The 57,671-nt window shown below is 38.1% G+C and carries 51 protein-coding genes, 1 pseudogene and 1 other annotated feature (1 of these 53 cut by a window edge); of the genes and pseudogenes, 33 read left to right on the top strand and 19 right to left on the bottom strand.

What is annotated here, in order from left to right:
• The 3 genes from NSR00_RS09000 to NSR00_RS08990 all read left to right on the top strand — a co-directional run.
• Positions 1-1,684, top strand: partial view of an ATP-binding protein gene (locus NSR00_RS09000; protein ID WP_340788214.1) — the 3' portion only. The gene continues 1,295 nt to the left of window position 1, outside the view; only the last 1,684 of its 2,979 coding nucleotides appear in the window; its start codon lies beyond the left edge, outside the window; the stop codon is at positions 1,682-1,684.
• An 80-nt stretch (positions 1,685-1,764) separates the two neighbouring features.
• Positions 1,765-2,709 (top strand): 3'-5' exoribonuclease YhaM, encoded by a 945-nt coding sequence (gene yhaM / locus NSR00_RS08995; RefSeq protein WP_066248928.1) that lies wholly within the window; start codon positions 1,765-1,767, stop codon positions 2,707-2,709.
• A gap of 69 nt (positions 2,710-2,778) precedes the next feature.
• Positions 2,779-2,973, top strand: coding sequence for a sporulation YhaL family protein (locus NSR00_RS08990; protein ID WP_063387307.1), 195 nt, complete (start codon positions 2,779-2,781; stop codon positions 2,971-2,973).
• 271 nt (positions 2,974-3,244) lie between these two features.
• On the opposite strand, the gene NSR00_RS08985 is transcribed toward NSR00_RS08990, so the two are convergent.
• On the bottom strand, positions 3,245-4,081 hold the full coding sequence (locus NSR00_RS08985) for a peptidylprolyl isomerase (protein ID WP_066248925.1): 837 nt from the start codon (positions 4,079-4,081) through the stop codon (positions 3,245-3,247).
• A gap of 209 nt (positions 4,082-4,290) precedes the next feature.
• On the opposite strand from NSR00_RS08985, the gene NSR00_RS08980 reads away from it, so the two are divergent.
• The gene (locus NSR00_RS08980; RefSeq protein WP_340789200.1) at positions 4,291-4,368 is read left to right on the top strand and encodes a YjcZ family sporulation protein; all 78 of its coding nucleotides are present in this window, start codon (positions 4,291-4,293) and stop codon (positions 4,366-4,368) included.
• A gap of 63 nt (positions 4,369-4,431) precedes the next feature.
• Here NSR00_RS08980 and NSR00_RS08975 read toward each other — a convergent pair whose 3' ends face one another.
• Entirely contained in the window at positions 4,432-4,611 is a 180-nt protein-coding gene (locus NSR00_RS08975) for a hypothetical protein (RefSeq protein WP_340788210.1), read from the bottom strand.
• A 123-nt stretch (positions 4,612-4,734) separates the two neighbouring features.
• Here NSR00_RS08975 and NSR00_RS08970 point away from each other — a divergent pair, with 123 nt between their 5' ends.
• On the top strand, positions 4,735-5,073 hold the full coding sequence (locus tag NSR00_RS08970) for a DUF1878 family protein (RefSeq protein WP_063387310.1): 339 nt from the start codon (positions 4,735-4,737) through the stop codon (positions 5,071-5,073).
• Here NSR00_RS08970 and NSR00_RS08965 read toward each other — a convergent pair.
• The 8 genes from NSR00_RS08965 to NSR00_RS08930 form a co-directional block, all read right to left on the bottom strand.
• Complete coding sequence (locus NSR00_RS08965) at positions 5,057-5,659, bottom strand: HTH-type transcriptional regulator Hpr (RefSeq protein ID WP_144597110.1); 603 nt, start codon at positions 5,657-5,659, stop codon at positions 5,057-5,059. The genes NSR00_RS08970 and NSR00_RS08965 overlap by 17 nt on opposite strands.
• Before the next feature lie 295 nt (positions 5,660-5,954).
• Positions 5,955-6,320, bottom strand: coding sequence for a hypothetical protein (locus tag NSR00_RS08960; protein ID WP_340788207.1), 366 nt, complete (start codon positions 6,318-6,320; stop codon positions 5,955-5,957).
• A 319-nt stretch (positions 6,321-6,639) separates the two neighbouring features.
• Positions 6,640-7,167, bottom strand: a complete 528-nt coding sequence (locus tag NSR00_RS08955) for a tryptophan transporter (protein ID WP_063387314.1) — start codon at positions 7,165-7,167, stop codon at positions 6,640-6,642.
• 82 nt (positions 7,168-7,249) lie between these two features.
• Complete coding sequence (gene serC, locus NSR00_RS08950; RefSeq protein ID WP_340788203.1) at positions 7,250-8,329, bottom strand: 3-phosphoserine/phosphohydroxythreonine transaminase; 1,080 nt, start codon at positions 8,327-8,329, stop codon at positions 7,250-7,252.
• A gap of 130 nt (positions 8,330-8,459) precedes the next feature.
• Positions 8,460-8,882, bottom strand: coding sequence for an HIT family protein (locus NSR00_RS08945; protein ID WP_063387316.1), 423 nt, complete (start codon positions 8,880-8,882; stop codon positions 8,460-8,462).
• A gap of 675 nt (positions 8,883-9,557) precedes the next feature.
• Positions 9,558-10,769, bottom strand: a complete 1,212-nt coding sequence (locus NSR00_RS08940) for an ABC transporter permease (protein WP_340788201.1) — start codon at positions 10,767-10,769, stop codon at positions 9,558-9,560.
• Positions 10,753-11,502 carry an ABC transporter ATP-binding protein gene (locus NSR00_RS08935; RefSeq protein WP_340788198.1) on the bottom strand — a complete coding sequence of 250 codons (750 nt, stop codon included), beginning with the start codon at positions 11,500-11,502 and terminating at the stop codon, positions 10,753-10,755. Before NSR00_RS08935 ends, NSR00_RS08940 begins: the two co-directional genes overlap by 17 nt.
• Positions 11,503-11,613: 111 nt before the next feature.
• Complete coding sequence (locus tag NSR00_RS08930) at positions 11,614-12,120, bottom strand: antibiotic biosynthesis monooxygenase family protein (RefSeq protein WP_063387319.1); 507 nt, start codon at positions 12,118-12,120, stop codon at positions 11,614-11,616.
• A 133-nt stretch (positions 12,121-12,253) separates the two neighbouring features.
• On the opposite strand from NSR00_RS08930, the gene NSR00_RS08925 reads away from it, so the two are divergent.
• The 5 genes from NSR00_RS08925 (at position 12,254) to NSR00_RS08905 (ending at position 19,236) form a co-directional block, all read left to right on the top strand.
• A complete protein-coding gene (locus NSR00_RS08925) occupies positions 12,254-14,365 on the top strand; it encodes a transglycosylase domain-containing protein (protein ID WP_327856438.1) in 2,112 nt (703 codons plus the stop codon).
• A 127-nt stretch (positions 14,366-14,492) separates the two neighbouring features.
• Positions 14,493-15,533, top strand: coding sequence for a uroporphyrinogen decarboxylase (gene hemE, locus NSR00_RS08920; RefSeq protein WP_340788196.1), 1,041 nt, complete (start codon positions 14,493-14,495; stop codon positions 15,531-15,533).
• A gap of 41 nt (positions 15,534-15,574) precedes the next feature.
• Complete coding sequence (gene hemH / locus NSR00_RS08915; RefSeq protein ID WP_340788193.1) at positions 15,575-16,513, top strand: ferrochelatase; 939 nt, start codon at positions 15,575-15,577, stop codon at positions 16,511-16,513.
• 12 nt (positions 16,514-16,525) lie between these two features.
• A complete protein-coding gene (gene hemY, locus NSR00_RS08910; RefSeq protein WP_340788192.1) occupies positions 16,526-17,944 on the top strand; it encodes a protoporphyrinogen oxidase in 1,419 nt (472 codons plus the stop codon).
• A 278-nt stretch (positions 17,945-18,222) separates the two neighbouring features.
• Complete coding sequence (locus NSR00_RS08905; protein WP_340788190.1) at positions 18,223-19,236, top strand: LacI family DNA-binding transcriptional regulator; 1,014 nt, start codon at positions 18,223-18,225, stop codon at positions 19,234-19,236.
• 61 nt (positions 19,237-19,297) lie between these two features.
• On the opposite strand, the gene yhfH is transcribed toward NSR00_RS08905, so the two are convergent.
• Positions 19,298-19,429 carry a protein YhfH gene (gene yhfH, locus NSR00_RS08900; protein WP_065095529.1) on the bottom strand — a complete coding sequence of 44 codons (132 nt, stop codon included), beginning with the start codon at positions 19,427-19,429 and terminating at the stop codon, positions 19,298-19,300.
• A gap of 103 nt (positions 19,430-19,532) precedes the next feature.
• On the opposite strand from yhfH, the gene NSR00_RS08895 reads away from it, so the two are divergent.
• The 10 genes from NSR00_RS08895 to murC all read left to right on the top strand — a co-directional run bounded on the left by NSR00_RS08895 (position 19,533) and on the right by murC (position 30,795).
• Positions 19,533-20,270, top strand: coding sequence for an MBL fold metallo-hydrolase (locus NSR00_RS08895; RefSeq protein ID WP_340788188.1), 738 nt, complete (start codon positions 19,533-19,535; stop codon positions 20,268-20,270).
• Positions 20,271-20,533: 263 nt separating this feature from the next.
• Positions 20,534-21,496 carry an ABC transporter substrate-binding protein gene (locus tag NSR00_RS08890; protein ID WP_340789196.1) on the top strand — a complete coding sequence of 321 codons (963 nt, stop codon included), beginning with the start codon at positions 20,534-20,536 and terminating at the stop codon, positions 21,494-21,496.
• Between the two features lie 17 nt (positions 21,497-21,513).
• Entirely contained in the window at positions 21,514-22,482 is a 969-nt protein-coding gene (locus NSR00_RS08885; RefSeq protein ID WP_339210262.1) for an ABC transporter permease, read from the top strand.
• Positions 22,457-23,245 carry an ABC transporter ATP-binding protein gene (locus NSR00_RS08880; protein ID WP_063387326.1) on the top strand — a complete coding sequence of 263 codons (789 nt, stop codon included), beginning with the start codon at positions 22,457-22,459 and terminating at the stop codon, positions 23,243-23,245. Before NSR00_RS08885 ends, NSR00_RS08880 begins: the two co-directional genes overlap by 26 nt.
• 105 nt (positions 23,246-23,350) lie before the next feature.
• Entirely contained in the window at positions 23,351-23,908 is a 558-nt protein-coding gene (locus NSR00_RS08875) for a helix-turn-helix domain-containing protein (RefSeq protein WP_339193237.1), read from the top strand.
• 18 nt (positions 23,909-23,926) lie between these two features.
• The gene (locus NSR00_RS08870; RefSeq protein ID WP_094244637.1) at positions 23,927-24,646 is read left to right on the top strand and encodes an AzlC family ABC transporter permease; all 720 of its coding nucleotides are present in this window, start codon (positions 23,927-23,929) and stop codon (positions 24,644-24,646) included.
• Positions 24,639-24,944, top strand: a complete 306-nt coding sequence (locus tag NSR00_RS08865; RefSeq protein ID WP_066248892.1) for an AzlD domain-containing protein — start codon at positions 24,639-24,641, stop codon at positions 24,942-24,944. Before NSR00_RS08870 ends, NSR00_RS08865 begins: the two co-directional genes overlap by 8 nt.
• Before the next feature lie 83 nt (positions 24,945-25,027).
• Positions 25,028-26,287 carry a M48 family metallopeptidase gene (locus NSR00_RS08860; RefSeq protein ID WP_340788185.1) on the top strand — a complete coding sequence of 420 codons (1,260 nt, stop codon included), beginning with the start codon at positions 25,028-25,030 and terminating at the stop codon, positions 26,285-26,287.
• Positions 26,288-26,440: 153 nt separating this feature from the next.
• Entirely contained in the window at positions 26,441-29,293 is a 2,853-nt protein-coding gene (locus tag NSR00_RS08855; protein ID WP_340788183.1) for a DNA translocase FtsK, read from the top strand.
• Between the two features lie 203 nt (positions 29,294-29,496).
• Positions 29,497-30,795, top strand: coding sequence for a UDP-N-acetylmuramate--L-alanine ligase (gene murC / locus NSR00_RS08850; protein ID WP_063387332.1), 1,299 nt, complete (start codon positions 29,497-29,499; stop codon positions 30,793-30,795).
• Positions 30,796-30,854: 59 nt separating this feature from the next.
• On the opposite strand, the gene NSR00_RS08845 is transcribed toward murC, so the two are convergent.
• Entirely contained in the window at positions 30,855-31,970 is a 1,116-nt protein-coding gene (locus NSR00_RS08845; protein WP_340788180.1) for an aminopeptidase, read from the bottom strand.
• Positions 31,971-32,167: 197 nt separating this feature from the next.
• Between NSR00_RS08845 and NSR00_RS08840 the strand changes: the two genes are divergently transcribed.
• From NSR00_RS08840 to ccpA, 4 genes are all read left to right on the top strand, one after another.
• Entirely contained in the window at positions 32,168-32,599 is a 432-nt protein-coding gene (locus NSR00_RS08840) for a DUF948 domain-containing protein (RefSeq protein ID WP_340788179.1), read from the top strand.
• A gap of 32 nt (positions 32,600-32,631) precedes the next feature.
• Complete coding sequence (locus NSR00_RS08835) at positions 32,632-33,075, top strand: YtxH domain-containing protein (RefSeq protein ID WP_063387335.1); 444 nt, start codon at positions 32,632-32,634, stop codon at positions 33,073-33,075.
• Between the two features lie 477 nt (positions 33,076-33,552).
• Complete coding sequence (locus tag NSR00_RS08830; RefSeq protein ID WP_063387336.1) at positions 33,553-34,629, top strand: bifunctional 3-deoxy-7-phosphoheptulonate synthase/chorismate mutase; 1,077 nt, start codon at positions 33,553-33,555, stop codon at positions 34,627-34,629.
• A gap of 240 nt (positions 34,630-34,869) precedes the next feature.
• Positions 34,870-35,874 carry a catabolite control protein A gene (ccpA, locus tag NSR00_RS08825; RefSeq protein ID WP_340788177.1) on the top strand — a complete coding sequence of 335 codons (1,005 nt, stop codon included), beginning with the start codon at positions 34,870-34,872 and terminating at the stop codon, positions 35,872-35,874.
• Between the two features lie 35 nt (positions 35,875-35,909).
• On the opposite strand, the gene NSR00_RS08820 is transcribed toward ccpA, so the two are convergent.
• The 3 genes from NSR00_RS08820 to NSR00_RS08810 are packed head-to-tail and all read right to left on the bottom strand — an operon-like array spanning position 35,910 to position 38,416.
• On the bottom strand, positions 35,910-37,106 hold the full coding sequence (locus NSR00_RS08820; protein ID WP_063387338.1) for an acetoin utilization protein AcuC: 1,197 nt from the start codon (positions 37,104-37,106) through the stop codon (positions 35,910-35,912).
• A 1-nt stretch (position 37,107) separates the two neighbouring features.
• Positions 37,108-37,749 (bottom strand): acetoin utilization AcuB family protein, encoded by a 642-nt coding sequence (locus NSR00_RS08815; RefSeq protein ID WP_340788175.1) that lies wholly within the window; start codon positions 37,747-37,749, stop codon positions 37,108-37,110.
• A gap of 34 nt (positions 37,750-37,783) precedes the next feature.
• Positions 37,784-38,416, bottom strand: a complete 633-nt coding sequence (locus tag NSR00_RS08810; protein ID WP_066248879.1) for a GNAT family N-acetyltransferase — start codon at positions 38,414-38,416, stop codon at positions 37,784-37,786.
• Positions 38,417-38,575: 159 nt separating this feature from the next.
• Between NSR00_RS08810 and acsA the strand changes: the two genes are divergently transcribed.
• Both acsA and NSR00_RS08800 read left to right on the top strand, forming a co-directional pair.
• Entirely contained in the window at positions 38,576-40,291 is a 1,716-nt protein-coding gene (gene acsA / locus NSR00_RS08805; protein WP_063387341.1) for an acetate--CoA ligase, read from the top strand.
• A gap of 106 nt (positions 40,292-40,397) precedes the next feature.
• Entirely contained in the window at positions 40,398-40,844 is a 447-nt protein-coding gene (locus tag NSR00_RS08800; protein WP_340788173.1) for a GNAT family N-acetyltransferase, read from the top strand.
• 129 nt (positions 40,845-40,973) lie between these two features.
• On the opposite strand, the gene NSR00_RS08795 is transcribed toward NSR00_RS08800, so the two are convergent.
• Positions 40,974-43,763 carry a transglycosylase domain-containing protein gene (locus NSR00_RS08795; RefSeq protein WP_340788172.1) on the bottom strand — a complete coding sequence of 930 codons (2,790 nt, stop codon included), beginning with the start codon at positions 43,761-43,763 and terminating at the stop codon, positions 40,974-40,976.
• Positions 43,764-43,891: 128 nt separating this feature from the next.
• Positions 43,892-44,108: a binding site (T-box leader), on the top strand.
• A gap of 48 nt (positions 44,109-44,156) precedes the next feature.
• Here NSR00_RS08795 and tyrS point away from each other — a divergent pair.
• From tyrS to NSR00_RS08775, 4 genes and pseudogenes are all read left to right on the top strand, one after another.
• Positions 44,157-45,419, top strand: a complete 1,263-nt coding sequence (tyrS, locus tag NSR00_RS08790) for a tyrosine--tRNA ligase (RefSeq protein WP_327873344.1) — start codon at positions 44,157-44,159, stop codon at positions 45,417-45,419.
• A 1,154-nt stretch (positions 45,420-46,573) separates the two neighbouring features.
• On the top strand, positions 46,574-46,783 hold the full coding sequence (locus NSR00_RS08785; protein WP_130157325.1) for a hypothetical protein: 210 nt from the start codon (positions 46,574-46,576) through the stop codon (positions 46,781-46,783).
• Positions 46,784-46,845: 62 nt separating this feature from the next.
• Positions 46,846-47,400 (top strand): hypothetical protein, encoded by a 555-nt coding sequence (locus NSR00_RS08780; RefSeq protein ID WP_130157323.1) that lies wholly within the window; start codon positions 46,846-46,848, stop codon positions 47,398-47,400.
• A 710-nt stretch (positions 47,401-48,110) separates the two neighbouring features.
• Positions 48,111-49,296, top strand: a pseudogene (locus tag NSR00_RS08775) (transposase); the annotation flags it as partial.
• A 1,496-nt stretch (positions 49,297-50,792) separates the two neighbouring features.
• Here the strand turns inward: NSR00_RS08775 and rpsD are convergent.
• Positions 50,793-51,395 carry a 30S ribosomal protein S4 gene (gene rpsD, locus NSR00_RS08770; RefSeq protein WP_063387361.1) on the bottom strand — a complete coding sequence of 201 codons (603 nt, stop codon included), beginning with the start codon at positions 51,393-51,395 and terminating at the stop codon, positions 50,793-50,795.
• 384 nt (positions 51,396-51,779) lie between these two features.
• On the opposite strand from rpsD, the gene NSR00_RS08765 reads away from it, so the two are divergent.
• Entirely contained in the window at positions 51,780-53,585 is a 1,806-nt protein-coding gene (locus NSR00_RS08765; RefSeq protein WP_340788166.1) for a sensor domain-containing diguanylate cyclase, read from the top strand.
• Positions 53,586-53,730: 145 nt separating this feature from the next.
• On the opposite strand, the gene NSR00_RS08760 is transcribed toward NSR00_RS08765, so the two are convergent.
• Entirely contained in the window at positions 53,731-54,210 is a 480-nt protein-coding gene (locus NSR00_RS08760) for a GAF domain-containing protein (RefSeq protein ID WP_066247848.1), read from the bottom strand.
• A 124-nt stretch (positions 54,211-54,334) separates the two neighbouring features.
• Between NSR00_RS08760 and refZ the strand changes: the two genes are divergently transcribed.
• Positions 54,335-54,970, top strand: a complete 636-nt coding sequence (refZ, locus tag NSR00_RS08755) for a forespore capture DNA-binding protein RefZ (protein ID WP_063387364.1) — start codon at positions 54,335-54,337, stop codon at positions 54,968-54,970.
• Here refZ and hisJ read toward each other — a convergent pair.
• On the bottom strand, positions 54,967-55,764 hold the full coding sequence (gene hisJ / locus NSR00_RS08750) for a histidinol-phosphatase HisJ (RefSeq protein WP_063387365.1): 798 nt from the start codon (positions 55,762-55,764) through the stop codon (positions 54,967-54,969). The two genes, refZ and hisJ, sit on opposite strands and share 4 nt — an antisense overlap.
• A 184-nt stretch (positions 55,765-55,948) precedes the next feature.
• On the opposite strand from hisJ, the gene ezrA reads away from it, so the two are divergent.
• Entirely contained in the window at positions 55,949-57,649 is a 1,701-nt protein-coding gene (gene ezrA / locus NSR00_RS08745; protein WP_340788165.1) for a septation ring formation regulator EzrA, read from the top strand.
• Positions 57,650-57,671: the final 22 nt, after the last annotated feature.

Genomic DNA, 57,671 nt, shown 5'->3' with positions numbered 1-57,671 from the left:
AGAGGAGCAGTCAGCCATAGAACAAGAAATGGCGCAAACGGCCGACAAACATTATTTAAAAGAGCAGATTGCCCAGTTAAAAGCAAAAATCAATGAAAGAGAAAAAAAGAATCGGGAAAAATTAAAAAAATGGAAAATTCTCACTGTATCTTTGCTATCTGTTTTTGCGTTTGCCATTGTTCTTTCGTTTGTTTATAAGAATTGGCTGTTTTTAACAGCGTTTCTTCCTTTCATCATTGTTTTCTTTTTCTTCCGTCCACAGGATGATGAGCTGTTAAAGCATTTACAAAATGAGCATGGACAGCTTGTGAAAAAACTTGATAAACAAAATGATTCCCGAATCTTGGAAAGAACGTTGCGTTTGAAGCATATTAAGGAAATATTATGGAAGGATCAGCAAGTCCGCCAAAAAATTGAGATCGAAAAGATGAATTATAAAGGAAAAGAACAAGCTTATGAACGGATTCTTTCGTTATATGACGAATGGGAACATGAAAAGTATCAATTGCAACATTTAATTTTCCCGTTTTATGAACATTTTCATCTTCCGAAAGAAGCCGAAGGATCACAATTGCTTGAGCAGTTTGAACGCATCGCAAGCTGTCAAAAGCTGATAAGAGAAAAAAGAATGTTAGAGGAAAAAGTTCGTTTGTATGAAGAAAACTTAAATCAGTTTAGAAAAAAGTTTGAGCCTTTGTGTGAATATTATAACATTCGTGCAGACTCAATTGAGAAACGCTATTCAGAACTGAGAAGAATAATGGAAGAAAATATAAAGAAACGATCGCAAAAAGAGGCATTGATGAAGCAGCTAAAAGAGGTTCAAGAGGAAAAAACAAAATTTCGTTTGACCTTTCAAAGCATTGAAAGAGAATTAGAGAAGCTGTTTCAGTCAGCCGGAGCAGCAAGCGAGGAAGAATATAGAAAAATAGGAATGCTCAAAAAAGAGAAAGAAAAAATCGAAACCGAATTAAACTGGATTGAAGGGCAGCTGCGAACGAAAGGATTATTGACATCAAGCGATATGAACGATTATCAAAATGAGAGGGCTTTGAAAGAGCGAGAAACATTTCTTGAGGAAAAAGAAGAAGAACTCGAAAAAATGGAGGATTCTATCCGGAAGAAATTAGCGGAAACAGAAATAGAGATTAGAAAAATAGAACTATCAGGTCTATATTCTGAGTTGAAATATTCGTTTGAAATGAAGCGTTCTGCAGCAAAAAAGCTTGCGAAAAAATGGGCGGCAATGGCAGTGGCAAGAGAGATGCTGAAACATACGACGAATTATGTTCGAAATGAAAAAATGCCGAAGTTGTTGCATAAAATGGAATATTTTTTCCGAATAGCAACGTCTGGGGAATACGAAAACATTTATCTGGCGGAGGGTTCGCCTTCTTTCTCAGTGAAAAGGAAAGACGGGCTTGTTTTTACGGCTGAAGAACTGAGTCAAGGAACAGCTGAACAACTGTACACGGCGATCCGGTTTGCGCTGGCAGAAAGCATGCAAAAGAGAATTCATCTTCCATTAATGATCGATGACAGCTTTGTGAATTTTGATCATTTGCGCATAAAAAATATTGTGAGTATCATGAGACAGCTGTCGGATCATCATCAAATGCTGCTGTTTACTTGCCATCAGCATATATTATCTTACTTTCAAGACGAAGAAATCATTTACTTATAAAATATATTTGTCAGACCGTCGCACATTTGGTTCGTATGCTATACTATAAGTTACGAGGCGGAAAGTGGAAGGAGAATACGATGGCTAAAGGAATTATTCATTACAATGTTGGGGAGCAGGTAGATCTTTTTTTGCTGATAAAATCAGTAACAAAAGGTATTGCAAGCAATGGAAAACCTTTTTTAACGTTAATTTTGCAAGACCGTTCCGGGGAAATTGAAGCAAAACTATGGGATGTGAGCAAAGAAGATGAAGAAAATTATCTGCCTCAACAGATTGTTAAAATATTTGGCGATATCCATCATTACAGGGGAAGAAATCAACTGAAAATCCGCAACATCCGATTGGCAGAGCCGCATGAAAATTTAAATGTACAGGATTTTGTAGAAAGAGCGCCATTATCTCAAGAAGAAATGGTTGAAAAAATTACGAAATACATATTTGAAATGAAAAATCCAAACATTCAACGGATAACAAGATTCTTGATGAACAAGCATCAAAGCGCTTTTCTCTTATATCCGGCGGCGACGAAAAACCATCATGAATATGTATCAGGCCTTGCCTATCATGTTGTTTCCATGCTTGATCTTGCCAAAGCGATTGCTGACTTTTATCCGAGTTTAGACAAGGATTTATTATATGCCGGGGTCATACTTCATGATCTTGGCAAAGTAATTGAACTGTCGGGCCCCATTTCCACTTCTTATACAGTTGAAGGGAATTTGCTTGGGCATATTTCCATCATGGTAAACGAAATTGGAGAAGCTGCGAAGGAACTTGGGATTTCCGGCGAAGAGGTCGTCATTTTGCAGCATATGGTATTGAGCCATCACGGGAAACCGGAATGGGGAAGTCCGAAAATGCCGATGGTTAAGGAAGCGGAAATTCTCCATCATATTGATAATATCGATGCAAAAATGAACATGCTGGACCGGGCGCTTGAACGAGTCAAGCCGGGAGAATTTACGGAACGGATTTTCGCTCTGGACAATCGCTCATTCTATAAACCGTCATTTCATCGATAGAGAATCATAATATAGAGCCCCTTGCATAAAATGAAATAAAAAAGCTTGTCTATGCAAGGAGGAGATGGAATGACGTTTCTGCCGTGGTGGGTATATTTATGTATTGTTGGAATTATTTTTAGTGCATATATGGCATATAAAACAGCTAAAAAAGACAAAGAAATAGAAGAAATTTTTATTGAGCGGGAAGGAAATGTATATATCGAAAGAATGAAAAAAGAAAAAGAAAAGCGAGCGAAAGAAAAGATGACATCTGCAAATTAGAAACAAAATTGTGTCAGCTTTTCTACTATGCTTTCAATTTCCTCTATCCGACCAGCGGGAGCGCGACGATTTTCGGAAAAACATCATCAAACAGTCAAAAGACATCAGACAAAACGTGAGCTGCTTTAATCCGGATAAAAAGATCCATTGTCAACCCGGCAAAGCTGGTGCAGGTTGATAAAAAAACATTTATATACGCTCACATGTTTTGAATGCTAAAAAGGGGGACGAAGCTTTGCTTTTAGTCCCCCTTTCTTCTATATGCCATATGTTAATTTTGGGTTTCAAACAAATCTTTTAGATCTTTGTCGTTTACTTTTACATCTGCGTTTTTAATTGCTTTGTCAATAGCTTCCTGCATCAATGACGGATCAGATATTTTCTGTTTTTTGACATCTTCTTTCAGGCTGTCTTTCATTTCTTCGAATGGTTTTACCGTCTGAGTGATTTTAATAATGTGGTAACCGTATTCTGTTTTAACAGGATCGCTGATTTCTCCTTCTTTTAATTTAAATGCCACATTTTCAAATTCTTTCACCATCTGGCCTTTGCCAAACCATCCAAGATCTCCGCCGTTGGAGGCAGATCCGTCGATCGAATATTCTTTTGCCAAATCCTCAAATTTTTCGCCTTTATTAAGTTTTTCTTTTACTTCTTTCGCTGTTTTTTCATCTTCCACTAAAATGTGGCTGGCGCGTACTTTTCCTTTCAATGAATCATAATATTCTTTTAAATCTTTATCTGTAATTTTAATATTCGCTTCTGTTGCCTTCTTGCGGAGCAAGTCGACCTTCACGATTTGTCTCAAAACCTTGTCTCCGTATTGTTGAGCAATTAAATCGTACTGGGAGCCGTACTGCTGTTTCATTTTTTCGAGCTCTTCATCAATTTCTTTGTCGGAGACTTTAAATTTTTCGCTTAATACTTTTTCATGCACAAGTTCTTGTAAAACATCTTTACCAAAACGGTTTTTCAATGCTTCATAAAATTCGTCCTTCGTAATATCTCCGGCTTTTGTTTCAACGACCGCATCATTTGCACCGTTTGAACATGCATTCAAAGCGAATAAGCTGGCCGTTGCGATAACCGCTAATGCAAATTTTTTCATACTTTACAACTCCTACCTTTTTATGTCTATCTAAAACAAATATACTCACATTTTGACATGAAACTATATGATTTGCAACTGTTTGTCCAAGTAATGGAAAAATCGTTTCGAATTTGGGTTAAGAAAATTCCAGTAAGAAGGACAAATGCCTATGCGAAAAAAAGAACAGTGCATACGATAAAGTAAAGACACAAAAAGGGGGTGTCGTGATGAGCGGAGGAGGCTTTGCGTTAATCGTTGTATTGTTCATCTTACTAATTATTGTTGGTGCAGCTTGGATCTATTAATGGTTTCAAAAAAGTCGGCAGAAGAGGTTTTCTGCCGGCTTTTTTAATGAAGTAAAAAAACTTTTAAGTAAAGGAAATTTCTATGTATGATGAAATTAGTAAAATGGTAATTAAGACATTAATGGTGCGGAATACGTTTGACTGTTTTTCTTCAGGGAGTTCACGAAGGGAACAAAGAGCAGTTGTCAGTTTGTTTATATAAAATAGAATGAAGACGGCAAAAATGATAAAATATAATAGCATTTGAAATCCCCCCTTCCATTTATACCTATTACAATATCAAAATAATGACAAAAAAGATAGGCTTATGGTAAATTTTTGGGGAGTTTTCAGCCCCCATTATGAACCGAAGAAAGATGTGATGGAATGAAAGATTTAGAAAGAAGACTGGAAACTCTAGAATATTATATGTCTTTGTTTATGAAAATGATGAATATTGAAATGTATCCTTTCTACAAGCTCGTGATGGAAAAAGGGCTTATGAAGGAGGAAATAGAAGAGGTTTTTCGCATATGCGATGAATTAGCAAAGGAGCATAAGGAGCAAAAAGCGCAAGGATTTGTATATTTTGAAAATCTCCTTACGCTTTTTGCCGGACAGCTGACGCCAAAGCTGGATGTCAATGAAACGATCGATGCCCTTTATTTACAAGGGCTGTATACTGAATTAATGAAAGACTTAAAACGAACTATTGATTCACTGTAGTTTTTAAATAAGAATGTTCCTCCACATCTTTCTTTTTCTTGATTTTTCCGTCTTCAATGACAAAGTCATTTTCGATATTATTGAATGAGCGTTCAAAAATTGTCATGAAATCGTCTCCGTAAATGTTTCGGATAATTGCTGTAATTTCGATCATTTCAGGAAATTTTCCGTATAGATTTTGCAGCGGAAGCGCGCCTTTCAGAACGGTGTTTTTGGATGGATCATAATCTTCAAGAAGCTTATGCAGCACTTCCTCTCCTTTTTCTGTTAATTGTATGTAAGTATTTCTTTTATCATTTTCTTTTTTGGAAAATTTTAAATAACCGCGTTCTTCTAATTTTTTCGAAAAGTTGAATGCCGTCGATACGTGCATGACCCCAAATTTTGCGATTTCTGAGATCGAGGCTCCTTTTAAATGATAGGCGATCCATAATATATGATGTTCATTGATGTTTAAATCATATGGTTTAATCCAGCGCTGCCAATCCTTTTCAATGGATTTCCAAAGCGCTTTGCTTAGCTGAGCGACACGCTGGCTGAACAGAAGGGCATCTTTTATCGTATAGCTGTCGAGCGATCTCTTCAATTTTTCCACCTACTTTGTATAATACTAACATTTTTAATATCTTCTATTATGCCAATAAAATAAAGATTTATAAAGATGTAATTTACGAAATTTTTAAATAAATAGTGAAACACTAAAAATAGTACACATAGAAGCGGTAATAAATTTTGCGAAGAATGATGAGAACGATCAAGATTTTCTATACTGTAACAATTTTTCATGATTATAAATTATAGCAAAAAAGAATTGACACCCTGCCAATTCTTTGACATGCTTAATATTTTTAATTGTAAAAGGCTTCCGCAAACTTGAAGCGTCAGTTTCTTTCTTTTTTGATTTGATCTTCTAGCTCTGTTAATTTATCTTTAATCTCTTTTACATGCAGCTCCAAATTTTTTTTATTCGGATCAATTTCCAACTGCCATGCTTGAATGGACCGATTGACATCTGCAGCGACTTCTTTAGCAATTTGCAAGCCTTCTTTCGCTGATTGTGCGATTTGCTTTTTTAACGATTTCCCATCAGATTTCAAGTCTCCAAATATGTTTTCAAGCTTATGCAAATTGCATCTTGTCTTTTTTAAAACATTGCCGTTCCTCGCTTGAGCCGTAATCAGTGCAGCTGCTCCGGCAACAACACCGCCGACGAAAAATCCATATAGAAAAGATTTGCCTTTTGACATTTTTACCACTCCTATAGTTCCTTGTTTTCAAAATCCGTCAATAAAAACATATCCTTAGTTGAAGATGCATAAACTAAAAGTAAGGGAGGGAAATTATGGCGGGTGTTATTTTTTTATTTTTTATCATTAGCATGTTGTTTCTTGTAGGAGCTTTTTATAATTTGAAGTTAGCCAATTCTGCGAGTTCATATCCTCCAAAACATCTTCTGAAAAAGAGGGCGTCAGTTTTAGCGATTGGCGGATTAACGTCACTTTTAATAGCTTTTCTTCTTTATTATATACAATAATAAAACCCGATCATAGATCGGGTCAATCTGTTTTATTTATTTTCTGATAGAACGTTAGAACGTTTAAGAATGCTTTCAACAATGGGATAAATAATCACCATTGCAATTGTATTGATAACTGTTGCCGGCAATACAACCGCAAGGAACAAGGCAGTAAATCCGGCGCCTCCTGGGAGACCTACAAGTAAGAGCGCTGCTAAAAGAAACACTGTGCCGGAAATTAATGTTCCTATGACTGTTAAAATTCCCGCCCTTGCTATTGCTTGTTTGAGTGGTTTTAAGGCTAGAAATAGAAAATATATTAAAAATGCCGTCAAAATTTTATCAATAATATTCGGAACGAGTCCGCCGGGAAAACTGGTTGTCAATCCGGATAATATGCCAGTTGCAATGCCCAGCAGACCGGCGTTTGTCATCCCAGGAAACAAGAAAATTCCTAAAAACATCATCAACAGCATCATATCCGGCTTCATCCCGTTAAATATGGGCGGCACAATCGCATGAAGAGCAACGCCGATGGCGACAAATAAAGATAAAATGACTAATTCTTTCGTTCTCATCTCTAAACTCTCCTCTTCTGTTCTCATCTTTAATAAACTTTCCACTATTATAGCGTATGATCGTTAAAGTTAGGATAGGCTTTTAATGTTTTTTTCTGAATTCTTTCATAAACTGGGCGAGCTTTTCACATGCTTCAATCGTTACCGCATTATAAATGGATGCACGGCAGCCACCGACAGAACGATGACCGGATAGACCTATTAATCGATTTTCTTTTGCCTCTTGAACAAACGCTTTTGTCAATTCATCAGACGGTAGCGTAAATGTTACGTTCATGAATGAGCGGCTTTCTTTTTCTGCATGTCCTTTGTAAAAGCCATCGCTTTCGTCTATAGCGTTATATAATATTTGAGCTTTTTGTTTGTTTCTGCGTTCAATTTCAGCTACTCCGCCTTGTTCTTTTACCCATTCCAACACTAGAGAAAGCATGTAAATGGCAAAGGTCGGTGGAGTGTTATATAAAGAGTTTTTGCTTGCATGTGTTTGATAGCTCAAAATAGTTGGTACATTTTTATTTGCTTTTTCAATTAGATCTTTTTTAATGATGACAACAGTGACTCCGGAAGGTCCTAGATTTTTTTGCGCCCCTGCGTAAATGAGATCGAACTGTTCGATATTCAGCTCTCTGCTCAAAATATCGCTGGACATATCCGCAATCAGCGGTGCATTCGTGCTTGGGAACTCATGCCACTCTGTCCCAAAAATTGTGTTGTTTGACGTAATATGCAAATACGCAGCATTTTGGAGCGAATTTGCCTCGAATTGTTTTGGGATGTGTGTGTAATTTGACTCTTTGCTTGATGCCAACACATTTGTTTCACCAAATTTTTTTGCTTCGCTTAACGCTTTTTCAGACCATGCTCCGCTTAAAATATAATAGGCGATATTTTCATTATTCAAAAAATTCATCGGGATCATGGCAAATTGCAGACTTGCCCCGCCTTGTAAAAATAACACATCATACGAATCAGGGATATTAAGCAATTCTTTCAATAAGCTCTTGGCATTATTGTGAACCTCATCATACGCCTGGCTCCGATGGCTCAGCTCCATGACGGACATGCCTGTATGATTGAAATTCAACAGCTCGCCTTGAGCTTTTTGTAATACTTCGACTGGTATAGCTGCTGGTCCTGCATTAAAATTGTATACTCGATCCACGATTCGTCCTCCTTTTAACACATTTATAAAAACATCCTATCATGAAAAAAGGAGAGGGGAAATAAAAAATTTTGTGTCGGTTAGAAAACAGTAAGGATCCTGTTGTTAGGATCCTTTAGCCGTTTATTTTTTATTGCAATCCGCCTTTTATTGTTTCAGCAAGCTGTGCAAGATCTTCTGGAGTATAATCATTTTGATGGGATTTCCATACTATGCCTAAACCATCTTCTTTTCCGTGTCGAGGAATTATGTGCATATGGTAATGAAACACTGTTTGACCGGCTTCTTCGCCATTGTTATTGATTAAATTTAATCCTTTTGGATTCAATTGTTTTTTTACCGCCTTTGCGACCTTCGTAACAGCTTCAAAAAAGTTTCTTGAGATGTCAGGTGTGAGCTCGAAAACGTTTTCTTTATGTACTTTTGGGATGACGAGTGTATGTCCTTTCGTTACCTGCATAATATCCATAAAAGCTAAAACGTGTTCATCCTCGTATACTTTTGCACAAGGAATTTCTCCGTTAATAATTTTACAAAAAATGCAATCGCTCATAATGACACTCCCCGCAATTTTTTTCTTTATTTTACCACGTGTTGAAAATGAAAGAAAACATAAAAAGGAACGAACATAAGTCCGTTCCTTTGAAGAGGGGTTTCAATGCACATGTTAAAAAAGCGATTTAAAAGTGTCTTTCGTCAACACCCCATTTTCAAATAATGAATGGTATTCCTTTTTGACACTTTAAACTTTTGTTAGAACACGACATGAAAAAATTTTAATGACAAACATCTGTTTAAGTGTGTTGTCACCCTCTTCAGTCAATAGCATACCCACTAATTTATTTTTTATGTTGTGTAAAATAAAAAAATTGAGCGTTTTTTGATGATAAATATGAAAAGGCATTTAACGCCTCGGGAAGCTCTCAGCATTGTCAAGAATTTTTTTCAAAATTGGCGGCATAAGCAAAAAGCGTTAAGTCAAAAAAACGCTCGCTCTTAAAAAAACAATCCGGCTCCGTAAGGGAAATTTGGCTTTGTGAAATGTTTTTAGCATTCGCAGCCATCTGCCAAAACAGGTTGCTTGGAAAATGAACGCTTTTTCTCACGGTCCAAATGAAAAAGAGCTTCCTGTTGAAAATAAATTAGGACGCTTCCTTAAATGCCATAAAGTTTATTCAAACCGTCCATAAAAAACAGATGTCCAAGAAGATTCTTCCGTTCCATTCCTTTATCGTGCCAAAAACTTTCCCGAAAAGTACATATAAACAAAAATATATGCAAATAACGCATTGATTGCCAGCTGGACGCCGACAAATAAAATATTCGTTTGCGTTAATAAAACAATGGTAAGAATGGCTAGCTCAATGAAAAGAATGGTAAAAAGAAGGCGTAAAAAGCTTTTTTTCTTTACATTTTGTGGAACTGGATATAAGTCAGCGATAAAAAGAGCATCATAATGCTTGTATAAGCTCGTTAATTGAATTCCGGTTAGGAAGAGAACAGCTGCCGGCAAAATGATGCAAGATACAAGTGACAAAGGCAAAAAGATGCTGACAATAACGCCGATCATCAATAAGCGGATAAACAATCCGAAATAATCTCCTGAACGAATGAAGGATCTGGAAAACATATATAAAAATACATTTGATTGCTTGTAAGGGATGAAAGACAAAATCCAGTCCATCCATTTCCGTCTTTTTGCTTCAGCCTTCAGTTTCGGCACATCAGTAAACATATTGGCCAATCTATAAAATGATTGCAATTTGCGATTTTCCTGCAAAATTAAAAATTCCCACTGCAGCGTTTTGTTCCTCGTTATCTTGAAGAAATAAATGGTTACCAATGCCATCATGCCGTAAATAAACAGGGACAGCATGCTTTCCTTAACAGCCAAATAAATTACCGTGAAATTGACAGCATATCGGACAAACTTATCCATTATCTGGGATAACCGCTCCGGAAAATGCGTCATTTTCCATTGAATCCACAAATTCCAATATTTAATAACCGTAAGCTGGAAGATAAGGAATAAATAGTTGATGCCTTCACCTTCACCGCTTTGAAAATATAAAGGTGCAAGAATGATTAGGCATACGATCATTTGGCCAGTCTGAAGGATATAGCTGTATATAAAAGCACGCTGAAAATAATGGTTTAATCCTTTTTCCATAGGCAGTAAAAAGATGATGTCAGGTTCTTTTAACAACGTGCGCACTTGCGAAAAAGTTACCGTTAATGCTAACAAGAGTGCCATTAAGAATGCTGATGGAAAATGAGGTGGGAGTTGGTCAAGCCATTGCTGATACGCATAGGCTCCTCCGCCTAATAAAAACATAATCACTAAAAGCAGATGATCGTTCAGCATATAACGCAAGTATGTTTGTGTTTCTTTTATATGTGCTGCCAAACGGGCAGGCCAAATATCATTGATTGATCTCATCGTCTTGCTCCTTTGTCAGCCGAATATAAAGATCGTCCAATGTTGCACCAGGCATATTGAATTGCTCCTGCAGATCAAGTTTAGTTCCTTGAGCCCGGACGGTTCCGTTGTGCAAAATCACAAAAGTGTCACAAAACCGTTCTGCATTTGCTAAAATGTGGGTTGACATTAAAATGCCAGCACCTTGTTTTTTCGCCTGATTCATGAGATCAAGCAGGGCGTGAATGGCTAACGGATCCAGCCCGACAAACGGTTCATCAATTATGTAAAGGGATGGCTGAACTAAAAAAGCGCACATAATCATGACCTTTTGTTTCATCCCTTTAGAAAAATGTGCCGGAAACCATTTCAACTGCTTTTCCATTCGAAATGTTTTTAAAAGAGGATCGAGCCGCTCGTTAAATGTCTCTTCACTGATCCCGTGCGCCATAGCCATCAATTGCAAATGCTCAAATAACGTCATTTCTTCGTATAAAATAGGGGTTTCAGGAACAAAACTAAATTGCTTTCGATATTGCACCGGATCTTCCTGAAATGTTTTGCCGTTAATTTTAATAGTCCCGTCACTTGGCTCCATCAAACCGATGATATGCTTGATCGTTGTGCTTTTCCCCGCACCGTTTAATCCAATTAAACCGACCATTTCATTTTCGTTTACAGTGAATGAAACATTTTTTAAAACAGGCTTATTTGTGTACCCGCCGGTAATCTGATCTACTGATAATAAAGTCATATTTTCCGCCTCTCCCCTTTATTTTTTTAAAATTAAATGAGGCTTGATGTATTTAGCCGTTTCAACGATTTTTGCATGTTTTGATCCATTCTTCTCTCTTTCCATTTTAAATCATTCCTTCTCATCTTTTACAATATAATATTTCTTTACTCGGGGTGGAGAAGGAAAAATGAGTTTATCGCTCATCCCTAAAGCTTTTTTAAAGTGGTTAGCAAAAGCTTCGTTTTGATCCCATTTGTTAAAATCTTGTTCTGTCTCCCATAAAGTGAAAATGATATAAGTGTTTTTGAAAAGAGGGCGGAGAACTCTTAAGGCAACAAAGCCCGAATGGCTTTCAATGAATCGAGATAGCTCTTTAAATTGCTGTTCAAATAGAGGTTTTCCTTCATCTGTAACAGATATATAGGTAAACACGGCAAACCCTCCATCGCTGCAGATACTTCCTCTTTTATCAATAATTTCATATTTTTTGGGTTCTTTAAAAATTGTTGTTCCTTTTGTTTCATGCATAAGGACGGCGCTTTCACCGTCATGCATGAATAACATGCATTCTGCTAGATTATTTTTTTTGATTTTGCTTAAATATTCAATAGTGCCGAAAGCTATATAAACATTCATAACAGTCACCTCGCACGAAAATCACTTGACAATTTGCGAAAAAAGTTAAACATGTTACATACTGTATCCAAAATTATACAATACTAATTATGGGAGTTAAACAGAGGTGAAAACATTGTTGAAAAAAATAAAGATGATCTCGGGAATCGTTTTAGCTGCTGCTGTGTTAAGTATTATCGCATACTTTGCCATGATTTGGATCGGTGCTATCGTTGTGGATGAAAAAAAGCTTGTTTTGCATTCTGCGACCTCTTTGATCGATCAAGAAGGACGGCCCATTACGAAATTATATTTAGAAAACAGAGAGATCATCGATATTGATAAAGTTCCGAAGCATGTACAAAATGCTTTCATCGCTGTTGAAGATAAAAGGTTTTATGAGCATCACGGCATTGATTTTCGGGCAATTTCAAGGGCGCTGTTCAAGGACATTGCTGCTTTCAAAAAAGTAGAGGGCGGCAGTACAATCACCCAACAGCTCGCCAAAAATGTTTTTTTAACAAACGATAAAACGGTTTTGAGAAAAATGACAGAAGCTATCATTGCCATTTATCTTGAACAGAAATATAGCAAAAGAAAAATTTTAGAGATGTATTTGAATCAAATCTATTTTGGACATGGCGTATACGGCATCCAGTCTGCATCAAAATTTTTTTTCAATAAAGATGCCTCTGAACTGACTATTGAAGAAGGGGCGCTGCTAGCCGGCCTGCCGAAGGCTCCAGCAGCCTATTCTCCGATTTTGCACCCAGAAAAAAGCTTAGAAAGAAGAAATGCGATATTAACCTTAATGGAGCGCGAAAACTATATTTCTCCGGAGCAAGCTGTCAGAAGCCAGGGGAAAACATTAGGTCTGAATATTCATAAAACGGAAGATAAGCCTTGGCTGTCCGCCTATATTGACATGGTATTTGAGGAAGCGGAAAATAAGTATCATCTTTCAAATGAAGAACTCCTAAAAGGCGGATATAAAATTACCGTTCCGATCAATATCGATGTTCAGGAAAAAGCATTCAAAGTTTTTAAAGAAAAGGCTTATTTTCAAGGTACGAAAGATGATGCTCAAGGCGCTTTTATTTTATTAGATAATAAAACAGGCGGTGTGCTTGCTGCGATCGGCGGGCGAAATTATGTTTCCAAAGGATTTAATCGATTGACAGCGAGGCGCCAGCCGGGGTCAACGTTTAAGCCGATAGCTGTATATGCTCCGGCAATGGAGGAAGGACTTTTTCAGCCTTATTCTCTTCTAAAAGATGAGAAATTGGATTATAAAGGATACTCTCCAAGCAATTACGATGGACGTTATGATGGACATGTAACCATGTTTGATGCGCTCATTCATTCAAAAAATGCTCCTTCTGTATGGGTGCTCGATAAGCTTGGAATCGATAAAAGCAAAGAGTATTTAGAGAAAAACGGGATTTATATTGAGGATAAAGGACTGGCGATTGCTTTAGGAGGACTAAAGTACGGCGTGTCGCCGTTTGATTTGGCAAATGCATACAGAACTTTTGCCAATAATGGTCAATACAGCAAGCCGTATTTCATACAAAAAATTGTGAATGCCAACGGCGATGTAGTGGCAGAAGTAAAAAAACAAAAATATCAAGTTTTTTCTCCGCAAACCTCGTGGAATATGACGAGGATGCTGGAGCAGGTTGTTAAAGAAGGAACTGCCAAAGCGGGACAATATGAAGGAGCTTTAGCTGGAAAAACGGGTACGACATCATTTCCTGGAAAAAAGGGCGCCGTGATGGACGCATGGTTTGTGGGATATACTCCTGACGTGACGGGGGCAGTGTGGATCGGATATGACCGGACAGATGAAGAACATTTTTTAAAGGGTGGGAGCGATTATCCAACGAAAATGTTTAAAAATATTTTAAGCGGTTTGAAATTTGAGGAAAAAACATCCTTTACGATTCCGAAAAAAGTGAAAGATTTAGAAAAACCAATCAGGCTTTCACGAATCCCTTCGCTTTCCGCCACATATCAATTTCACGCACTTCAATTATTTAAAGTGACATTAAAATGGCCTGCCCAAGATGATGACCGGGTCGTATACCGAATTTATGAACGAAGCGGAGAAAGCAAGAAATTGGTCGGATCTGTAAAGGGAAAAGGAGAATATGAAATACCGTATATTAACATTTTTTCAGAGCATTTTTATCAAGTTGTCCCTTATAATCCGCAAACCCATCAGGAAGGGGAAGGTACTGATTTTGTCAGCCCGCGCTGGGAATAACAAAATGCTGGAAAGATCTTTCGTCGATTTTATGACATTTCCCTTATATTCCTATACAATCGGGCACGGGAAGAGGTATAGTTTAAAAAGAGTATTAGAAAGGAATCGTTTTTAAAGGGGGATTTACATGGATAGGAAGAAAAGCTTTAATGATACTTTTTTAAAAGCGTGCAGAGGCGAAGCGGCGGACTATGTTCCTGTTTGGTATATGAGGCAAGCCGGGAGATCCCAGCCTGAATACCGGGCGTTAAAAGAAAAATACAGCTTATTTGAAATTACTCATCAACCAGAGCTTTGTGCATATGTCACTAGACTTCCTGTCGAGCAGTACGGGGTTGATGCCGCAATTTTATATAAAGATATTATGACGCCGCTGCCTGCCCTTGGAGTTCAAGTTGAAATTAAAGCGGGAACAGGGCCTGTTATTGAAAATCCGATCAGGTCGCTGGAGGATGTAAAAAAACTTGGTGAAATTCATCCTGAGGAAGATGTTCCATATGTTTTAGATACGATTAAGCTTTTAGTCAATGAGCAGCTGAATGTTCCGTTGATTGGATTTGCCGGAGCACCATTTACTCTTGCCAGCTACATGATTGAGGGAGGCCCTTCCAAAAATTATAACAAAACAAAGGCATTCATGTATGCTGAACCAGAAGCTTGGTTTCTTTTAATGGAAAAGCTTGCCGATATGACCATTACATACGTGAAAGCGCAAATTGATGCAGGAGTTAAAGCGGTGCAAATTTTTGATTCATGGGTCGGGGCATTAAATGCTTCTGATTATCGATATTATATTAAGCCGGTGATGAACCGCATTTTTTCGGAATTAAAGGAAAAAGAGGCGCCGCTTATTATGTTTGGAGTGGGAGCAGGACATTTAGTAAAAGAATGGAATGATTTGCCTTTAGACGTGATCGGTTTAGATTGGCGTCTGTCGATTTCTGCTGCCAGAGAAATGGGGATTTCCAAAACATTGCAGGGAAATCTTGATCCGGCAGTTTTGCTTGCGCCGTGGGATTTTGTGAAAGAACGGGTAAAGGCTATTTTAGATGAAGGAATGAAACAGCCAGGTTTTATTTTTAACCTTGGACATGGCGTCTTTCCACAAGTAAAACCGGAAACATTAAAAAAATTAACGGAATTTATTCATGATTATACGCAAAAATAGATCGAAAAAAATGATCAACTTGAATTTTGGAGGTGCACGTAATGTCGAAGAAAAAAATGGGTTTGTTAGTGATGGCTTATGGTACACCATATAAAGAAGAGGATATTGAACGCTATTACACCCACATTCGCCATGGAAGAAAGCCTGATCCAGAAAGTCTGGAAGATTTAAAAGAACGATACAAGGCGATCGGAGGCATTTCTCCTCTTGCTAAAATAACAGAAGAACAAGCGAAAGGCTTAGAAAAGCATTTAAATCATATTCAAAATGAAATAGAATTCCATATGTATTTAGGATTAAAACATATTGAGCCGTTTATTGAAGATGCAGTTGAACAAATGAATAAAGATGGAATCACTGAGGCGGTCAGCATCGTTTTAGCTCCGCACTATTCGACCTTCAGCATTAAGTCGTACAACGGCAGGGCAAAGGAAATTGCAAAAAAACTCGGAGGGCCTTCCATCACTTCTATCGAAAGCTGGTATAGAGAACCGAAATTTATTGAATATTGGGCTAAACAAATAAAAGAAACGTACGCGAAAATGACTGAAGAAGAACGGGAAAAAGCTGTATTAATTGTTTCAGCACACAGTCTGCCGGAAAAAATTGTTCAATTAGGGGATCCTTACCCAGATCAATTACAAGAAACAGCTGAATTAATTGCAAAAGAAGCCGGAGTGCAGCATTTTGCTGTTGGCTGGCAAAGTGAAGGCAATACTCCAGAGCCGTGGCTCGGACCAGATGTTCAAGATTTAACAAGAGATCTGTTTGAACAAAAAGGATACCGGACGTTTGTTTATGCTCCAGTAGGTTTTGTGGCTGATCACTTGGAAGTTCTATACGATAACGATGTCGAGTGCAAGGCAGTAACAGACGAGCTTGGAGCAGCTTATTATCGTCCAGAAATGCCGAATGCAAAACCTGAATTCATCGATTGTTTAGCTACAGTCGTGTTAAAACACTTAGGAATGTCAAAATAAGAAGGAGATTTTATGGGAAGAAAAAAAGTAGCAATTGTTGGCGGGGGAATAACTGGGCTTTCAGTTGCGTTCTACTTGCAGTCAGAAATTAAAAAAAATCATCTTCCAATAGATGTTGTGCTGATTGAAGCGAAGCCGCGATTAGGAGGAAAAATAGAAACGATAAAAAGGGACGGATTTATCATTGAAAGAGGTCCGGATTCCTTTTTGGAGCGGAAAAAAAGCGCTACGCAGCTTGCAAAGGACGTAGGGCTCGGAGATTATTTGGTGAACAATGACGTGGGGCAATCTTTTGTCCTTGTCGGCGACAAGCTCCATCCGATCCCAAAAGGAGCGGTTATGGGCGTGCCAACAAATATTGCTTCTTTCGCCACCTCCGGTTTGTTTTCGTTAACTGGCAAGCTGCGGGCTTCGTTTGACCTTTTCCTGCCGAAGAAAAAAGTGGACGGAGATCAGTCATTAGGCGGATTTTTTGGACGCAGGCTCGGCAGCGAAGTGGTTGAAAATTTGATTGAACCGCTTCTTTCCGGGATTTATGCAGGAGATATTTATAATTTAAGTTTATTAGCAATCTTTCCGCACTTTTATGAAATTGAACAAAAGCATCGCAGTTTAATTTTAGGAATGGCCAAGCAGGCGCAAAAGTCTAATCAAAAACAACAACAGGAGCAACATAAAGGGATTTTTCAAACCGTTTCAACTGGTTTGCAATCGATTGTTGAAGCAATAGAACGCCAATTGGATCATACGGTAGTGAAAAAAGGAATAAAAGTTTCGGAGATTAAAATGGAAGATGATCTCTACCATTTGGAATTATCTGACGGAACTGTTGACAAGGCGGATGCGATAGTCATTACCGCTCAGCATGATGCTATTCCATCTATGTTTCCGAATGAGCAGCAAACACTCGCTTATTTCAAAAAAATGCCTTCAACATCTGTTGCAACCGTTGCAATGGCTTTTCCGGAAGAAGCTGTTCAGCTGCCCGCAGATGGAACGGGGTTTGTTGTTTCGAGAAACAGCGGCTATACGATTACTGCTTGTACATGGACCAACAAAAAATGGCCGCATACTGCTCCGAAGGGCAAAACGCTGCTAAGAGCGTATGTTGGAAAAGCAGGAGATGAAGCGGTTGTTGACCAGCCGGATGATGTGATCATTCAAACCGTTTTGGATGACTTAAATCGATTGATGCCGGTAAAAGGAGAACCGATTTTTTCTATTGTTACAAGATTGAGGGAAGCAATGCCACAATACATTGTCGGACACCTTGACAACATAAGAAATATAAAAAGTATTATGGGACAAAAATACCCCGGAATATATTTAACGGGTGCTTCTTTTGAAGGATTGGGGATCCCGGACTGCATTGATCAAGGTAAAAAAGCGGTGAAAGATGTTCTTCAATTTTTACATTTGGGACAAGCTTAAAAGGCAGGCTTGTCTCTTATTTTTTCAGAGGAGGCATCCATTTTAGCAAGTTTTGACGCTTCCGACTTCTGATCTTTAAAACGCCTTGGTTGGTTCCCGTTGTTTAAAGTCCGACAATTCAAATTGAAGAAAATATATATTTGTTGAACAAGTTAGCATTTCTGTTTTTTTAGAAAAAGCGATATGGAAAGATGTAAAAAATTCATTGCACATCTGTTGACCATTGATCTATAATCAAAAGAAAATCAAGGGATCCCAAAGTTTTTGGAGGAATGAAAGTGGCTACAATTGAAGATGTGGCAAAACTGGCTGGTTTATCGAAAACGACAGTTTCAAGGGTGATAAATAATCAGCCTTACGTATCGGAGGAAAAAAAACAATTAGTGATAGAAGCAATGAAGCAATTAGGGTATGTACCTAATTCTTCAGCTAGAAGTTTAAGAAATCAAAAAACTGAAATTATTGCTGTCATTATTCCTAGGGTTATGAACCCGTTTTTTGGACAATTTGTTGAATCGCTGGAAATCGTTGCGTCTCAATACCATTATCAATTGATTGTTTGTCAAACGTTATATTCAGCAAAAAAAGAATTAGACTATTTAAACTTGTTAAAAACGAAACAAGTAGATGGAGTGATTATGACGACATTGCTAAATGGTTGGGAGGCTGTTGAGCCGTTTTTAGAATACGGTCCGATTATTTTATGCAACGAATTCGATGAACAGGCAAATGTCCCGATGATTCATATGGATCAAAACTACGGAGGGTATGTTGCAACTAAGCATTTAATCGATCAAGGATACAATAAAATTGCTTTTTGCTGCGGAAATGTAAACAGTAATGTTTCGAGAGCTAGGGAAGAAGGGTTTCGAAAAGCCCTTCGTGAAGCCGGATTGTACCTTCCTGAGCAATATATTTTCCGAAATGTATTTACATTTGAAGACGGAAAAAATGTCTTGAGGAAAATGATGGAGATGGTTGAAGCTCCAACGGCAGTCTTCACAGGTTCTGATGAAGTGGCAGCCGGGATGATTTCTGAGTCAAAGAGACTTGGCGTCCGTGTCCCGGAAGAATTAGCGGTCGTCGGGTTTGACAATCAGGCTATAACTGAACTGATGGAGCCTATGATTACGACGGTTAATCAGCCGGTGAAAGAAATGGGTCATTTAGCAATGGAAGTGATGATGGAAAAAATAAAAACGAGACGGTATAAAGAGAGAGAGGTGCATCTTTTGCCTCTTACATTAATTGTAAGGGATTCTTCAAAGCTAGCCAATTACAATGTGTATTAGTACAGGTTAAGAGAAGAGAAAAAATATTCAGGCAATTCTTTTTAGAATTGCCTGAATAAATTTATTTTACATGTAAGCAATGATTGCATTTGTTCCCGTAGCATTCGTGCTGTTCTTCAATTTCTTTTCCGCATTCAATACATTTTTTTCTTGGTAAGTTTCTAAAAAATTCAGTGATTTTTTGTCCTAACATTTTTTATCCCCCCGTGCTGTTGTTATTAACATTGTATTATAACAGAACGGAAAATGTCAATACTGTTTTAAAACATTTTTTCTTATTGAGGAGGATAAGGGTGATGAAAGTAACAGTTGTAGGGTTCTGGGGAGGCTATCCAGAAGCGAATGAGGCTACATCAGGCTATTTATTTCAGGAAAAGGGGTTTAACCTGTTAGTTGATTGCGGAAGTGCTGTATTATCACAGCTGCAAAATTTTGTATCACTTTCAGATTTAGATGCTGTGATCCTTTCTCATTATCATCATGATCACATTGCGGATATTGGACCGCTGCAATATGCAAGACAAATTACCGGCATGCTGCAAAAATCAAACAAAATTTTGCCCATTTACGGACATAGCCTTGATACAAAAGAATTTGATAGACTCACACATTTGAATGTGACAAAAGGAATTTCATACGATCCTGATCAATCGATTTCGATCGGTCCGTTTACGATTACATTTTTAAAAACAGATCATCCTGTTGACTGTTTTGCCATGAGATTTACTTCAGGACATAAAACGGTTGTATACACGGCAGATTCAAGCTTTAAAAATGAATTCATTCCTTTCAGCAAAAATGCGGACTTGCTTATATGCGAATGCAATATGTATGCGAATGAAGACGGCAAAAAGTTTGGGCATATGAATTCCCACGAAGCTGCGACAATTGCTAAGGAAGCAAATGTAAAAGAACTTTTGCTGACTCATTTGCCTCATAAAGGCAATCATGAAGAATTGATAGAAGAAGCTAAAACGATTTTTAATGGATCGATCAAGCTGGCGAAAACAGGGTTGTCGTTACATATTGATTAAAGAGAAATTATATTAGCAAAATTATGGGACAGCCTTTTGCCGAACATTTCATAAACTTAAAGCTACTTGCAAACTTCATTTTGATAGAATAGTGTTCCATTTTCTGTAAGGATGCAGTATGTTGGCATCCTTATTTTTTTGGAAAATTCGTCAGAAAATAATTGAAAATCAAAAATATATTGTTATAATTTAAAGCATAAAAGTAAAAAAGGGGGAAGAAAATTTTGGAAACTAGGATAGGAGCAATCGGAGGAATTTTTTTGATGGCGCTCCTCGTGCTGTCAGGTTGTGGAAGCAGCAAAGGGTCTAACAGCGAAAGCAATAGTGAAGAAGGGAAGAAAGAAACATTTAAAATTGGTATCACTCAATTTGTAGCGCACCCGTCGCTGGATGAGGCATTGAAGGGATTTCAACAAGCAATTAAAGATAAAGGGTTAAATGTAGATTATGATATTCAAAACGCTCAAGGGGATCAATCGAATACCCAAACGATTGCGAATAACTTCGTCGGAGATAATGTCGATTTAATTTTTGCGAATGCAACGCCTAGTGCACTTGCTGCAGCAAATGCTACAAAGGATATTCCAATTGTATTTACATCCGTAACAGATCCTGTCGGCGCCGGGCTTGTGAAAGAGATGGAAAATCCAGGAGGGAATGTAACAGGAACAACTGATACCCATCCTGATGCCATACCGAAAACGGTGAAATTTATTGATCAATATTTAGACGGCAAAAGAATAGGAATGATCTATAATTCAGGCGAACAAAACTCTGTTGCGCAAATTGACCTTGTTAAAAAAGCGACAGAAGGAACGGATTTGAAAATTGTCGAAGCTTCTGTTTCTACTTCAGCTGAAGTGAAACAAGCTGCTGAATCTCTTGTCGGCAAAGTCGATTGTTTTTACATTATCACTGACAATACCGTTGTTTCTGCGCTTGATTCGGTCATTTCCGTTGCAAATGAAAACGATATCCCGCTGTTTGTCGGTGAATTAGATTCAGTCAAAAAAGGCGGTTTTGCTGCGTACGGATTTGAATATTATGACATTGGCTATGAAGCAGGAGAAATGGCTGCAAAAATTTTAACAGAAGGGAAAAAGCCGTCTGAACTGCCTGTTCAATATCCGCAAAACTTAAAGCTTCTTATTAATAAAAAAGCAGCAGCTGAGATGAACGTTAAGATTTTAGACGAGTGGAGCAAAGAAGCAGAGTTTATTGAGTAATTTGGAAGGGTGTTTACATGCTGACAGCAGTATATGGCTCACTTGAGGCGGGACTTATTTACGCAATAATGGCTCTCGGAGTCTATTTATCTTTTAGAATATTAGATTTTCCAGATTTAACGGTTGACGGTAGCTTCGTTACTGGAGCTGCCGTCGCAGCCGTCATGATCATAGACGGAGCTCATCCTGTTATGGCGACGATTGCCGGAATGATTGTCGGCTTTCTAGCTGGGATCTTAACGGGAATTTTGCATTCGTATGGGAAAATTAATCCGTTGTTATCCGGTATATTAATGATGATCGCTCTTTATTCCATTAATTTGCGAATTATGGGAAAATCGAATGTTTCGCTTTTACAGGAGGAAACGCTTTTCTCAAAGCTGGCCGATGCGCTGGCACCGATCGATCAAGCCGTTAAGAGCGTCATTTCTTTTTCCCCGACCACATGGTCAGTCATCATTTCAATGGTGTTATTGGTCGCTTTTTTAAAGCTCATCCTTGATTACTTCTTAAAAACGGAAATCGGACTTGCTATAAGAGCTGTCGGAGATAACGAAGAAATGATTAAAAGTTTTTCGGCGAATACAAACTTTCTTAAAGTATTAGGATTAGGATTGTCAAATGGTTTGGTTGCTTTGTCAGGTGCGCTTGTCGCCCAATATAATGGCTTCAGCGATGCCAATATGGGAATTGGAATGATTGTGATCGGGCTTGCTTCCGTTATTATTGGAGAGGCAATTGTCGGCAGCAAGACGATTGTTCGGGCTACCTTAGCTGTTATAATCGGTGCTGTCATTTATCGTTTCATAGTCGCCTTTGCATTTAGATTTAACTTTTTTGAAACAGGCGATATAAAATTAATTACAGCTTGTATCGTCATTTTGGCGTTAATCATCCCGCGATATTTAGAAAAACGGCGTGAGAAAAAAAGAAAATTGGCTAGAAAGCGGGGTGAACAAGTTGCTTCAGCTAAAACACATTCATAAAGTGTTTAACGAAGGGTCATTGGATGAAAAAATCGCCTTAGATGGAATTCATTTAGAGGTCGAAAAAGGCGATTTTATTACGATTATTGGAAGCAACGGCGCAGGGAAATCGACTTTGCTGAACATCATAGCTGGAAAGCTGTTTCCCGATGAGGGGGAAGTCTGGCTTGACGGCGTAAATATAACAACACTTCCTGAGCATAAACGATCAAAATATATCGGCAGAGTGTTTCAAAATCCGTTGTCAGGCACATCGCCGACGTTGACTATTGAAGAAAATTTGGCGATCGCTTACGGCCGTGTTCATAAACGAACTTTGGCCAGAGGTGTAACGAATAAGCGGAAAAATTATTTTAAGGAGCAGCTGTCGCTTTTGGGGCTTGGATTAGAAAACCGTTTAAATGCGAAAGTAGGATTGCTGTCAGGCGGGGAAAGACAGGCGTTGTCGCTTTTGATGGCAACATTTACGAAACCGAAAATATTATTGCTTGATGAGCATACAGCCGCATTAGATCCCGCACGCGCAGAGGTCGTCCTGTCGCTTACGAAAAAATTTATTGAAGAATATAATTTAACAACGATTATGATTACACATAATATGCAGCAGGCGATTGATCTAGGAAACAGATTGCTGATGATGAATCGCGGAAAAATCATTTTTGAGGCATCTGCTGAAGAAAAAGTAAAACTGACCATTCCGAAATTAATGGACGAATTTGCCAAAATTCAAGATGCAGTATCTGACCGGGTGCTCTTAAGCTGATATTCACCTCTTTCCATTCAGGGGAGAGGTTTTTAAATGCAATTTTGTTCAATATATAAAACAAATGTATGAAATAATAAACAAAACATAAAAAAGGAGGAAAACATGAAGCCGATTCAGCAAATTATTGGGGAAAATTTTTGTAAAATCCGAAAAAGGATGGCGCTAAGCCTCGACAAGGTGTCTGAAAAGACAGGCGTTTCCAAAGCGATTCTGGCACAAATTGAAAGAGGGGAAGCGAATCCGACTGTTACCACGCTGTGGAAAATAGCGAACGGACTTCATGTATCATTTTCCGCTTTGATGAAGGAGGAGGCGCCAAGCGTTCAAAAAATATCTTTATCAAACATACCGGCTATATCTGATGATGATGAAAGGTATAAAGTATACCCGATGTTTACGTTTGAAATCGGCAAGCCGTTTGAGGTGTTTGAAGCACATTTAGAGCCTGGACATGTCCATCAATCGGATGAACATGCGCGCGGGGTGCAAGAAATTTTGATCATTCAAAAGGGAGCTTTAGAAATTGTAATTGATGGATGTTCTTATGTTGTTCGCGAAGGGGAAGCGATCCGATTTGCAGCGGACAAAAAGCATGATTATAAAAATATAACGGATCAAAAAGTTAAATATTATGTGATCATTTATTATCCGGAAAACTAGAAATGGAGGTGATTCCGATTGCATTCGACAGCATTGGCAAAATATAAATCGGAATTAATCCAAGGCATTCAAGCAGGAATCAGCATTGCCATCGGCTATTTCCCCGTTGCCATCGCTTTCGGCCTTCTTGCTGAAAGAACGGGACTTTCGATTGCGGAAACGGTGATGATGAGCGCAATCGTTTTTGCAGGAGCGGCTCAATATATGTCATTAAGCCTAATTGCTGCGCATGTTGGTGCTTGGGAAATTATTATGACAACTTTCATTGTAAACATCCGCCATTTCCTTATGTCAGCATCATTAAATGAGAAAGTGGAGAAAGACTCCATTTGGATAAAAGCTCTGTACGGCTTTGGTGTAACAGATGAAACATATGCAGTTGCGGCTGTCAGACAGGAAATGGTCACAGCACCATATATGTTTGGACTATGCTTGATGGCATATAGCAGCTGGGTGATCAATTCTGGAATCGGTTATATAGTTGGAGAAAATTTGCCCGCTTTCTTACAGGAAAGCATGGGAATTGCTCTATATGCCCTATTCATCGGCTTATTGGTTCCTTCATTAAAAAAACATCGGAAAATTATCGTACTAGCTTTATTATCTGCAGTGATAAATTCCGTTTTATTGACGACCGGACGGCTGTCTATAGGCTGGTCTATTGCATTGTCGTCCTTATTTTCTTCCGTTGTTGTGGAATGTATCTTTAGAAAATTAGAGGTGCAGCAAGATGAATAGCCAAATATTTTGGTTGATTATCGGAATGGGCGTTGTGACATACATACCGCGAATGCTTCCTTTTGTTATTTTCAGTCAATTACATCTCCCTCCGTTTTGGCAAAATGTATTAAAAAATGTACCATATGCAACATTAGGTGCATTGATCGTGCCCTCGGTCTTTTTTATTCACGAGGATTTCCTGTTTGGAGCAGTCGGTGCATTTACAGCGTTCATTGCTGCTTATTTCGGAGCCAACGTCTTTTTTGTAGTTATGTGTTCAATTGCCGTTTTATCTTTTTACAGCTTCTTTTTCTAAATATTTTGGAAAAGCAGTTCTATTACGATGTTTTTTTATCTAAACTACTAAAGGAGGGAGTTAAGCTCAAGGGGGTATTCGGCTTGAAAAAGAGTCTTCTAACGATCATTTTATTATATGCAGTTTACGGTTTGGTTTTATACTTCTATTTATTCTTCTGGACGGGTTATGAGCTGCCGAAGGGAATTGAAGGTACTGCTGCTGATCCGAAAACGTTTTTAACGGCAGAGGAGCTGCAGCTGTCAGAAAATTATTCACAATTGAAAAATTTGTTATTTTTCATATCCATTCCGTTAGAGTGGATCATCTTTTTTATTGTGCTAAGCTTTGGGATTTCAAAAACATTTCAGCAATGGGCGGAAACAGCATCCCGTTTTTTTATAGTCCAAACAGCTTTATACTATTTTTGGCTGTCATTGCTTGTCACTTTACTAACATTACCTGTCAGCTGGCTGAACTATAAACTGTCAAAGGATTTTCAAATCTCGACCCAGACGTTGAACTCGTGGCTGAAGGATGAAGTGACCGATTTTCTTGTGAATTATGTTTTAATGGCGGTTGTCGTCACGTTTCTATACATCATTATTCGAAAATTTGAAAAGCGCTGGTGGCTTTGGGCATGGTTTGCATCGATACCATTCACATTGTTTATAATGTTTATTCAGCCGGTAATCATTGATCCGCTGTACAACGATTTTTACCCGTTGAAAAATAAAAAGCTGGAGGAAGAAATTTTACAGCTAGCTTCCAAAGCAGATATTCCCGCGGAGCATGTGTATGAAGTGGATATGTCCACCAAAACAAATGCGTTGAACGCCTATGTGACAGGAATAGGATCAAATTCGAGAATCGTTTTGTGGGATACGACGTTAAATAAATTAAGCGAAGATGAAATATTATTCATTATGGCTCATGAGATGGGACATTATGTGATGAAGCACATCTATATCGGAATAGCCGGGTATTTGCTTCTTTCCTTGGCAGGTTTATATATCATTCATCGGTTAATGATTTTTTGTACAAATCGATGGGGGAAAAGGCTGAACATTCAATCTATACGTGAATTGTCGTCGCTTCCTCTATTTCTTTTGCTGCTGGGGATGTTATCGTTCGCTTCAAGCCCTATATCCGGCATAGTATCAAGGTATCAAGAGAAACAGGCGGATTTATATGCAATTGAAATGACAAAAAATGAGGAAGCAGCTGTAAAAACATTTCAACATTTGGCGAAATTTAGCCGCAGCGAAATAAATCCGCCGAAAATAGTGAAATTTTTACGTTACGATCATCCGCCTCTGATTGAACGAATTATGTATATCGAAAATATAAAAAATAAAGAATAAACTCCTTGTTTATACAGGGAGTCTTATTTATTTTTAAATCTGTGATTTTAGCAATATAATATTAATGTTTGTCATTGCTTTTTAAACTTCCAAAAAGTATTTTTATTGATAAAATATAGGATGAGATTAGTATGAATGAAAGAGTGATCATAGATGAGCTGGTTGTCAAAACTGTTGCGGTTGTTTTTCGATAATCAGGAAGAGGAATATGAAAGAAAGATAGATAAAAACAATTCTACTGAAAAAATAAAAGATCAATCATTAACTGACGATAGATTAGAGATGCAAGCTAGAGTTACATATCAATATCCGAAAGGAAACTTTCGGTTTCCGCTAATATCCGATGATGAAACATTGCGAGAAACGAGACGCCCAGCGAATGCGGCAAAATCAAAAGCAAAAACATCTTCTGAACGCAAGCAGTCTCGACTGAATAGTGCACAAGGCGCACAAAAGGAAAGAAAATCTTTTCAGCCAACGGAAATCCCTTCACCGATTTTTGGATTTGGACCAAGGAATAGAGATGATTTATTTTTCAAAAAAATTGAAGAGCAATATCAGCAACAGACGGACATAGACGTACATGATATTTTCATCAATGATCTGGAAAAACAAAAAGAAGTGCAAAGGGAGTTTGCTGCAGCAGAAGAAATAGAAATAAATGAAATGATAGAATATGAAAACGATTATGAAAAAGAAATATTAAAAACACAAGATCACGAAGCTGAGGATTCATATCTTGAAATAACAGCACCGCCTTCGGAGGATAAACAGCGGGAAGCTGAGGAAGCTCAATCGGTCGAGGCTTCAAAGCTGGAGATGGATTCAAAGCAAGAGACGAATCTAAAACAGTGGACAGGTCTAAACCAGGAGATGGATTCAAAGCAAGAGACGAATCTAAAACAGTGGACAGGTCTAAACCAGGAGACGGAATCAAAGCAAGAGACGAATCTAAAACAGTGGACGGATCTAAACCAGGAGATGGAATCAAAGCAAGAAACGAATCTAAAACAGTGGACGGATCTAAACCAGGAGACGGGATCAAAGCAAGAGACGAATCTAAAACAGTGGACAGGTCTAAACCAGGAGACGGGATCAAAGCAAGAGACGAAACTAAAACAGTGGACGGATCTAAACCAGGAGACGGAATCAAAGCAAGAGACGAATCTAAAACAGTGGACAGGTCTAAATCAGGAGACGGATCCAAATCAAGAGATGAATCTAAAACAGTGGACGGATCTAAACCAGGAGACGGGATCAAAGCAAGAGACGAAACTAAAACAGTGGACAGGTCTAAATCAGGAGACGGATCTAAAACAAGAGACAGTTCTAAAGCAGGGGACGAATCTAAAACAGGAGACAGATCTAAAACAAGGAACAGATCTAAATCAGGAGGAGGGTCCAAAACAGGAGACGAGCCTAAAACAGGAAGCGGATCCAAAGCATTTAGAGAAAAAGTCCGATGACAGACGAAAGCCTGTTTCCAGAGGAAAGCTTTCATCAAATCAAAACGAAAAGACAATTATTCCATATAATGTCATTATGTTTGGGCAAGATAAACGAAAGCTTGAAGTAAAGGAAAAACGGCAAAATTATTTGTTTCCGCCGCTCACCCTCCTGAACGTTCAGCCGTTTGAGGAAGAAGCGGATGATCAGTGGATAGAAAAGCAAAAGAATTTGCTCGATCTTACGCTGCAAAATTTTCATGTCAATGCAAAAGTGGTCAATGTGTCACAAGGACCTTCCGTCACGAGGTTTGAGGTTCACCCTGAACCCGGCGTAAAAGTGAGCAAGATAACTAACTTGATAGACGATATTAAATTAAGCTTGTCTGCAAAAGACATCCGGATTGAGGCTCCGATACCGGGGAAAAACACAATAGGGATTGAGGTGCCAAACCGGAAAAGCAAAACGGTTTTTTTAAGAGAGATTTTACGGTCGAAAGCTTTTCAAGCCAACCGCTCTCCGTTAACGGTTGCTCTGGGCCTCAGCATTTCAGGGGAGCCGATTGTGACGGATTTGAAAAAAATGCCGCATGGTTTGATTGCGGGAGCTACAGGGTCAGGAAAAAGCGTTTGTATCAATACGATTTTAGTCAGCCTGCTCTATAAAGCAACTCCAAATGATGTGAAAATGCTCCTCATTGATCCAAAAATGGTGGAGCTTGCACCGTATAACCGCATACCTCATCTCGTCAGCCCTGTTATTACGGATGTAAAAGCAGCTACTGCTGCACTGAAATGGGCGGTAGATGAAATGGAAAGAAGGTATGAATTATTTGCCCATGTAGGCGTTCGAGATATCGAGAAATTTAATGAACGAGTCGGCGACAAGGAAAAGGAGAAACGATTGCCGTACATCGTGATTGTGATTGACGAGCTCGCTGATTTAATGATGGTTTCGCCGAACGATGTGGAGGAGGCGATTTGCCGGATTGCCCAAAAAGCGAGAGCTTGCGGCATCCATTTATTAATTGCCACACAAAGACCGTCTGTTGATGTTATAACCGGTTTAATAAAGGCGAATATTCCTACAAGAATAGCATTTTCCGTATCATCGCAAATAGATTCAAGAACGATTCTTGATACTTCCGGTGCAGAAAGACTCCTAGGAAGAGGAGACATGCTGTTTTTAGAAAACGGTTCTGCAAAACCGGTAAGAGTTCAAGGAACTTTTGTTTCTGATGATGAAATTGATCGCGTCGTTCACCATGTAAAAAACCAGATGGCGCCCAATTATTTGTTTAAACAAGAGGAATTGCTTGCGAAAACAAATTTCCAAGCAGAAGAAGATGATCTTTTTTATGAAGCCTGCGAGTTTGTTGTAGAGCAGGGGCATGCTTCGGCTTCAAGTCTTCAACGCCGTTTTCGAATCGGTTATAATAGAGCGGCCAGATTGATTGATTTAATGGAGGAGCAAGGGATCATTTCCCCGCCGAAAGGAAGCAAGCCGCGAGACGTGCTAGTGTCAGAAGAACAATTGAAAACAATAAAAGAGAGTAGTTGAGATGTACTGAACATGATATTATTAAAATGTTGGGCTGATTTTGGCAATGCCGATTTAAAACGATATACGTTGCTTTCAATTAGGAAACACTAAAAGTATACAATATTGCGTTATGAAGCTTGCAGGAAATAAATATTATAGTTGCAAAACTAGTCATTCGTCATATATTATTTTACAGATAGACGATTGTTGGAGGTTCTTATATGACTGCTTATCATTTTGTTGGCATAAAAGGAACAGGGATGAGTGCTTTAGCTCAAATCCTTCATGATATGAATGAAAATGTACAAGGATCTGATATTGAAAAATATATTTTTACACAAAAAGGCTTGGAGGAACGGGGAATTCAAATATTTCCTTTTTCGAAAAATAACATTCACCCTGGTTTAACTGTAATAGCTGGTAATGCTTTTCCAGATACACACGAGGAGATTGAAGAAGCAAAGAGACTTCAATTGCCGGTTTACCGCTATCACAAATTTTTAGGGGAATTGATGAACAAATTCACAAGCATAGCGGTAACTGGCGTGCACGGTAAAACATCTACAACCGGTTTGCTGTCTCATGTTATGCAAGGTGCTTTTCCTACCTCATACTTGATTGGAGACGGAACTGGAAAAGGAGTTCAAAACAGCAAATATTTTGTCTTTGAAGCATGTGAATACCGGCGCCATTTTCTATCCTATCATCCGGATTATGCGATTATGACGAACATTGATTTTGACCACCCTGATTATTATCGTGATCTGGATGATGTTTTTTCAGCCTTTCAGCAAATGGCTTTACAAGTGAAAAAAGGAATTATCGCTTGCGGAGATGATGAGCGTTTACAGGAAATACAGGCGAAAGTTCCGGTATTATATTACGGTTTTCATGAGGAAAACGATTTTCAAGCGAGAAATGTGGTGAAAAGCACAACGGGAACTGTATTTGATGTATATATTCGGAATACGTTTTACGGCACGTTTGAAATTCCTGCATTCGGGGATCACAACGTTCTAAATGCGCTGGCGGTTATTACGTTATGCCAATACGAAAATATTGGAATTGATGTTATTCAGGAGCGCGTCAAAACGTTTAAAGGCGTAAAAAGAAGATTCAGCGCCAAAAATTTCGGAGGACAAGTGCTGATTGACGATTACGCCCATCATCCTACGGAAATAAAAGCAACAATTGAAGCTGCGCGGCAAAAATATCCTGACCGGGAAATTGTTGCTGTTTTTCAGCCTCATACCTTTTCAAGAACACAGTCATTTCTTAATGAGTTTGCGGATAGTTTAAAAAGCGCTGACAAAGTATACTTATGCGAAATTTTTGGCTCTGCCCGTGAAAACATAGGGAACCTCACGATTAAAGATTTGCAGGCGCAAATTGAACATTCAGAGTTAATCGATGAGACGAACATTAAAGTTTTGAAAAAGCATGAAAGCAGCGTTATTTTATTCATGGGTGCAGGAGATATTCAAAAATATCAAGATGCCTATGAAAAGCTGTGTGTTTAAAACAAAACGACTGTAACAAAAAATGTTACAGTCGTTTTGTTTTTATAGCGAAGAATGCACTATTTTAAATTCTCAGGATTTAGCTGCTCCAATTCCGGAATGGCAAACAGTCCGTCTTTTCGGATCAATACGTCGTCAAAATAAATTTCTCCGCCTCCATATTCCGGACGCTGAATGACGACCAAATCCCAGTGGATATTGGAATGGTTACCATTATACGCTTCATCGTAGCATTGCCCTGGCGTAAAGTGGAAGCTTCCAGCGATTTTTTCGTCAAACAGAATGTCCTGCATCGGGTGAAGGATGTATGGATTGACACCGATGGCGAATTCACCGATATATCTTGCTCCTTCATCTGTATCCAAAATGCTGTTTAATCGTTTTGTATCATTAGCTGACGCATCAATGATTTTTCCGTCTTTAAATGTTAACCGAACATTTTCAAATGTAAATCCTTGGTACGGAGAAGGCGTATTAAACGTAATGGTACCGTTCACAGAATTTTTAACAGGCGCTGTAAATACTTCACCGTCAGGAATATTCATGCGTCCTGCACATTTAATCGCAGGAATATCTTTGATTGAAAAAGTCAAATCAGTGCCAGGACCTTTAATATGTACTTTGTCAGTTTTGTTCATCAGTTCAACAAGCGCATCCATCGCTTTATCCATTTTTTCGTAATCAAGAGTGCAGACATTAAAATAAAAGTCTTCAAACGCTTCTGTGCTCATTTTTGCAAGCTGTGCCATGGATTCATTCGGGTATCTGAGAACCACCCATTTTGTTTTCGGAACGCGGATTTCACGATGCACCTTTTGCCCGATTGTTCTGCCTTCCAGCTTCATTTTTTCTTCTGGAACGTCAGCAAATTCATTAATGTTTTTGCCTGATCTGAGGCCTATGTATGCGTCCATTTCTTTCATGACATTTGCTTCGAAATCAGCCATCATTTCGAATTGTTCTTCTTGTCCTCCAAGCAATAAAGCTCGGTTTATTTGATGATCTTTAATGGAAACAAACGGATGCCCGCCAGCTTTGTAAGCCTCGCGGATGAGAGCAATCACAAGCTCTTTCTCAAGACCAAAGTTTTCAATAAGCACTTTTTCGCCTTTTTGCAGTTGGCATGAATAATGAATTAAAATTTTTGCCAATTTTTCGATTCTTGGATCTTTCAACTTGCCGGCCTCCTTTTTTTTCGTTATACAATAATATTGTAGCGTTTCCTGATTGGATTTAAAACTTGTTCTATTTTTGATATGATCGAAAGGATTCAATTGACAAAATGTCGAATAGATAAATGATTGCAGATTTTATGTTTGCATTCCGAAAAATTAGGGAATTGTATTATTGGTTTTACTTGGAGGTGCAGCAGTTGGAATTCATATTATATGCAAGCATTGCGCTAATAGCCGTAGCTTTTACAGTGTTAGTTGTTTATTTAGCCAAAACATTAAAATCTCTGCGCATTACACTCGATCAAGTAGCCGGGACGCTTGCGGGCCTTGAAAAGCAGGTGGAGGGCATTACAAAAGAAACAACAGATTTGCTTCATAAAACAAACCAATTGGCGGAAGACATTCAGAAAAAATCTGAGAAGGTCAACTCAGTGGTGGATGCCGTAAAAGAGATTGGAACATCCATTCAACAATTTAATCGGTCTATGAAAAAAGTTTCAGCGAGTGTAACTGGACAATTGGAAAAAAATGAAGAAAAAGTTGCTCAAGCCATCCAGTGGACAAATGCTGTGATGGAATTGATTGATAAAGTAAAGAAGAGAAAACGATCAAAGAAGCAACCTGATTAATTAATTTTACTTAAAAAACAGGAGGCGCAAACATGTCAAAAAAAAGCACGAATAAAAAAGGGTTCATAATAGGTTCTATTATAGGCGCTGTTGTTGGGGCAGCTTCCGCATTATTGCTTACGCCAAAGTCAGGAAAAGAGCTTCGCGAAAATTTTAATGATCAGGCGGGAAAAGTGAAGGAAAAAACATCAAAAATTACAAGCGAAGCATATGAAAAAGGAGTACAGTTTATCAGCTTGGCAAAAGAAAAATCACAAAATATTCAACAGAAAATCCAAGAGCAGTCTGAGGGCTTGGTAAAAAAAATAAAGGAACGAAGCAATGAAAATGAAATTTCTGAAAAAGAAAATCCTTCAGATTCCGCTGACACCGAGCTTGACGACGAACAAAGTCAGAAAACAGAAAATTTGACTGACACTTCACAAGCCTCAGATGAAGAGCTTCAAAGCGAAAACAATAAAGAAACAAAGTCATAGGTTTGGCAAGACAATCATCATCGGCAAACAAGCCGATGATTTTCGTTTACAGGAAAATAGGCAGCGAATAGAGGAAAAGAGCGTGAAAATTTTCATGGGGAATATTTTTCGAACAGTGTTACAAGTCCATCAGCCGGCAAGGTTTTCAAGAATTTTAAGCTTTTGCTGCTGATTGCCAAAGCCCTAATCATTTAGTTTACATGTACAAGAATTGTCCGATTCCATAACAGAAACATAACATAAATGAAACATAAATCCCCCAAATATTGTATAATAATTTTATCTGGCATGATGATCATTGGGAAATGACTTGTGAAGAACTGAAGAAAATATTTTGAAAAAAATAAACGCTTTACCGCTTAAAAGCGTTTAATCGATAAAGAAATTTTTAGTGACATTTCAAGGAATATGGTTTATAATAAACCCTAATTAAAATCAAATGCTTAAAATTTTGACGGATGTGAAAGGGTGGAAAAAATGAGCAATACAGAATTAGAAGCGCTTAGGGAACGGGTTGATGAAATCAATTTGCAAATTTTAAAATTAATTAACGAGCGAGGCAAGCTTGTTCAAGAAATTGGGAAAGCGAAAGAAGCGCAAGGAGTTAACCGATATGATCCTGTCCGTGAACGAAAAATGCTCGATTTGATAAAAGAACATAATAATGGTCCATTTGAAGATTCCACTTTACAGCATATTTTTAAGGAAATATTTAAAGCGGCATTAGAGCTTCAAGAGGACGATCATCGCAAAGCATTGTTAGTATCAAGAAAGAAAAAGAAAGAGAATACAATCGTTGACGTCAAAGGCGAAAAAATCGGGGATGGCAGCCAATACTTTGTTGTCGGTCCTTGTGCGGTAGAAAGCTATGAGCAAGTAGCTGCTGTTGCGGAAGCAGCGAAGAAACAAGGCTTGAAGCTGCTAAGAGGCGGTGCATTTAAACCTAGAACATCACCATATGATTTCCAAGGTTTAGGCATTGAAGGCTTAAAAATTTTAAAAAGAATTGCTGATGAGTTTGATATGGCAGTTATTAGTGAAATTGTGTCGCCTCAAGATATTGATGTGGCCCTTGATTACATCGATGTCATCCAAATCGGGGCACGGAACATGCAAAACTTTGAATTGTTAAAAGCAGCAGGATCTGTTCGCAAGCCTGTATTGTTAAAACGCGGTCTTTCTGCAACGTTATCAGAATTTATGAATGCTGCGGAATACATTATTTCTCGAGGTAACGATCAAATCATTCTTTGTGAACGCGGAATTCGCACGTATGAACGCGCTACAAGAAACACGCTGGACATTACAGCAGTTCCGATTTTAAAACAGGAAACACATTTGCCTGTATTAGTTGATGTCACTCATTCAACAGGCCGGAAAGACCTTCTAATTCCTGCTGCAAAAGCTGCTCTTGCTATTGGGGCAGACGGTATTATGGCTGAAGTTCATCCGGATCCGGAAGTAGCTTTGTCAGATTCTGCGCAGCAAATGAATATTGAGCAATTCAATCAGTTTATTTCTGAATTAAGACCATTAGCGAAAGTAAATGCCTAATTGAATATCGTCTATTTTTTAAAAAAGGAGCCTTTTAAGGTTCCTTTTTTTGCGTAGATCGTTTACATTATTTAATGAAGGATATACTTTAATGAACATATTTTTTTAACGAAAAAGGTAAAAATATAAGAAAACACGCCAAGCACATTGCGGACGAATGCTTTGTATCGTATGATAAGAGTTATACGGAAGAGACTGTTATTTATTTGATATAGATCATTTAGATGAGGAGTGTTGATCATGAATAATGTGACGATATATGATGTTGCACGTGAAGCGAACGTTTCAATGGCGACAGTTTCACGAGTTGTAAACGGCAACCCGAATGTAAAGCCGACAACTAGAAAGAAAGTATTGGAAGCGATTGAGCGTCTCGGCTATCGGCCAAATGCGGTCGCAAGAGGGCTGGCTAGCAAAAAGACGACGACTGTAGGTGTTGTTATACCGGATGTATCAAGCACATTTTATTCAGAATTGGCTCGCGGGATTGAAGACATCGCAACGATGTATAAATATAATATTATTTTAAGCAATTCTGACCAAAATAAAGAAAAAGAATTGCATTTGCTTAACACCCTTTTAGGGAAACAAGTGGATGGAATTGTATTTATGAGCGGCAATATTACAGAGGAGCATGTGGAAGAATTTAAACGTTCACCGGTTCCTATTGTGCTTGCATCAACTTTTGATGAGAACAATGAACTGCCTTCTGTTAATATCAATTATGAACAGGCAGCCTATGATGCGGTTAAGTTTTTAATCGATAAAGGACACAAACATATTGCCTATGTATCCGGGCCGATGGAAGAGCCTGTGAATAAAGTGAAAAAACTTAAAGGATACATACGTGCACTTGAAGAGGCAGGACTCCAATACGATGAACAATTTGTAGTAGAAGGAGATTATTCCTACGAATCCGGGATTGAAGCATTTGACAAAGTGTTGGAGCTGTCGCCAAAACCGACTGCAATCTTTGTTGGAACGGACGAAATGGCATTGGGCGTGATTCATGCCGCTCAAGATAAAGGCTATGAAATTCCGAAAGATTTTGATGTCATCGGCTTTGACAATACTCGTTTGGCGACTATGGTTCGTCCGCGATTAACAACCGTTGTCCAACCGTCTTACGATATCGGTGCGGTTGCGATGCGCCTGTTAACAAAATTGATGAACAAAGAGGGAGTAGATAATCATATTGTTGAACTCCCGCATCGTATTGAAATTCGGCAATCGACAAAATCATAATCTTTTTAAGCTGAAGAAAAAACGGCCAAGCTTTTTTAAAAAGTTTGGCCGTTAACATTTTTTTTTGCATTATATTCCCTTTGCTGCCGGATGAATTGCAGAGCCAATTCAAGAGTGTGATTGTTTTTTTCTTCAATTTCTTTTTTCCTTGGAATCGGTTGATATAACGGATCGGGATCTTCCCATGTTGGGATTAATTCAACGGGAGATTTCTCCTGCCATTTTTCCAGCCATTCTTTCGGAAGAGCCCCTTGTGCTTTGCAGCTTAAATTTTTCATCTCCAGCCAAATGAGCGACCAAGCTCTTGGAACAACCCGCCAAATATCGTAGCCTCCTCCGCCGACAGCTATCCATTTTCCATCGCAGTAGCTGTGGGCAATTTCATGTGCAAGCTTCGGAATTTCCCGGTAAATATTGATGCTGGCGTGAAGATGAGTTAGTGGATCAAAATAGTGGGCATCAGCTCCGTTTTGAGTGACGATGACATCAGGCTTAAAGTACTCTGCAACTTCTGTAACGGCCTCTTTGTAAACTTTTAGCCATGATTCATCTTCGGTAAATGCATCTAACGGAATATTAAAGGCAAAACCGTATCCAGAACCTTGTCCCCGCTCATGAACTGTTCCTGTCCCAGGAAATAAATATCGCCCAGTTTCATGAATAGATAGTGTGCAAACGTTTGGCTCATCATAAAACGACCATTGAACACCATCTCCGTGATGCGCATCCGTGTCAATGTACAGCACCCTTGCCCCATATTTTTCGATAATATATTTAATCGCCACTGCGCTGTCATTATATATACAAAATCCAGACGCTTTCCCCCTGAAGCCGTGATGAAGACCTCCGCCTAAATTTAAGGCATGCTTCGATTTTTCCATCATGACATGATCAACTGCTGTTAATGTCGCGCCAACAATAAGAGAACTGGCCTGATGCATGTTTTGAAAAATAGGTGTATCTTCCGTACCAAGTCCGTAGTTTAAAGCTTCATGCTCAGACAGCTTTCCTTCCCCTGCCTGTTTTACTGCACGAATATAGCCGGCATCATGAATAAGCTCCAGCTCCTCATCTGTTGCAAATCTTGGTTCAACTATTTCATCATCTTCAAGCGCTTTCAATTTTTTTAGCAAATCAACTGTTAATTCTACTCGCAGCTGGTTGAATGGGTGCTTATTACTAAATTTATAATTTAAAAATAAAGGGGAATAAATAAACACGCTGTCTTTCATGTTATTCCCCCATCATATGAGGCCATACAACGGTATAACCTTTTTTCTCAAGCTCAGTAATAAGCCCCATTGGATTCATCGTCTGCACCCGAAAAACTAGTGTTTTGAATTTTTCGTTTTCTTCCGGATACACAAAAACGCTGGAAATGTTTACTTTTCCTTTATGAAATACTGTTGCGACTTCTGAAAGCATTCCGGTTATATTGGGAACTCTTACTTCAATGCGGGAGCTGGGCTGATGGGCTCCAGTCAACTTTACAAACGTATTCAAAACATCTGTTTTGGTAATAATTCCGACAAGCTTTCCATTTGTAGTAATGGGGAGGCAGCTGATTTTATGCTCATAAAAAATCGTAGCAGCATCTTCAACAAAATCAAGAGGGTGTCCGGTTATGACATCGGTTTTCATAATGTTTTTAACTGGCTTGTTTAAAAGCGCATCCAATTTTTCATTTTTACTTAATATAGAGGGAGCAGCATCGCGAATATCTCTGTCTGATATAATGCCAATAAGGGTATTCTCTTCGCTGATGATCGGAATATGCTTGATTTTAGCTTTTTTAATTAAGTTTAAAGCATCTTGGATCGAGTGATCCGGAGAAAGCGTGAGTACGTTTTTTTGCATGATTTTTTCAATAATCATGTTATCCATCCCCTTTCCAAGAATAGCATGGCGATTAATACAAAAATCTGTTTGTAAACCTTAATTGGTCGAATTTCTGAATCGATTCGTTATCTACCCTTTTTCCAATACGAACCATTAGACAGTTTGCAGGATGAGAGCAAATTTCTGGATCATCTGTTGCATACCATTCAAGACCGCCTGCATTCATCATTTTTTCCATCATTTTTCTATACTCCCAAACATTTAAGCCAGTCCCCTTTAAATCCCAATGCCAATAATATTCCGTTGTAATAATGATGTAATCTTCCATTGCATCATCCATCATCGAAACAATCAATAAATTTTTTCCAATTTCACATCCGCGAAATTCTGGAATCACTTCAATGGCTCCTAGCTCAATTAAATTTTCCATCTTTCCTTCAGACCATCGTTCTAGAGGATCAGGGTATAAAAATGTAACATACCCAATGATTGTTTCGTCTTTTCTGGCAATAATAATCCGTCCTTCAGGAAGCTTGGCAATTTCTACAAGCGCTTTGTGCTGCCTTGGTGCAGGACGGAAAGCTGTTAAATCCTCATGAAATTTATAGCCTGCCAGTTTATCGGGGGGAATTGGCCCTTCGACAATCACCGTTCCATTTGGAGTTTCAATTTCTTTGGCATGATATGTTTTTTTATGTTCCATTCATTACACCGCCTACCAATCTAATAACCTATTCATATTATACAGGAATTGTCGAACATAATCGGATTTGTTTTGTAAAAAATTTTTACAAAATTGCGAAATGGAATAAAAAGTTATATAATGATAAACAAATATACTAATTTTTAGGGGGGTACTTCGATGAAAGTGGAAGCGCTACCAGCAATAAAAGGAAACCACAACTTAGCAAACTATGAGGAAGCATATGCAAGCTTTGACTGGAAAGAAGTAGAGGAGAATTTTTCATGGAGTAAAACTGGGAAAATCAATGCGGCTTATGAGGCGATTGACCGTCATGCAGATGGGGCCAAAAAAAATAAAGTCGCACTTTATTATCGCGATGCGAATCGTGACGAAAAGTATACGTTTGAAGAGATGAAAGAGCTCTCCAATAAAGCTGCGAATGTTTTAAAACAGCATACCGACCTTCAAAAAGGTGATCGGGTTTTCGTATTTATGCCTAGAAGTCCAGAGCTTTATTTTGTCATTTTGGGCGCAATTAAACTGGGAGCTATTGTAGGTCCTTTATTTGAAGCGTTTATGGAGAGCGCGGTAAAGGATCGTTTGGAAGATAGTGAAGCAAAAGTGATTGTAACAACAAAAGAGCTGCTGCCAAGAGTTCCAATTGATGAATTGCCTGCGCTCAAACATGTGGTGGTTGTTGGAGAAGATGTAAAAGAAGAAGGAAAAATAATCGATTTCTTTGCTCATTTTGAAAATGCAAGCAAAGATTTGGAAATTGAATGGGTGGATCGGAGAGATGGACTTCTTTTGCATTATACTTCCGGATCAACAGGAAAACCGAAAGGCGTTCTCCATGTCCATAATGCGATGATTCAGCATTATCAAACAGCAAAATGGGTTCTTGACTTGAAGGAAGAAGATATTTATTGGTGTACGGCAGACCCTGGATGGGTAACCGGAACAGTTTATGGTATTTTTGGTCCGTGGCTCCTAGGTGTTACAAATGTTATTGTTGGAGGCAGATTCAGCCCTGATTATTGGTATGAAACAATCGAAAAATACGGTGTCACTGTCTGGTACAGCGCTCCAACAGCGTTTCGGATGCTGATGAGTGCAGGAGACGAATTGGTGAAAAAATATAATTTAAGCTCTCTGCGCCATATTTTAAGTGTCGGAGAACCTTTAAATCCTGAAGTTATTCGCTGGGGAATGAAAGTATTTAATAAGCGCATTCATGATACTTGGTGGATGACGGAAACAGGCGGGCATCTTATTTGCAACTATCCGTGTATGGATATCCGGCCTGGATCAATGGGCAAGCCGATCCCCGGCGTAAAAGCAGCAATTATTGACGATCATGGAAATGAATTGCCTCCAAACCGAATGGGGAATCTAGCAATTAAAAAAGGCTGGCCTTCCATGATGCAAGCAATTTGGAATAATCCTGAAAAATATGAATCTTATTTTATCGGCGACTGGTATGTATCTGGAGACTCCGCTTATATGGATGAAGATGGATATTTTTGGTTCCAGGGACGGGTTGATGACGTCATTATGACTTCCGGCGAACGGGTCGGACCGTTCGAAGTAGAAAGCAAGCTTGTTGAACATCCTGCTGTAGCGGAAGCTGGAGTTATCGGCAAGCCGGACCCTGTTCGAGGAGAAATTATTAAAGCGTTCGTTGCATTGCGCAGCGGCTATGAAGCATCAGAAGATTTGAAAGAGGATATTCGCCAGTTTGTTAAAAAAGGGCTGGCAGCACATGCAGCGCCACGGGAAATAGAATTTTGCGAAAAACTGCCGAAAACTCGAAGCGGAAAAATTATGCGCCGCGTGTTGAAAGCATGGGAGCTTAACTTGCCAACAGGTGACTTGTCGACGTTGGAAGATTAAAAATAATAGAAGCCGTAAGTCTAGTAAATAGGCTTGCGGCTTTGTTATTGGCATTAATAATAGATTGATAAAATAAACGCTAAAAATGGAAATAGGAGAGAAGCTTATGGAATCATCCCTTTTATTGAAAGAATTGCGAACGAAAGAGGAAATTTTAGAAGGATTTTCAGTGATGAAACATTTGCGGACTCATCTTGATGAACAATCATTTCTTGAATTGGTGCTTGAAGCTAAACAAAAGGAAGGATATCAATTAGTTGCTCTTTACCATCATAATAAAATGGTTGCCATCACCGGATTTATGCCAATGATCACTTTATACTACGGGCGTTTCATTTGGGTTTGTGATTTAGTGACATTGCCTGAAGAACGATCAAAAGGATACGGTGAAAAGCTTTTAACGTATGTTCATCAATATGCTGTAGAAAATGGCTATAATATTGTTTCTTTATCTTCCGGCTTGCAGCGCGTTGACGCACACCGCTTCTATGAAGAAAAAATGCGATACAATAAAGTAAGCTATGTTTTCTTAAAAAAGCTGCCGTCACACTAGCCAGTAAAAGATAAAAAGGACCACGTGCGGTCCTTTTTAAAATATTTATTGGGTGAAAGCAAGTTTTGCTGGGCTGTTTTTTCTGTTTCGTCTACTTTATTGATCGTTTAATGCATCTTTTCCATTCGCCTATTGTCTTGCATTTGCCGTCTGCTTCGGTTTTTGCTGCGGCTCTGTTTTTCCAGATTGCACCGTTTTTACAATGGCTGAAGGAGGAGACGCTTTTCCTGCCACATCCACTGCAACGACATAATAGGAGGCAGGAGATTTTCCGACTGAGATGCTTAAGTTATTTTTTGCAGGTATGCTGGCAATTTTTTTGAAACTATTTGAATTAGATGGAGCTGCATAAACCCTGTACCCGATAACATCATATTCACCGCTTTTGCTCCAGGATAATGTTGTTCCGCTAAGCTTTACAGCGGGCACTTTAGAAGGAGCTTTGCCATTATCCTGAAGAACCCTATTGCCGGTCAACGTCAAAGCCTCTAAATTAACTCCGCTAGGCAGAAGTTTAGTCAATTGGGACACGTCTGAAATCCCAAGATTATTCAATACTTCTTTTTTCAGCAGAGGCCCTTCCTGGACGAATTCAGCCGGTGCATTTGCCGGCACTTGATAGGCTACGTTGTCTACTAAAACAAATTTGCCGTACGCCAAGCTTTTATCCACTTTATTCGGCAGAAATTTAGCGTTATACAAGTCAGTTTGAACGAGTCCAGCTTTCTTGCATAATTCAGAAGGCAGATCCCCAGAGAGGGCGCAATACGATCTTGAAACAATTCCTTTAGGCATTTTAAAGGAAGTGTTAGGATCTATTAAGTCAGGTTTGACGCTGTATGCGGCGTTCATTAATTTTGCCCAAAGCAATATATTTCTATTGCTGTAGGTCAAACCTTTGTAGGTCGTTTCCAGCCTTTTCGGCGTGTCATAACCGATCCATGTGCCGAAGGATACATTAGGATTTACAGCAACAAACCATGCATCCCGATAATCCTGCCCAGTTCCTGTTTTTCCAGCCCAATCAGATTGAAATGATAGATACCTTTTTAAAGAGGAAGCCGTTCCGCTTTGAATGACATCCCGCATCATATCAATCATTAAATAGGCTGTTTGAGGGGAAAAGACCTTCTCTTTCTTACTGTTATGTTGATATATAACTTTTCCGTCTTGTGTTTCAATTTTTTCAATCATGTAGGCGTCGACAAATTCACCGTTATTGGCAAATGTTGAAAAGGCGTTTACGTTTTCCTCCACGGTTACTCCGTAAGTCATTGCCCCAAGAGCGAGGGAGAATGAACTGTAATCTTCTTGAGCAAGTGAACTAAATCCCATTTTTTCTAAATAGGATACCGGATTTTGCGAAATAATTTTTGCATAGGTTTTTACCGCCGGAATGTTATATGAATGTTTCAATGCTGTTCGAATACTTGTTAATCCGTGATAGCCGCCTCCGTAGTTTTTCGGCTGATATTTCCCGATTGAAAATGGAAGATCTGCCACAACAGTTCCCGGCTGGACGATGCCCATTTCCATCGCGGGTGCATAGACAGCGAGCGGTTTCATTGTTGAACCGTTTGGTCTTAATGCTCTTGTAGCATGGTTTGTCTGCTCCCTGTTATGATCACGGCCGCCAACAAAGGAGATAATTTTTCCAGTTTTGTTTTCGATTAAAACAGCGCCGACTTCAACCGGTTCCTCGATGGTTACGGTCTTGCCTGTTTCAGGATCTTTTTTCTTTTCAAGCTTTGGACTTCCGTAATACTTGTAGTTTTTGACAACCTCTTGCATTTTGTCATAAATTTTCTTGTCAATGGTCGTATGAATGTTGTAGCCGTTTTGTCTCATGTCTTGATCGGCCAGCGCCATGTATCGATTAAACAACTCTTTATTATTTTTTCGGAGATCCTCCAGCTTGTGACCGTCTTTTTTCGCCAGCTGCTCAGCCAGTATATCCTTCACTCTTTTTTCAACTTCGTATATAATCCAAGGATATTGCTCAATATCAGGTTTTTTCTTTTTGGCTAAATGAGCCTTTAAATCAAACTTAAGTGCTTCTTCATATTCTTTTTTTGTAATATATCCTTCTGCAAACATTTTTCTTAGGACGGTTTTCATTCGGTTTATACCAGGCTGTAAATCTTCTTTTACTTCTCCGTCCTTTGTGAACGGTGTATAAGCAAAAGGATTTTGAGGGAGACCAGCGATAAAAGCTGCCTGCGGTATCGATAAGTCTTTCGCATCTATGCCAAAAATCCCCTGCGCTGCAGCCTGCACGCCTGCAATGTTTCTTCCGGAGCTGTTTCGTCCAAATGATGATACATTTAAATAGGCTTCTAATATTTGATCTTTCGTAAAATATTTTTCTAATCTCAATGCTAGCAGGATTTCTTTTGCTTTTCTTTCAAATGACACTTCGTTGGTCAATATTTGGTTTTTAATTAATTGCTGTGTAAGGGTGCTTCCGCCGGTTCTGACAGAAGAGTTTGAGAACTCCTGGAAAATCGCCCGCATGATCGCCTTTGGGACAATCCCTTTATGCTCGTAAAAATATTCGTCCTCCACTGCAACAATTGCATGTTTTAAATGCTCGGAAATTTGATCAATTTTGATTTTTTCACGTTCAAGATCTGTGCGAATTTTCCCTAAATAGACATTGTCTGCAAAGTACACTTTCGTTGTTTCAGAATAATCGTAAATGTCTTTTTCCAATTCTTTTTCGGAACGGATCGGCTCATCTTTTACAAGCGATGCAAAATAACCAGCTCCTAATCCTCCGATAAAGGAGAAGCCTATTAAACCGATAACTAATAGTAAAAGAAATAAGTTCCATGTTACGTTATAGGCAATGACCATTTTTTGCTGGTGTTTATGATAAAAGGAGCTTACCTTCCTAAAAAATTCGTACCATTTCTCCATTTTTCATCATCCCTCTACAAAATCTAGTTTATTATAGCATATTTTTTTCTCCGGTTGACGCCCTCTGTTCTAATCTTAGTTGACAAAGGATGTCAATTATGCTAAAAATGTTTATTAATGAAAAAAATACTTGAGCGTTGATTGGAGAAAGTAGCAGGCATTTCCCTGTTTCAGAGAGCTGATGGCCGGTGCGAATCAGCACATAAATGCTTTGTGAATTACCTCCATGAGCATTCTTTGTGAAAGTGAAGTAGCAAAGGACGGTTTTTAGCCGTTATCAGAATGAGTGAAGAACATGCAAATGTTCTTAAGCAGGGTGGTACCGCGTAATTATACGTCCCTTCATGAAGGGGCGTTTTTTATTTGGATAAAATTTGAAAAGGAGTGGGTTTGATGAATGCTTTGCTAGAAGATTTAAAATATCGCGGACTCATTAATCAAGTAACGGATGAAGAAGGATTAGATAAATTGTTGTCAGAGGAACAGGTGAAGCTGTACTGCGGTTTTGACCCAACGGCAGACAGCCTTCATATCGGGCATTTGCTGCCGATTTTAACGTTAAAAAGATTTCAAGAGGCAGGTCATCAACCGATTGCTCTTGTTGGCGGCGCAACAGGCTTGATCGGCGATCCAAGCGGAAAAAAACAGGAAAGAACATTAAATGAAAAAGAAACGGTGAAGCAGTGGTCAGAACGCATTAAGGAACAGCTTTCCCGCTTTTTGGATTTTGAAAAAGAAGGGAATCCGGCCATTTTGGCCAACAACTACGATTGGATCGGACCATTGGATGTCATCACATTTTTGCGCGATATCGGCAAAAGCTTTGGCATAAACTACATGCTGGCGAAAGAAACCGTGCAGTCAAGAATTGAAACGGGCATTTCCTTTACGGAATTCAGCTACATGATTTTGCAATCGTACGATTTTTTAAAGCTGTACCAAACCTATGATTGCCGCTTGCAAATCGGCGGAAGCGACCAATGGGGAAATATTACGTCAGGACTTGAACTAATTCGAAAAACGGAAGAAAATGCGAAAGCATACGGTCTTACACTCCAGCTCGTCACGAAAGCCGACGGCACAAAATTCGGCAAAACGGAAGGAGGAGCCATCTGGCTCGATAAAGAAAAAACATCGCCTTACGAATTTTATCAATTTTGGATCAATACCGATGACCGGGATGTCATCAAATATTTAAAATATTTTACTTTCTTATCAAAAGAAGAAATTGAACAATTGGCAGAAGAAGTGAAAAATACTCCTGAAAAACGGTCTGCGCAAAAAGCGTTAGCGGAAGAAGTGACAAAACTTGTCCATGGCGAAGAAGCACTCAAACAGGCAGTCAAAATTTCCGAGGCGCTGTTCAGCGGCAATATAAAAGCTTTAACAGCAGAAGAAATAAAACAAGGCTTTAAAGATGTGCCTTCGTATGAAACGACCGAAAATGAAATCGGATTAGTCGATTTATTGGTTCAAGCGAAAATTTCTCCATCGAAACGGCAGGCAAGAGAAGACATCGGAAACGGTGCGATTTACATTAACGGCGAACGGGTGCAGGAGCTTGATTATATTGTGTCTGAAAAAGACACCATCGAAGGTCAATTTGCTGTGATCCGCCGGGGCAAAAAGAAATATTTCTTAATTCATTTCAAATGATCATAAGCCTCTGCTCACACTTTAGGGGCCTATTAAAATCAATTGGAAAATATACGGGCGAGTGATTCTAAACGACCACCGCTCATACCCGTATTCTATTAAATAAGTCAAAAGCACCCCCCCTTCAATTGAATGGATTAATTTATTCATTGAAGGGGGGTTTTTTCGTACAAAAGAAGTGAAAATTGTCGAAAAATACAGAATTTTCTATGTCAAAAAATGTACCTAAATCTAGTTTTTATAAAGTATAATCAATTTAACAAATTATTGAAAATGAGGGATTATATGAAAATTAGTCGTTTAAAAAAATGGTTGATATGGGCAATTGTGAATCTGTTATTTTTTCATCCGTTCCTTTAGACGTTCGCAGAAACCATTCATTCTAAAGACAACAACTCTACTGAAAGTCATTTACCGTCAAAAGTCCCGACCCCTAAAATTAACCTTAAACGAGGGGAAATCATTGAGGAACGGACAGAGAATACAAAAGTTTTTTACAATGGTGATGGCACATTTACCAAAAAGATTTATTTTGAGCCGATCCATATAAGGAAAAAGAAGGGGAAACCATTTGAGGAAATTTCTCCAAATCTAAAATCGATAAATTTCTATTTCATCAACATTTATGAAGAAGATACGAAACTTTATTTACTTTCCATATAAACAGTGGTTCGTTTTCTTTTTCAAAATAAAGTTACAATCCATGCGAAATGATGTAAACGATCAGTAAATGTCACCTTATGATTTTGTGTCCATATTAAATTTTGGAATGTGTTATGGCCAAATAAGAGAAATACCTATCTTTTTCTTTTGGTCTAGCAAAATGCTTTACACAAATTTTTAAACATTATTTGTTATTTAATAAAAATATTTACATATTTGGAAAAATAATTATAATTATTTTTGAAAGTGCTATGATGGAATATTTTAATAAATAAATTGTGTAATTCTGATTTGTAAGTGTAATACTATAGCATTCTAGCAGACAACTGTATAAGTTAATTTTATTAATGTAATTAATCTGACTTGCTTTATGTCATTATATTTGCGTTAGGTCTGCTCAACTATTTTATATAATTGAGCGGATCCGAATCTTATTTTTGAGTGCCTCCACATAATTTATAGATTAATGAATAACGAATGAATTGAATATAATGGAAAAAGTTTTGATTAGACAACTTACAGGTGTTAGTTTAAGCACTGCAGGGGTTATTCTGGATTATTTGGATTGGATTTCTTACGCATCATTATTACTGACTCTAACTGGACTTGGAGCTGCTGCATCAGCAGCAGTTTGGTCTTATCGTGCTACAATTTTGGCACTATCCAGATCGGGTAAAAGAGCAGCAGCAAAAGCACTTTAATAGAAATATAGTAAAGAAGGTAGTGTGTGGGGCACTAACTTCTTTATATGAAGGGGATAAATATGCTTATATTAAAACGTCAAGGATTAATCAATACGCTTTCTTTTTTTCTATTGTCTCTGATATTGGTTGCCAATACTTTTTTTTCAATCAGGCAATTTGGGATCATTGAACAATTTAACGAAATCCAAAAAAACTTACCTTTATTTACCGAAGCATTTGTTATTGTCTTTATAACTTCGGTGCAATTGATAGCGGGTATAACAGTTGTAATAATGGAAACACTATTTGTTACTTTTGTAGCAAATTTCATGACTAAAAAGAAATTAAAATTTAGCAACTATATATTTCCAATCCTTTTAGCGAATATCTTTTCAACACTATTAAATATGACTATTATTAAGGCTATCGGTCTTAATGATATGCAAAACATTCCATGGCTGATCTGGTCGCCAGTCTCACAAATATTGTTGGCAGTTTTTATTTATATATTTTTTTCGATTATTGATAAGTCTATATCGAACAACGTAAAAATCAAATTAGGGGTTCTTATATTTTCGGTATTGTATGGTGTACCACTTATTATACATACATTGATAAATGCTACATTTTTTTAATAATTTGGGGAAGGTGTAAAAGAATATGGAAAAATATTTTAAGTTGAAGATGATGGTCGTATTCGCCATTTCAGTTATTTGTGTATTGGTAAGCGTTATCACAGTGATAAGAATCATCGGGAAAATGTTAGGGAATTGAGGACAGATGAAGTATTTCAAATATAAACGTTTAATAAAAAAAAAGGAAAAGCAATTTCCAATATAGAGATTTTCTACAGATCTATTTTCAATGAGTTTTCTGAAGCAGATAAAAAAATATTGCTGTCTGTATTATACAAAGTAAATCAGGTTATTAATTTTATTTCAAAAATAGCACCAATTTTTGTTTACTCGCTCATTTATTATTTTCATTCCTATTTAGAACCTTTTATAAATCCTTTGTATGTCGCAACAATCTATTTAATTTTTAGCCTTTGGTCCACAGATATCAATAATGATGATTATGATCCTCAGGAAATGGAAAATGTTTCCGAATGGATGTATAAAGCCCGAAAAAATAAATTCAAGTTGCTAATCCTGGAAAGATTGGCATTAACATTTGGAACAAGCATTCTTTTTTACTGCATTTTTATCTTTATTTATATGAGCATTTTGCACATTTTTCAACCCAAGAGCCATAAGGTTTTCTAAAGCATAAAAAAGGACTTCACCCCTTATTTGTAGAATTTTGAATTGACCAAACCACAAAAATCCACAAGGAGGAAGTCACTTTGTATATTCTACAAGAAAGTCTATTTTCCTTTGAAGAATTGCAAATTTTAGAGTCAAAAGAGAAATTACCGATCTTTTTTAGTGCTCTAGATTTGCGTCCTTATGCTAAACAATTGAAAAGTTCTTCACCCCAAGGGGCTGAAGGACATTCCAAAGAAGGGATATTAAGGGCTCTTATCGCTGCCCCATTAGAAGGTATTGATACTTTTACTTCTCTTCACAATCGATTGAAAAATGACCTGCGTTTTCGTTACCAATGTGGTTTAGATATTAGCAGGCCTGCACCATCCATCTCTACTCTTAGCCGAGTATTTTCTTCACTAACCAAAACTGGACTCGTGAAAAGAATCTTTCAAGATCTCGTCCAGTTAGCTCAAGAGGAAGGAGTAATTGATGGAAAACATCAGGCTATCGACAGTGCCGCCATTGATGCTTACGAAAAGAAGCAGCCTAAGAAGCGAAGTGAACAAACAGGCAACGCCAATTGGGGGGCAAAGTTTGATTCCTTCGGTAATAAAATTACTTGGTTTGGCTATAAGATGCATCTTTCCGTTGACACCAAAAGTGAATTACCAATGGCGATTGAAGTAACCCCTGCTCATATCAACGATGGGGATGTCGCACCACAATTAATTGAACAAGTAAAGAGTTGTACAAACTCTAAAATTGATTTCCTGATAATGGATGGTGGGTACGACCAGCTTAAAAACTACGAATCCGCCAAGAACATTGGGGCTCAAGCTATTATTCCACTCAATTTGCGTAATGAAAATGACTCCCGAAGGAATTGCCTCCAATGGAACCCCACGCTGTTCTATGGGGTACGAAATGACTTATTGGGGAGCCAATAAGGATCAGCTCAAATTCAGATGTCCACACGCAACCGGAAAAGTGGATTGCCCATTAGGAATGGCAGCCTGTTCATCCTCCAACTATGGAATGGTAGTAAAAATTAACGTGAATAAGGATCTTCGCCGGTACTCTAATCCACACCGCGATTCCAAACGTTGGAAAGAACTTTACAATGAGCGAACCAGTGTAGAACGGTGCAATTCAAGAATGAAAAGTTATCTTACAGCGAACTCCCTGCATGTGTGGGGAATCGATAAAGTAAAAACTCATATTTACTTGAACGCCATCGTATTACTGGTTTCAGCTCTCGCAATGGCAAAAGAGAGTAAAAGCAACAAACCGCTTAAAAAATTTTTAAAGCGAAAAATTCTGCAAGTACGCCCAAAAAAGGACAAACAGAATATTTGTAAACCAAAGATACAAAATACCCCAATTTATTTGGGTTTCTTTTAAAACTCTTTTTAATAAAAATCTAATTTTGCAAAATGCTCATTCAAATACTTTTGTTGAAGAGGAAGATCTTATCGTTTTATTTTCTCTCCGCTCTTATTTCTTTTTTTAAGAAACCAGAACAGGACTGTAAGTGAAAATAATAAAATTGGTATATATCCAACTAACCGCCATGCGTTTAACGCACCGAGAAAATAATATGCAACTGGTAAAAATGTTACAGTACTAATAAGCATAAACAGCCAAGAACGATGGAGTAAACCAATTATAAATGTAAGTATTGAAATAACAAATGAAGTTCTCCATAAGAATATAATCAAATTAAAATCATCCAATATATCGTCCACCACCTGCGTGAAATACTGTAATATTTAAAGAAACTAGGAGCTGTCCAAAAGGTCAGGGTTAACTGACTTTTTCGAGCCCCTTCATTTTAGGGACTTATCGGGCAGACCATTTTTTCTATCTTTTTATATCCTTCAGAAGTCTTATGAAGGACTTTTCTTATGCTCCCTCTTTCTGAATTGGTTCTTCAAAAGTTTTCTGACGGACATTCAGCACATATAATTGCTTCTTGTTGGGTTCATTGCCTCTATGAAGGACATTTACAAATTTATTCAATTATTTTTGTCCTTCACAGTAGTATTTCTCCCAAATCCTTCATTTTAGGGGACTCATCAGGCAGCCCCTTTAAAAAATTGATTTCTTACTCATCATCAACTTTTAATTTTAAATTTGAGTAAAGAACTAAATTCCTACCTCAAATTTTGCTTCGTCATCCGATGTATCAGCATCTATTTCATTAGAAGATCGTTAATCGATATTATTTCACCAGCTGTGAAAGCATTCGTTATTGGGATTTTACAAATAAATCTAATAGAATATTGCCGTATATAAATATTCTTCATTATGCACTCAATTCCTTTTTTTGTTTTAAGAAGTGAGTCTTCAAGCTTTTTTCTGCAACGATATGGCATGCAGGCACAAAACTAAACAATTTAAATTCAATAGAGCAATGTCCCGTGTATTTTATGTGATTAAAAAGAATTGGTTAAAAATAGGGAAAATTTTAAGTTATAAAAACGTTTTACTATGCACATACATTTTATGAATCGTGATAGATCTGAATGTACTGATACGATTTCAAGGATTTCCGCAGGTTCTAAATCTCATTTTGGTACTTTCGTGTATATAAAAATAATTCAGCATCTGTCCGCATTTTTTATAAAAAGTAGCTCCAAAAGCTTCCCCACTTGCCCCAAAATAATACATTATGATCAAATTGTGATCAAACCTAAATTGAAACAAAAAAACCCTGAAATCCTTTCTTCTCAAGGGTTTCAGGGTTTTTAAATACTGAATTATACAATCTAATTTTATTAACGAGAGTAGAACTCAACGATGAGCGATTCGTTGATTTCCGCAGGCAATTCAGAGCGTTCAGGCAGACGAGTGTATGTTCCTTCAAGCTTTTCCGGATCAAATGTTAAATATTCAGGAACAAAGTTGTTTAATTCAACCGCTTCTTTAATGATTTGAAGGTTGCGGGATTTTTCACGGACAGAAATCGTTTGGCCTGGTTTTACTTGGTAAGACGGAATGTCCACGCGGCTTCCATCCACTAAAATATGGCCGTGGTTAACCAATTGGCGTGCTTGACGGCGAGTGCGAGCCAAGCCAAGACGATAAACAATGTTATCTAAACGAGACTCTAAAAGGATCATGAAGTTTTCACCGTGAATACCCGGCATTTTGCCCGCCTTTACGAAAGTATTGCGGAATTGACGTTCGTTAACTCCGTACATATGGCGAAGCTTTTGTTTTTCTTGCAATTGTAAGCCGTATTCAGAAAGTTTTTTCCGTTGGCCTGGACCATGCTGACCAGGTGCATACGGACGTTTTTCAAGCTCTTTGCCTGTGCCGCTCAAAGAAATGCCTAAACGGCGGGAAATTTTCCATGTAGGACCTGTATAACGAGACATATTGCTCCTCCTTTTGTATTTTCGATTGTAAAATACAAACAGACTGATTCTCTCAATTATGCACATTTTGTTTTCATGTACCTTCGCTCCAGCAGCAGAGAGTTACACGGTACACCTCAGATTTGAGGAACAAAATGACATCATAATTGTCGAATCCTTAGGCTGCTATATTTTACACAACGATCATTATATGATTTTAAATGAGCGGTGTCAAGATTATTTCCTTTGCTGTCAGCGAAAAGGAATATTTAATCCGACGAACTTCACACATTCATTTCTATTTTTTGTGAAAAAAATACCAATTATTTCACAAAAAAATGGTGCTTCATGTTATAATACTATTAAAGTAATAAGGTCTATTTTCCCGGTTATAGGTGGTGGAGTATGGATTGGGATCATTTTGAAAACTTATTTTTCCGATTACTTATGAGTGATTCGGACAGACAGCATTTCGATGAATTTATTAATGAAATGTTTGCCATTTTAATCAAAGCATTTAATCTTCAAAATGTGTCGATTTGGAAAGAGATCGGTTCGAATCTTTTTTTATGCCAATACTCGAGCAATGACGATGTAAAAGGTGCTTCGAAATCATTTAGCTTCAAAGACGATGAACAATTTGTAGTTTACAAAGAAAAAGGACGATTGTTTTTGCAGTATTCGGCAGAATCCTCTCCCAAAATGCTGTTGGAATTCAGAGGAGGCCGTGTACTTCACAAACTTTCTAATCAACCACTAGAAAAAATTTCTAAAATATGTTTTGCCATGTTTTTTCACGGAAAAAAATTATATTTGCAAAAAACGCTTAAAGAAAAATATTATCAATTGTTTTTATTAACTGATGAACTTTATTCCATTATGAAAGAAGAAGAAGTGTTAAACAAGCTTTATAACACTTTGAGGCAAATGTATCCCGACCTATTATGCCATTTCATTTTGCCAATTGATTATTCATTAGGACATGAAATTCCTGTGAAAAATTTGGAGCAGGAAATAGATCAGTATGAGGAAGCTATGACAGCCTTTTTGAAAGGCGATATGGTCGTAAGAAGCTCGTCAAACGGGCTCTATATTTATGTCCCGATTGCAGGTAGACAGGGTGTGTATGGATTAATTGATGTACATATCCCACTTCATATTGAACAAATCGATGACGTAATCGATATGATCGAAAAAGTGGCAAAGGCCGGCGGCAAAGCGCTGGAAAATGCCAAGCTGTATGAACAGTCGAAGCAGCATGTAAACGATTTGCAGCTCATTAATGATACGGCTCGAAAAATTAATAAAAACTTGCGGATTTCAGATACGATGAAATACATGGTTAAAAGAATGCTTCGTTCATTTTCTGCAGATGAGGCCGCTTTTTTTATTTTTGATGAAAATAAAAAATGGAACATGCTTTCAGAAAGTACATCGTTTTTCCATTCAGATGAATCGAAGGCTTACGTTGATTGGGTTGCACAAAATATATTGGAGCAAAATAGTGTATTCACTGGCGATATTTCCAATTCCATTCTCGGGGAAGCCGTTTATAAATCAATAATGGCTGTTCCGATGATCGACAGTGAAAAAATCATCGGATTTGCTGTTGTGCTGCGTAAAGAACCGTATTCCTTCACGTTTGATATGTACAAATTAATGGAATCGCTTGTGTCTCATTCTACACTCGCCTTTACGAACTCCATGCTTCGGGAAAAGCTGGAATTGCTCGTGATCACAGATCCGCTTACAAATCTTTTTAATAGAAAATATTTTGACGAGGTTGTTCATCAATCGTTTAAAGAAGACCAAAGAGGCACATTAATTTTAATAGACGTAGACAATTTTAAACAAATCAATGATACGTATGGCCACCAAGTAGGCGATAAAGTGCTTATTCAAATTGCTAAAACTATAAGGAACAACATACGGGAGGAAGATGTAGGAGCTAGATGGGGCGGAGAAGAGCTGGCCATTTATCTTCCTAAAGTGGGTTTAAAAATCGGATGTGAAGTGGCAAACAGAATTGTTTCAGCTGTGCGGAAATCAACGAAACCGCCTGTAACAGTTTCATGCGGTGTTTCCTGTTGGGATGCAGCCCATAAAAATGATTCGCCTGCCCTTCTTTTTAAAAGAGCAGATGATGCCTTGTATCAGGCAAAGCGCAATGGAAAAAATCAAGTATCGGTTTTAGACCAAGAAAGAGCATAAAGGGTTCCTAGGTATTGCTCTGATTTGTTAAAATCGTTTGACAGATCGTAACTAGGGACCCTTTTTTATATCATTTGAAAGGGTTCAAAAGTTGAATGCTCATTTCCACCTGTTCACGACTTCCGGCGTTTGAAAAACAAGGCTATTAAAGGTATTCTGTAAGAATATTCGTGAATTTTTCTAAATATCTTTGGTCTATTTCATCAAATCGGTTTTTAATCGGGCTGTCAATATCTAACACACCGATTACCTCATCGTTCTTAATAAGCGGGACAACGATTTCCGATTGTGATCGCGCGTCGCAGGCGATGTGTCCAGGGAACTCATTTACATCAGCCACTCTCACCGTTCTTTTTTCGAAAGCAGCCGTTCCGCATACACCTTTGCCAATAGGAATTCGGACGCATGCCGGCAGCCCCTGAAAAGGTCCGAGAACAAGCTCATCTCCGTCTTTTACATAAAAACCAACCCAATTGATTTCTGACAAAAATTGATTCAACAAGGCGGATGCATTAGCTAAATTCGCTATGACATTTTTTTCCCCTTCAATCAATGCTGTAAGCTGTTTTAACACAAGCTCATAATTTTCTTCTTTTGTTCCATTATAGCTTTCGACGACAAACATGGAAATTCCTCACTTTCTTTTTCAAAATGACAAGTAAGTACGAACTTTGTCGAGAAATTATAGCAGGAAAATATCGTTGCGGGTAGAAAACTTCTAACAGCCATCAACAAAAGGAGTGATCCACTTGCAAACGAAAACGAACACTGTTACGAAAGAAAATATCGTTGATGCAGCAATTTTCCTTTTTAATACAAAAGGTTACACCGGAACATCGGTTAGGGAAATTGCCAAACGGGCCAATGCAAATATCGCCCATATTTCTTACTATTTTAAAGGAAAAAACGGATTATTGGAACATTTAGTGTCCAAGTTTTATGAAGGTTATTTAGACGTAATCGATCAATGCTATCAAAAATGTACAGAATCTCCCAAACTCTCTCTTATGGCAATCGTTGAAGAACTTCTCCGCTATCAATATGAAAACCGCCGGCTTGCCCGTTTTGTCCACCGAGAAGTAACGCTTGATTCGACTCTCATTCGCCAGGTGATGATGACTTATTTAGCGAAAGAAAAATATTATTTGCTTAACCTGCTTGAACGGGGGATGCGAGCAAACCAATTTAAACAAGTAGACATTCCCCATTTTTTAGTACAATTCAAAAGCTTAATAAATATGCCGTTTTTACAGCCTCAATACATGTATGAAGTTTTACATATTAATCCGTACGAAGAATATTTTGTCAAGCAATATAGTAAACAGCTGGTTTCATGGCTGGAACAAATACTTTTTCAGAAAAACGAAAAACAATCAAATGACTAAACCATTTTTTCAAAAAGTGAAAAATCGCTGCCTACATCCTTCGCGCTATGGGCATCAGAACCATAAACGAGAGGGATGCTTTGTTTTTTGGCCGCTTGTATAATATCCTCTGGCGGGTAAATTTCTCCGCAAAAGGCTTTTCGTAAACCGGAAGTGTTGACGTCCAGTTCCATCCCCCTTTTGTTCATTTCAGCAAAAATCTGTTCAATATAAGGCTTTTCATCAAATGTGGCTTGGAAAAGCTTTTGAAATTTGTGTATTAGCGTAATATGTCCAAGCCGCTTCGGCTTATACTTTCCAAGATCTGAAACAACCCCTTTTAATACTGTCGCATAATATAATTCGTATAAATGATTGATGCCGCCTGAAAGCTCCGCCATTTTTTGAAACGTATGTTCATCAAAATCTACACAATAATATTGTCCATTTAATTTTAAAAAATGTACGGACAAAATGCTGTCATCAAGAAAAGGACCGTATTTGTCCAAAAATTGCGCTGTTTCTCTTTCAAAACCGTTAATATAGTCTACTTCTAAACCGATATGAATATCGATATCGCGTTTATATTGTTTTTTTAAGTCTAGCAAAATAGACAAGTAGCGGTCGATATCACTGAAGGGCATTGCGCTGTCCTTATCGGGAGTTGGATCAACAAACCCTTCCGGCAATGGAGCATGTTCTGTAAAGGTTATAGCAGAAAATCCTTTTTTTATGGCAGTTTCAATATACAATTCAAATGAATCGTCCGTACCGTGGGGGCAAAAAGGGGTGTGAACATGTCCATCTTTTTTCATAGAAATCACCTCAAGTTTGTCGAGATTTATGTGAAAAAATTAAAAATTTTGCTCAAAAAATGTCGTTATCATGGTATCATAAATACATTGAGAACACATTATTTTCTTTTGAAAGTTTTTTCGACAACGTCGTTTAAAATATACATACCCTTTAAGAAAGTGAAACGGACCGAGGGGGCTCATAATGGAAGTTGTGATCGTATTAATTTTATTGATTTTCCTTCTATTTGGAATCGGTTATGGATTTCGAAAAAATATTTATAAAGAAGTAGACCGTCTTGAAGCTTGGAAAATAGACATTATGAATCAGTCCATAACAGATGAACTGTCCAAAGTAAAAGAATTAATCATGAGTGGAGAAACAGAAGAATTGTTTGAACGCTGGCGAAAAGATTGGGACGATATCGTCACTAGCAGGCTTCCGCAGGTGGAAGAGCTTCTGTTTGAAGCGGAGGAATATGCTGAAAAATACCGCTTTAAAAAGTCAAAAGAAGTTTTATTACATATTGAATCGGTTTTAAAAGAAATAGAAGAACAAATAGCCGGCATTGTTCAGCACATTAACGATCTTGTTGCAACAGAAAGCAATAATAAGACAGAAGGTGAAGCAGTCAAACAACAGCTAAAAGAGTTGAAAAAAACACTGCTCTCCCATCGCCATACATTTGGAGCTGCGTATGAACGGCTGGAAAAAGAGTTGTATGAAATATTACATACAATGGAAAAATTTGATGAGGAAATGAACTCAGGAAATTACGTAACAGCGAAGGAAATTTTGGATGAACAAAAACAGAAGCTTGAAGCACTCCAATTAAAAGTAGAGGAGATTCCAAAGCTTTTAACTGAATGTCAAATGATTGTGCCGAACGAGATTTCCGAATTGAAAGAAGGGTATAAAAAACTGCTCGAGGATGGCTACAAGCTTGAGCATTTGGAAGTGGAAAAAGAAATTTCGCATATTGAGGAAAAAATGCAGGGCTTGAAAAAGAAGCTAAGTGAAGCAGAGACAGAAGACGTGAAAATGGGTCTTGATTCCATAAAAGAAACGATTGATAACATTTACGAAATGCTTGAGAAGGAAGTGTATGCGAGCCAATATGTAAGACAAGAAGCGGAAAAAACCGGGGAAAAGCTGCAATCTTTATTAGAGGAAAAAAATGATTTAAAAGAACAAGTCAGTCTTGTACAGCAGAGCTACCAGTTGTCAAATGATGATGTCGACAAGCTAAAAGAGTTGGATAAACTGATGAACCAACTGAAAAATCATTACAAGCATATTTTGGCAAGCATAGAGAACTCCAATATTGCGTATTCCGTTTTACAGGAGGAACTGGAAAGTTTTAATAAGCAAATTGATCAAGCAAAGGAAAAATACAACGAATGGCATTCGATGCTTCAGGCATTGAGAAAGGATGAATTAAACGCGCGCGACAAATTAGCAGAACTAAAGCGAATGATGGCTGAGATTAAACGGGCGATTCGAAAAAACAACATTCCCGGCCTTCCGGAAAGCTTCGTGGAGCAATTACAAACTGCTCAGCAATCGTTTGAAAAGGTCAGCAATGCGCTTGAAGAAATTCCGCTCGATATGGATCGAGTCCAAACGTATTTAAACGATGCTGTGAGCATCATCGAACAATTAAAAGAAAACACAGATGAGATCATTGCCCAAGTTTGTTTAGTCGAAAGATTAATACAATACGGTAATCGATACCGCAGCACGTATTCGGGCCTTGATAAAAAATTAAAAGAAGCTGAACAGTTGTTCAGAAATTATGAATACAGCAAATCTTTGGAGCAAGCGGCTGCTGCCATAGAGGAAATCGATTCGGAAGCGATGAAAAGAATACAGAAGCTTGTTGAAAATGAATTGAAAGATCTATGATTTATGCCTGTCTTCGTTTGAA

It is taken from the genome of Aeribacillus sp. FSL K6-8394 (assembly GCF_038008865.1).
GTDB classification, from domain to species: Bacteria; Bacillota; Bacilli; order Bacillales; family Aeribacillaceae; genus Aeribacillus; species Aeribacillus composti.
The sequence above is the reverse complement of the archived record's forward strand: the minus strand, read 5'-3'. Positions and strand labels throughout refer to the sequence as shown.

What these genes read in the sequence shown, in the direction of transcription:
- yhaM (WP_066248928.1), top strand. Translation starts at nt 1,765, where the DNA reads ATGGCTAAAGGAATTATTCATTACAATGTTGGGGAGCAGGTAGATCTT.
- NSR00_RS08990 (WP_063387307.1), top strand. Translation starts at nt 2,779, where the DNA reads ATGACGTTTCTGCCGTGGTGGGTATATTTATGTATTGTTGGAATTATT.
- NSR00_RS08985 (WP_066248925.1), bottom strand. Translation starts at nt 4,081, where the DNA reads ATGAAAAAATTTGCATTAGCGGTTATCGCAACGGCCAGCTTATTCGCT.
- NSR00_RS08980 (WP_340789200.1), top strand. Translation starts at nt 4,291, where the DNA reads ATGAGCGGAGGAGGCTTTGCGTTAATCGTTGTATTGTTCATCTTACTA.
- NSR00_RS08975 (WP_340788210.1), bottom strand. Translation starts at nt 4,611, where the DNA reads ATGCTATTATATTTTATCATTTTTGCCGTCTTCATTCTATTTTATATA.
- NSR00_RS08970 (WP_063387310.1), top strand. Translation starts at nt 4,735, where the DNA reads ATGAAAGATTTAGAAAGAAGACTGGAAACTCTAGAATATTATATGTCT.
- NSR00_RS08960 (WP_340788207.1), bottom strand. Translation starts at nt 6,320, where the DNA reads ATGTCAAAAGGCAAATCTTTTCTATATGGATTTTTCGTCGGCGGTGTT.
- NSR00_RS08955 (WP_063387314.1), bottom strand. Translation starts at nt 7,167, where the DNA reads ATGAGAACGAAAGAATTAGTCATTTTATCTTTATTTGTCGCCATCGGC.
- NSR00_RS08945 (WP_063387316.1), bottom strand. Translation starts at nt 8,882, where the DNA reads ATGAGCGATTGCATTTTTTGTAAAATTATTAACGGAGAAATTCCTTGT.
- NSR00_RS08940 (WP_340788201.1), bottom strand. Translation starts at nt 10,769, where the DNA reads ATGAGATCAATCAATGATATTTGGCCTGCCCGTTTGGCAGCACATATA.
- NSR00_RS08935 (WP_340788198.1), bottom strand. Translation starts at nt 11,502, where the DNA reads ATGACTTTATTATCAGTAGATCAGATTACCGGCGGGTACACAAATAAG.
- NSR00_RS08930 (WP_063387319.1), bottom strand. Translation starts at nt 12,120, where the DNA reads ATGAATGTTTATATAGCTTTCGGCACTATTGAATATTTAAGCAAAATC.
- NSR00_RS08925 (WP_327856438.1), top strand. Translation starts at nt 12,254, where the DNA reads ATGATCTCGGGAATCGTTTTAGCTGCTGCTGTGTTAAGTATTATCGCA.
- hemE (WP_340788196.1), top strand. Translation starts at nt 14,493, where the DNA reads ATGGATAGGAAGAAAAGCTTTAATGATACTTTTTTAAAAGCGTGCAGA.
- hemH (WP_340788193.1), top strand. Translation starts at nt 15,575, where the DNA reads ATGTCGAAGAAAAAAATGGGTTTGTTAGTGATGGCTTATGGTACACCA.
- hemY (WP_340788192.1), top strand. Translation starts at nt 16,526, where the DNA reads ATGGGAAGAAAAAAAGTAGCAATTGTTGGCGGGGGAATAACTGGGCTT.
- yhfH (WP_065095529.1), bottom strand. Translation starts at nt 19,429, where the DNA reads ATGTTAGGACAAAAAATCACTGAATTTTTTAGAAACTTACCAAGAAAA.
- NSR00_RS08895 (WP_340788188.1), top strand. Translation starts at nt 19,533, where the DNA reads ATGAAAGTAACAGTTGTAGGGTTCTGGGGAGGCTATCCAGAAGCGAAT.
- NSR00_RS08890 (WP_340789196.1), top strand. Translation starts at nt 20,534, where the DNA reads ATGGCGCTCCTCGTGCTGTCAGGTTGTGGAAGCAGCAAAGGGTCTAAC.
- NSR00_RS08885 (WP_339210262.1), top strand. Translation starts at nt 21,514, where the DNA reads ATGCTGACAGCAGTATATGGCTCACTTGAGGCGGGACTTATTTACGCA.
- NSR00_RS08875 (WP_339193237.1), top strand. Translation starts at nt 23,351, where the DNA reads ATGAAGCCGATTCAGCAAATTATTGGGGAAAATTTTTGTAAAATCCGA.
- NSR00_RS08865 (WP_066248892.1), top strand. Translation starts at nt 24,639, where the DNA reads ATGAATAGCCAAATATTTTGGTTGATTATCGGAATGGGCGTTGTGACA.
- NSR00_RS08855 (WP_340788183.1), top strand. Translation starts at nt 26,441, where the DNA reads ATGAGCTGGTTGTCAAAACTGTTGCGGTTGTTTTTCGATAATCAGGAA.
- murC (WP_063387332.1), top strand. Translation starts at nt 29,497, where the DNA reads ATGACTGCTTATCATTTTGTTGGCATAAAAGGAACAGGGATGAGTGCT.
- NSR00_RS08835 (WP_063387335.1), top strand. Translation starts at nt 32,632, where the DNA reads ATGTCAAAAAAAAGCACGAATAAAAAAGGGTTCATAATAGGTTCTATT.
- NSR00_RS08830 (WP_063387336.1), top strand. Translation starts at nt 33,553, where the DNA reads ATGAGCAATACAGAATTAGAAGCGCTTAGGGAACGGGTTGATGAAATC.
- ccpA (WP_340788177.1), top strand. Translation starts at nt 34,870, where the DNA reads ATGAATAATGTGACGATATATGATGTTGCACGTGAAGCGAACGTTTCA.
- NSR00_RS08820 (WP_063387338.1), bottom strand. Translation starts at nt 37,106, where the DNA reads ATGAAAGACAGCGTGTTTATTTATTCCCCTTTATTTTTAAATTATAAA.
- NSR00_RS08815 (WP_340788175.1), bottom strand. Translation starts at nt 37,749, where the DNA reads ATGATTATTGAAAAAATCATGCAAAAAAACGTACTCACGCTTTCTCCG.
- NSR00_RS08810 (WP_066248879.1), bottom strand. Translation starts at nt 38,416, where the DNA reads ATGGAACATAAAAAAACATATCATGCCAAAGAAATTGAAACTCCAAAT.
- acsA (WP_063387341.1), top strand. Translation starts at nt 38,576, where the DNA reads ATGAAAGTGGAAGCGCTACCAGCAATAAAAGGAAACCACAACTTAGCA.
- NSR00_RS08800 (WP_340788173.1), top strand. Translation starts at nt 40,398, where the DNA reads ATGGAATCATCCCTTTTATTGAAAGAATTGCGAACGAAAGAGGAAATT.
- NSR00_RS08795 (WP_340788172.1), bottom strand. Translation starts at nt 43,763, where the DNA reads ATGGAGAAATGGTACGAATTTTTTAGGAAGGTAAGCTCCTTTTATCAT.
- tyrS (WP_327873344.1), top strand. Translation starts at nt 44,157, where the DNA reads ATGAATGCTTTGCTAGAAGATTTAAAATATCGCGGACTCATTAATCAA.
- NSR00_RS08785 (WP_130157325.1), top strand. Translation starts at nt 46,574, where the DNA reads ATGGAAAAAGTTTTGATTAGACAACTTACAGGTGTTAGTTTAAGCACT.
- NSR00_RS08780 (WP_130157323.1), top strand. Translation starts at nt 46,846, where the DNA reads ATGCTTATATTAAAACGTCAAGGATTAATCAATACGCTTTCTTTTTTT.
- rpsD (WP_063387361.1), bottom strand. Translation starts at nt 51,395, where the DNA reads ATGTCTCGTTATACAGGTCCTACATGGAAAATTTCCCGCCGTTTAGGC.
- NSR00_RS08765 (WP_340788166.1), top strand. Translation starts at nt 51,780, where the DNA reads ATGGATTGGGATCATTTTGAAAACTTATTTTTCCGATTACTTATGAGT.
- NSR00_RS08760 (WP_066247848.1), bottom strand. Translation starts at nt 54,210, where the DNA reads ATGTTTGTCGTCGAAAGCTATAATGGAACAAAAGAAGAAAATTATGAG.
- hisJ (WP_063387365.1), bottom strand. Translation starts at nt 55,764, where the DNA reads ATGAAAAAAGATGGACATGTTCACACCCCTTTTTGCCCCCACGGTACG.
- ezrA (WP_340788165.1), top strand. Translation starts at nt 55,949, where the DNA reads ATGGAAGTTGTGATCGTATTAATTTTATTGATTTTCCTTCTATTTGGA.